The sequence below is a fragment of the Pseudomonas sp. 2835 genome, assembly GCF_050435905.1.
Lineage (GTDB): Bacteria > Pseudomonadota > Gammaproteobacteria > Pseudomonadales > Pseudomonadaceae > Aquipseudomonas.
In genome coordinates, this window is sequence record NZ_JBNDLE010000031.1 from 1 (window position 1) to 55747 (window position 55747).

Genomic DNA, 55747 nt, shown 5'->3' on the forward strand with positions numbered 1-55747 from the left:
GGGGGTGGTCGGAAACAGCCCCAGCGGGGGTCACGCCCGCCCCCACGGGGAGGGGGCTTGACCCGCGATGGGGCGATGCGATTTACGGCAGCGCGTAGGCCATTACATAGTCGCCACGATCAGTCGACTGGCGCGCACCACCAGCGGTGATGACCACGTACTGCTTGCCGGTTTTCGGCGACACATAAGTCATCGGGCCGCCCTGGCTGCCGACCGGCAGGCGGGCTTTCCATACTTCTTCACCGTTGGCGCTGTTGAAGGCGCGCAGGTAGAAGTCCTGGGTGCCGGCAATGAACACCAGGCCGCCCTGGGTCGACAGGGTGCCACCGAGGGTCGGCAGGCCAACTTTGATCGGCAGGTGCATGCGGATGCCCAGGGGGCCGGTGTCTTCGACGGTGCCGACCGGCACTTGCCAGGCAACCTTGCGGGTCTTCATGTCGATAGCAGTGAGGGTACCGAAGGGCGGCGCCTGGCACGGAATCCCGGCCACCGACAGGAAGCGGTTCTTGTTCACCGCATACGGCGTGCCTTTGAGCGGTACGGCGCCCATGCCGGTGTTCAACGCTTCACCACCGGAGGCGGCCTGGCCCTTGTTCTGCGACGGGATCATCTGAATCCACAGGCCCAGGCGCATGTCGTTGACGAAGATAAACCCATGCACCGGGTCAGTGGAGATGCTGCCCCAGTTCATGCCACCCAGCGAGCCCGGGAAGCTCAGCGACAGGTCGGTGCCCGGTGCGGTGTAAAGGCCGTCGTAGCGCATCTTCTTGAAGTCGATGCGGCACAGCAGTTGGTCATACGGTGTGGCGCCCCACATGTCCGACTCGGTCAGTTGCTGGGCGCCGATCTGCGGCATGCCCACCGATTTGGGCTGGGTTGGCGAGTACGGCTCATTGGGGATGTTGCCCGGCTTGACCGGCGTTTCGACCACTTCGGTCAGCGGCTTGCCGCTGGCGCGGTCGAGCACGTAGATCTGCCCGGCCTTGGTGCCGATGACCAGCGCCGGCACCGACTGGCCGTCGGCCTTGGTGAAGTCGATCAGGCTTGGCTGCATCGGCAGGTCGAAGTCCCAGAGGTCGTTGTGCACGGTCTGGTACACCCACTTCTCTTCGCCGCTGGTTGCGTCCAGGGCCAGCACCGAAGCGCCGTACTTGTGGTTCAGCTCGGTACGCTCGACGCCATAGATGTCGGTGGACGAGCTGCCCATCGGCAGGAACAGGGTGTTCATCGCCGGGTCATAGGACATCGGCGCCCAGCTGTTGGGGGTGCTGCGCACGTAGGTGTTGTCGCCAGTCGGCGCATTGCGATCTTGCGGATTGCCCGGATCGAAGGCCCAGCGCATTTGCCCGCTGATCACGTCAAAGCCACGGATCACACCGCCTGGCATATCGGTCTGGACGTTGTCGGCGACCCGGCCGCCGACCACCACCGTGGTGCCGGCCATCAGTGGCGCCGAGGAGAGCTGGTAGAAAGAGTCCGGAACGTTGCCCAGGCCAGCCTTGAGGTCGACCTGACCATTGTTGCCAAAGCCCTGGCAGAACTCACCGGTATCGGCATCGACCGCGATCAGGCGGGCGTCAATGGTGTTGGTCAGCAGGCGGCGCTGGCAGTTGGCACCGGCCGGCACGCTGGCGGCGATGATCGGTGAGCTGTTGGGCTGGGTCGGCTGGGCGATCGGCGCGCTGGCATCGAAATAGGCCATGCCGCGGCAACGCTGCCAGACCGCCGACTTGGCGTTGATCGGGTTCTTCCACAGCTCTTTGCCGGTGTCGGCATCGAGGGCGATCAGGTTGTTGTGCGGGGTGCAGATGAACACCTTGTTGCCGACCTGCAGCGGCGTCAGTTGGTCTTCGGCACCGTTGCCGTCGCTGATCGCCACGTCACCGGTGTGGTAGGTCCAGGCCACTTTCAGCTTGTCGACGTTGCTGCGGTTGATCTGGTCCAGGGCAGCGAAGCGGCTGCCGCCTTCGGTGTTGCCGTAGTGGGCCCAGTCTTTTTGCGCTTTGGCCGGGTCGACCGCGGTCAGGCCCGGGCCGTCACCGGTGGGGGCAACGCTTGGGTGGGCGACGAACATATTGCCGGCCGCCACCGCCAGGGCGATTGCCAGCACTGCGGCCAGGCCATAGGCACCACGGCCTGGCGCGGCACCGGCGGCACGCTTGAGCAGCGGGTAGACCAACGTCACCGCCAGGCCCATCGCGCCGAACATGAACAGGCGCGAGAACAGTGGCCAGAACACCAGGCCGACATCGGCCACTGCCCAGATCGCGGTAGCGACCAGGAAGATGGCGAACAACCAGGCGCCGGCCAGCTTGCGGCAGGCGATCAGCAGCCCGGAGAGGGCCATCAGCAGGCCACCGAGCAGGAAGTACCAGGAACCACCGAGGCTGACCAGCTTCACGCCACCGGCGGCGAGCGCAAGGCCGAGCAGAGCGATGATCACGCCCAGGCCAACCAGGATGAATGTTGAGGCGCCAGTGGCGCGCGGTGAGTGCGTCATATCGAAAAGAACTCGAAGGAGGGAGTGGCTGAATTTTATACCCTTAGCAAGCTAATTAACAAGTTGGTACATAATTCTGCGCGGGTTGTGGTGATGCCCAAATCAGGGCAAATGCCCTCTCCCGCTGGGGGAGAGGGCGGGTATCAGACTTAAGTATCAGTGATGTCACGGTCCTTGGTTTCCGGCAGGAAGAAGGTGCCGAGAATCGCCGTCATCACCGCGATGACGATCGGGTACCAGAGCCCGTAGTAGATATCGCCGGTGGCGGCGACCATGGCAAAGGCCACGGTTGGCAGGAAGCCGCCGAACCAGCCGTTGCCGATGTGGTAGGGCAGTGACATCGAGGTGTAGCGGATGCGGGTCGGGAACAGCTCCACCAGCCAGGCGGCGATCGGGCCGTAGACCATGGTCACGTAGATCACCAGGATGGTCAGCAGCAGCAAGACCATCGGGTAGTTGGTCTTGGCCGGGTCGGCTTTTTCCGGGTAGCCGGCATCCTTCAGCGCCGTACCCATGGTGGCGATGAAGGCGTCGTTCCTGGCCTTGAAATCGGCGGCCGGCATACCGGTGCCCTCAAAGCTCTGGATCACCTTGTCGCCGATATGGATCTGCGCGACGCTGCCCGGCTCTGCCTTGATGTTGGAGTAGGGGATGGCTTTTTTCGCCAGCACGCTCTTGGCCAGGTCGCAGGAGCTGGTGAATTTAGCCTTGCCCACCGGGTCGAACTGGAACGAGCACTGGTCGGGGTCAGCCACCACCGTCACCGGGTTCTTCTCCTGGGCAATGAACACGTCGGGGTTACCGTATTCGGTCAGCGCCTTGAAGATCGGGAAGTAGGTCAGCGCGGCGATGATGCAGCCGGCCATGATGATGCCCTTGCGGCCGATGCGGTCCGAAAGGCTGCCGAACAGGATGAAGAACGGTGTGCCGATCAGCAGCGAGCCGGCAATCAGCAGGTTGGCGGTTTGCGGGTCGATCTTGAGCATCTGCAACAGAAAGAACAGCGCGTAGAACTGCCCGGTGTACCACACCACCGCCTGGCCGGCAGTACCGCCGAGCAGGGCCATGATGACGATCTTGAGGTTGTCCCAGCGGGCGAAGGACTCGGTCAGCGGCGCCTTGGAGGCCTTGCCTTCGGCTTTCATCTTCTGGAACACCGGCGACTCGCTCAGTTGCAGGCGGATGTACACCGAGACGATCAGCAGCAGGATCGACAGCAGGAACGGAATCCGCCAGCCCCAGGCCTCGAACGCCTCGGTGCCGAGAAGGGTACGGCAGGCGAGGATCACCAGCAGCGACAGAAACAGCCCCAGGGTTGCGGTGGTCTGAATCCACGAGGTGAAGTAACCACGCTTGCCCTTGGGCGCATGCTCGGCGACGTAGGTTGCCGCACCGCCGTACTCACCGCCCAGGGCCAGGCCTTGCAGCAGGCGCAGGGTGATCAGGATGATCGGCGCGGCCACGCCGATGGTGGCGTAGTCGGGTAGCAAACCGACCACGGCGGTGGAGATACCCATGATCACGATGGTGATCAAAAAGGTGTACTTGCGCCCGATCATGTCCCCGAGCCGGCCGAACACAATCGCGCCGAATGGCCGTACGGCAAAGCCTGCGGCGAAGGCGAGGAGGGCGAAGATGAACGACGTGGTCTCGTTGACCCCGGCGAAGAAGTGCTTGGCGATGATCGCGGCGAGCGAGCCGTAGAGGTAGAAGTCGTACCACTCGAACACCGTGCCCAGGGACGAGGCGAAAATCACCTTGCGCTCTTCCTTGGTGATCCTGCGGTTGGGCGCGCTGCCCGTGGTTGTATTGTCGATTGCCGCCATGAGTCTTCTCCGTCTTGTGCTTGTAGGCCGGAGTTCCCACTATCCTTGCCGCACCCAGGCCTTGGGGTGATGTCATCGGATTGCGCAAATCATGAACACAGACTGACGGCCTCGCATTGCTGCAAGGTTTCTTGAAGCATAATCAGGTTTGCCTGGATATCCACTTTGCTGTCAGTTTGATTGGCTCGTGCTCAGCTCCCAACCCTGTGGGAGCCGGCCTTGCCGGCGATGAGGCCTGTCCTGCGCCTATTTATCCGTTGCTGAGTTTCAGCAGTCCTGCGCCCATCATCAGCCATGCGAAGCCAATAATTGACAACCAGGACGAGATGATCATTTTACGTTTTAGATAAAGTGGAAATTCCGAAATCTCTACCGGGTCCAGAACCCCTTTGCGGATGCCGAGATGCGGTCTGAGCAGGGCACCGCAAATGCTACCGACGACAAGCGTACGTGACTTTACGCTGGTGATTCCCCATATGTTGACTTGCTGATGAAGCCAGGGGCTATTTTCAAGAGCCTTAAGCATGACCTTGAAGTGTCGGCTACATGCGATATAGACGCCAATGCCCAAGCCAGATAAACACAATACGAAGGGGGTCAGGCCAAAAGCAATTTGAGCCTCCAGAGGCCAAGCTTTCAGGTCGATCATAGACGAACCTCCTAGATCATCTCACTCATGTGTTCTCCAAACAGACCGCCTCCATAACCGCCGGCGCATCATGAAATTGGCTTCCTCAGCACTCAGCGCAGTGCCGCCGGTGGCAGTCATCGCACGAGGAGGGGAAAAAAACGGGGGATGGCGTCCTTGTCATGCGCAGGTTCCTTGGGCAAAGAGCCCCGGAACCTAGCACTGGCATTCACGCCTTGACGCACCGCTGGACGTAACCGGAAACGTCCCACGGTAAAATAGGATTTATCGTCCTGTGAGTGGCTCGCGGCGATGGCCTGCTCACTCGAACAATATTTCAGAGGCCATTTGCGGATACTCGGCCTGCAGCGTGGCCAGGCACTTCTGCATCAGTTCGGCGTCTCTGGGCAAGCGCCTGGCAAAAGCCTCCCAGCCACTGAGCTGCAACTGTCGAGGCATCTGCACAAGCCCGCTGATCGCATCCCAGAAGGCATCCCAGTTACAGCCATACCAATCGGGAAAACCGAGGGCGTCCTTTAACAGGTGATGCAATTGCCTGGCGCTGGTCACCTGGCCCAGATCAATCCTTACCACCTGCACGCGGCTCAATTGAAATGCCCCAGGTAAGTGAGCGTGGCGGTGCTTTGTGGTTGCCGCAGATTGGCCTGATCTGCAGAGCGGCGGTCGCCGTAAATTGCGTTGTCGCCGACGATGATAAAGTGGCTGAACCCGCCCAGAGACCGGGAACACAATTGCGCTTTCTGCGCCTCGTCGGCCATCAGGCTCTGCACATATTCCAGCGACTCATCCAGCTCGACGAAGTCCGAATCCATGAACCACTCAAGCTCCTGGGCAAGCTGCCAGGACGGATTGCGCTCTTCCCACGCGGCGAATTCGCCAGCACTCGCGCTGGCGGGCGGCTCGGGCTGCCATTGCTCGAGAGCGAACTGGCGGGCGTGCGTTTGGCTTTCGAAGGTGGCGGCGAAGAGGTGGAAGGGGTAGTAGCCTGGATTGTCCATAATCTGCCTTGCTGACTGGCCGGAAAGGGGCTGCAGGTTACCAGTGATCGATGTTCAGGATTACGACCGCTTCGCGCTCGATCGCTGGCAAGCCAGATCCTAAAACCAACCAAAATGCCTGGCCAACAACTAAACCTGCATATTCAACTTTGTCAGGGTGACGTTCTTGAACAGATCATCCTCTATCAATTCCGACACACCGCCTGCAGACATTTTGAACGAGATAAACGCCATGCTCTCGACCGGCACGCGTTGTAAAGCGCTGATCAGGAAACTGGCGGCAAAGCCGTGGGTTACGATAATTGTGCAGTCAACGTCAGATTCCAGTGTTGCGACAAAGTCGTAAATTCGACGTGCGAATTGCCGCCGGGTTTCAGCCCCGTCGCAAATCGCATGGTCCATGCGCTCGCTGGATTTCTCGGCGCAAGGTTTCATGATGCTGTCATGCAGCGCCTGGTCCATGCCCTCATGAGCGCCGAACGACATCTCGCGCAACCGTGCGTCGAGGCTCAGCTCAAGCTCCAGGGCATCGGCAACTATTGTTGCGGTCTGTTTACAACGCAGCAGGTCAGAAGAGTAAATTGCCGGGCTTTTTGAAAACCCCTGGGTGGTAAAAAACCTGGCCAGGGCGTGGGCCTGTTCAATTCCTTTAGGTGTTAGCCTGGAATCAAACCAGCCGCCGACAAGGTTATCGATGTGATGTTGTGCCTGTCCGTGGGTAACAATGTAATACCGCTTCATAGGTAGTTCACTTTTCTTCCATTCGTAAGTGTTCGCTGACAGGGCGACGATTGTGCCAGAGCAGGCAGTTTGCAGCGATAAAGCGACGCCAGCACGACGTAATACGGACAAAAAACGCATTCCCCGGACAGATCGCGCAGTGATTCGCCAATCCGGGCTTTTTGCAATATTCAGTCGCAGGTCAGCCCGCAATAGTAGCCAGCCCAACGTGACTTCCATGAGGCTGCATCGTGTATCAACGACTGTTGTGTTCGCTGTCCGTTTTGAGCCTGTCCATCGCTGCCGCCCAGGCCGCTAGCCCGCTCGCAGAAGGTGCGCCGCTGGATACCCCGCGCCTGGCGCGTATCGACAATTTTCGTGATATCGCCGGCACCACCCATGCCTATTCCACCGCCCACGACGGTACGATGCGCAGCGGCGTGTTCTACCGCTCCAACGCCCTGACGCCGTCGGCCGCAGACCTGGCCACGCTCAACGGCCTGGGCATCCAGGCGATCTACGACCTGCGCACGCCGGACGAGATTGCCGCGACCCCCGATACCCTGATCGAGGGTGCGCGCTATCGCAACATCGACATCATCGGCAACAACACCTCTGGCGCCGACATCACCCGTGTCAGCTTCACCAGTGCTGCCGATGCCATTACCATGATGCAGGAAACCAACCGTGCCTTCGTCAACGATGCCGGCATGCGTGGCCAGTTCACCACGCTGTTCAACGAGCTGGCGGCAGGCGAGGGTGCGGCGCTGTTCCACTGTACCGCCGGCAAGGACCGCACCGGCTGGACCGCCGCAGTGTTGCTGAGCATCGCCGGGGTCGACAGTGCGACGATCATGGACAACTACCTGGCCACCAACGATTACACCGCGGCGCGCGTGGCAGCGACCCTGGCGCATATGCCGCCGAGCATGGCGGCGATCTATGCGCCGCTGCTGGCCGTCGATCCCAGCTACCTGCAAGCCGGCCTCGACCAGGTCAGCGCCCAGTACGGCAGCATGGACAACTACCTGAAAGAGGGCCTGGGTCTGTCCCAGGAGACCCTCTACGTACTGCGGGCCAAGATGGTGTCCTACAACAGCCTGCCCGGACAAGTAGGCCTGCTCGGCAACGCTGCGGCCGGTGCGCAGTTGTTGCAGCAGTTGCAGGACAGCAGCCTGTCGGGCACCTACAGCGCCTACAACTACTACCTGCAGTCGGCCATCGATGCCGGTGACCTGGCTGGCGTCGAGTCCAGGGTCGGCGGCCAGGTGCATGCCGACGCTGCCAGTTACCTGTTACGCCAGGGCGCGCTGCTCGACCGCGCCGCAGCGCCCTACAGCCGTGGCACTGAGCTCAAGGTCGGCCAGTACCGCTTGTGGAGCACCGCCCTGGCCGGCTACCTGGGCACCGATGGCTCAAGCCATGCCGCCAGCAGCAACGAACACAGCCAGGGCCTGATGATCGGCCTGACCCAGCGCTTTTCCGAGCAGTTCAGCGGCCACGCCGGTTTTGGCTACAGCCGTGGCAATGTCGGCGGCGCGGGCGGTGAGGCGGACACCGACCTGACCTTCTTCACGGCTGGTGCGCGCTACGCTCCCGCGGGACTTGAGCGTGGCCTGTTCGTCGACGCCGACCTCAGCGCCGGCTGGCTCGACTACGCCAGCAAGCGCGAGCTGGGTGCCGGGCTGGGCACGGCCAAAGGCGACAGCCATGGCACCCTCAGCGGCGCCAGCCTGGCCCTGGGCTACCGCGCACCAGTAAGCGGCATCACGCTGGAGCCAAGCCTGGGCCTGCGCATCAGTCACCTGGACCTCTCGGGCTTCAACGAAAAAGGCAGCGAACTGGCCCTTGAGGTCGATGGCATCCAGCAAACCCGGCGCAGCGCATTCGCCAATCTCGATGTTGCACTCGGCGCCATCGACCTGGGTGGCTGGCACCTGGTGCCGGGCGTGCAGGTGGGCTACGAGCATGTGCTGGGCGATCACCAGGTCGACAGCCAGGGCCACCTGCTGGGCCTGGACATCGAACAGCGCGCCGCCTTCGACAACCGCGATCAGTTCACTGCCGGGGTCAACCTGATGGCCAGCCTGGGTGCGCTGAGCGTCGGTGCCGAAGTCGGCGCCAGCAATGGCGGTGACAGCCACGGCGCCAGTGGCAGCCTCAAGGCCAGCTACTTGTTCTGACGTTCAGCCGGGCCAGCCCTGCGTCGCTGGCCCGCGCCGTTGCGCACATCGGCAGGGCTGACGCCGAAGGCACCGTGAAAGTACTGACAGAACCTGCCGACATTGCTGAAGCCAAACGCCAGCGCTACCTCGGTGACCGACGCCACGCCGCGTTGGCGCAGCGCATGGTGGGCGTGTTCCAGGCGCACCTGGCGCTGGTAGGCGACGATCGACAAACCCATGAAGCGCCGAAAACCGTCCTGCAAGGCACGCAGGCTGACGTTGCACATTCGCGCAAGCTCGGTGCCGCTGACCTGGCTATGTGGATGGGCCTGAAGGTACTCGATGGCCAGCTTCACATGTCGCGGCGCGATCATCGGCGCCGGGCGCTGCAGGGCCTGGCTGAAGTTGTGCGGCCAGATTTCGAGCAGCGCATCGACGAGCATTTCCTGCAAGCGCGCCGGCATCAGCGCCCCGGCATGCAGCAGCAGGTCGAACTGGCTGCCGGTGGCCAGCTCCACCAGGGCCCTGATGCCCTGCAGGTGGGCCAGCGGCACCACAGGCTCAAAATACAGCCTGCCGAGTATCGGCTTGCCGAGCAGTGTTGCCAGCCGTTCGGTGAACAACGCCCGGCGGATCGAGATGCCGCACTGGTCGTGGTCATCCATCAAGCGCATCGAGCGCACATCGGCCTTGTCGATCGCCAGGCCCATGTGCCGAAAGCCCGCCGCGTCACGATCGGGGTTAAGGATCAGGGTGCCGGAGGAGGGGATGACGAAGGTGATTTCATCCTGGGATTCGGGAAAACAGAAGGTGAAGTCGCCGCGATAGTGCATGCGCCGAAAGCTCACGCCGTCATGGCGGCCATAGACGCCACCGATGCTGATGTCGCCAGGCAGCGGCGGGGTATCGGCGTACAGATTGCCGAACAGGCTACTGAACACGGCGCCGAAGTCGTCGCTGTGCATGCTGTCTGAGCGCAGGATGATCTGCTTGCGGGTCATGCTTGAATACACCTTCAGGGTCGCCATGCGTGCGGGGTGTTGGGCGGAAAGCTTCAGGAGGTTAGCAGTTGGGCGTGTCAGCGGCGTGACCAAAATGGGCGAGGCCCTCTTGTGTGTTCTGGGGCTCGGTTAACCATTTGTCGGACATAATGCACTTTTGCCACCCCCCTCTGGTCAGCCCGGTTTTCCCTGCTTAACTGATCTGGGCTGCCAGGCAGGCAGTTATGCGCCCAGGGAGGGTTTCATACCCGTTGCACCTCGGTAAACCTTGTCCAACCGGGCATGGCCGTACCGGACCGCAGCGTCTTCGCCGCAGGCAATCTGCGCGTGACGCCAGCGCGGAGGTTGCAACGCCGTTCGCCTACATCCAACTGCGCGCCAGGGAAGTCGCCCGCCAGAAACAGCCACGCGCTTGTTTCCACTCATTGTTTGCAATGGAGGCACCATGACTGACTCACTACAAGCACCTGTAATAGGACTCTTCCCCCTGTCCTATGTCATCGGCACCGATGCACCCGGCGCTCAGCGCCTGGTTCTCGACCTGCTGGTGCATCCGTCTGACCGCACCTTGCGCGGCAGCGCCCAGCTTACCCAGGCCACCAACCCACCGCTGGACCTGCACCTGGACGTCTGGGGCACCTACAGCTATCAGCTGTTCCTGCCGCCGAGCCCGAGCAATATCCTCATCACCCTGCAAGGTAACCACGGCGGCCCGACGGCCAATTCGCCGATCATCTTCAGCCTGCACCTGGCGGTGGGGTCGGACTGGCAAAAAGGCCAGGCCGGTTACCGCTACCGGAGCAACCAGGGGCAATGGATCGTGGTCGAGGCGCCAGCGCAGCGGGAAGACACCCGTATCAAGGCCTTCGGTAACCACGATATCCAGGCGCTGTTGCACACTGCGACCCTTGAGGCGGCCATCGCCACCGGCGATGTCGCCCACCTCAAGGCACTGGCTGCCGGTGATGCGGGCGCAGCCCTGAACACCGCCATCGATTCGACCAAAAGCGCTTCCGGCAAGGCCGGCAAGTCCAGCCGCGCCTGACCAGACAAGGAGTCGTACCATGCCCGCAATCGGACTGTTCCACACCCGCCTCAACGTGCGCACCGGCCTGCTCGGCGCACCTGTCCTGACCCTCGATCTGCTGGTCAACACCGTGCAGAAGAAGATCACCGGTGTGGCCAGCATCTTTGCTGCCACCTACCCGCCGCTGAACTTCCATGCCGATGTCTGGGGAGATTATTCGGACCTCAAGCTCGGCCTCAAAGGTGAGGGGCATATTGTTATCAACCTCACCGGCAGCCCGAGTGGCCCGTTCAGCACCCTGGAGCAGACCTTCCATCTGCACGGGATCCTCGACGCCAAGTGGGCCAGCGGCACCGCCAGCTATCGCTACCTGCGCCCGGATGGCGGCGGCTGGCAAGTGGTACCGCATGCCAACGTACGCCAGGCGCCGACCGAGACTCACCAGAGCCAGAAGGATCTCAGCGAACGTAGCCGCAGCCGCCTGCAGGCGGCGATTGGTCAGCTGGAAAGCGCGTAAAGGCGCGTGACAAGAGGGCAGCCCGGTAGCCCGGGCTGCTTATCGACTGCATCCAGGCGCTGCCCAACAAGGCTGCATCGGCGACAACGCTGACGATGGCTGCCGATTCAGCAGGGCGACGACTTTGAGCGCTTGGTGGCGGGTTTGCCCGAGTAATTGCGTCAGGCACAAGACTTCCCGGTGAAAACCCGGATAATGGCGGCCAAATCGTTTTGCTCGTATGGTATTCCCGCATGGAAATCAAGGTTAACTTTCTCGACAACCTTCGACTTGAAGCCAAGTTCGATGACTTCACGGTGGTGGCCGATCAACCGATCCGCTACAAGGGCGATGGCTCGGCACCGGGGCCGTTCGATTACTTCCTGGCTTCGTCGGCCCTGTGCGCGGCGTACTTCGTAAAGCTGTACTGCCAGACCCGCGATATCCCCACCGATAACATTCGCCTGTCGCAGAACAACATTGTCGACCCAGAGAACCGCTACAAGCAGATCTTCAAGATCCAGGTCGAGTTGCCGGCCGATATCAGCGAGAAAGACCGCCAGGGCATCCTGCGCTCCATCGATCGCTGCACGGTGAAAAAGGTGGTGCAGACCGGCCCCGACTTCGTCATCGAAGAAGTGGAAAACCTCGATGCCAACGCCCAGGCGCTGCTGATGCTCGACCCGTCTTCGGACACCAGCACCTTCATCGCCGGCAAGGACCTGCCTCTGGAGCAGACCATCGCCAACATGTCGGGGATTCTTGCCGGCCTGGGGATGAAGATCGAAATCGCCTCCTGGCGCAACATCGTGCCCAATGTCTGGTCGCTGCACATTCGCGATGCGCAGTCGCCGATGTGCTTTACCAACGGCAAGGGCGCCACCAAAGAGGGCGCGCTGGCCTCGGCGCTGGGCGAGTTCATCGAGCGGCTCAACTGCAACTTCTTCTACAACGATCAGTTCTGGGGCGAAGACATCGCCAATGCCGAATTCGTCCACTACCCCGACGAGCGCTGGTTCAAGCCTGGCCGTAAAGATGCGCTGCCGGCGGAGATCCTCGACCAATACTGCCGCGAAATCTACAACCCCGATGGCGAGCTGTGCGGTTCGCACCTGTACGACACCAACTCGGGCAATATCGAGCGCGGCATCTGCTCGCTGCCGTTCGTGCGCCAGTCTGACGGCGAGGTGGTGTACTTCCCCTCCAACCTGATCGAGAACCTGTACCTGAGCAACGGCATGAGCGCCGGCAACACCCTGGCCGAAGCCCAGGTGCAGTGCCTGTCGGAGATCTTCGAGCGCGCGGTCAAGCGTGAAATCCTCGAAGGCGAACTGGCCCTGCCGGATGTACCGCAGGAGGTGCTGGCCAAGTACCCGGGCATTCTCGCCGGCATACAAGGCCTGGAAGAGCAGGGCTTCCCGGTGCTGGTCAAGGATGCCTCGCTTGGCGGCGCCTTCCCGGTGATGTGCGTGACCTTGATGAACCCGCGCACCGGCGGCGTGTTCGCCTCGTTCGGCGCCCACCCAAGCTTCGAAGTGGCGCTGGAGCGCAGCCTCACCGAGCTGCTGCAGGGTCGCAGTTTCGAAGGCCTCAACGACCTGCCGCAGCCAACGTTCGAAAGCCACGCGGTGACCGAGCCGAACAACTTTGTCGAGCACTTCATCGACTCCAGCGGTGTGGTGTCGTGGCGCTTCTTCAGCGCCAAGGCCGACTTCGAGTTCGTCGAGTGGGACTTCTCGGCCGAAGGTGACAACGCCAACGCCGAAGAAGCCGCGGCGCTGTTCGGCATCCTCGAGGACATGGGCAAGGAAGTCTACATGGCGGTGTACCAGCACCTGGGCGCCACGGCCTGCCGCATCCTGGTGCCGGACTACTCGGAAATCTACCCGGTGGACGACCTGATCTGGGACAACACCAACAAGGCGCTGTTCTTCCGCGAAGACATCCTCAACCTGCACCGCCTGGATGACGAGGCGTTGCAGTCGCTGGTCGAGCGCCTGGAAGAGAGCGAGCTTGACGATTACACCGACATCACCACCCTGATCGGCATCGACTTCGACGACAACACCGCCTGGGGCCAACTGACCATCCTCGAACTGAAGCTGCTGATCCACCTGGCCTTGCAGCAGTTCGAGCCGGCCAAGGAACTGGTCGAAACCTTCCTGCAGTTCAATGACAACACCGTCGAGCGCGGCCTGTTCTACCAGGCGGTGAACGTGGTGCTTGAAGTGGCCATGGACGACGAGCTGGAGCTGGCCAACTACGAAGCCAACTTCCGCCGTATGTTTGGCAACCCGCGCATGGACGCGGTGCTCGGCTCGGTGGACGGCAGTGTGCGCTTCCATGGCCTGACGCCGACCAGCATGAAGCTCGAAGGCCTGGACCGTCACCAGCGCCTGATCGACAGCTACAAGAAGCTGCACGCGGCACGGGCCAAAGTGGCCAACCTGTCGCGCTAAAAGGCGCCAGCAAAAACAGCACCTTCGGGTGCTGTTTTTGTTTATGCGCCCCGGTTATAGCCATGTAGCCAACGGGTCTTGCCGCTCAAACGCTGGGCCTTGCCGGATCAGGGGGTTGGCGTTTAGCTGATCGTTCGTGTGAACAACCTCATCAGGTGCAGACCATGAGCACACCCCTGGATTTGAATGCGTTAAAGGCGCGCCAGCAGGCCGCCTGGGCCAGCGGCGACTACGCGGTGATTGGCACCACCTTGCAACTGGTTGGCGAACGCCTGGCCGAAGCCTGCGACTTGCGCTGGGACGAAAAGGTCCTGGATGTCGCCGCCGGCAACGGCAATGTCACCCTGGCCGCCGCCCGCCGTGGCTGCCAGGTGACCTCCACCGACTACGTGCCCGAACTGCTCAAGCGCGGCGAAGAGCGCGCCCGGGCCGAACACCTCAACGTGGCCTTTCAAGTGGCCGATGTCGAAGCCTTGCCGTTCGAAGAGGGTGCTTTCGACGCTGTGGTTTCAACTTTCGGTGTAATGTTCGCTCCCGACCAGGCGCAGGCGGCCAGGGAACTGGGCCGGGTATGCCGCCCGGGCGGGCGCATCGGCCTGGCCAACTGGACCCCGCAAGGTTTTATCGGGCAGATGTTCAAGACCCTCGGCCGTCATGTGCCGCCACCGCCCGGTGCACAACCGCCGTCACGCTGGGGCGATGAAGAACAATTGCACAACTTGTTCGGCGATGACCTAGGCTCTATCAAGCTCAGCCGTGAGCACTTCAACTTCCGCTATCGCTCGGCGGCGCATTTCATCGAGGTGTTCAGGACCTGGTACGGGCCGGTGCACAAGGCGTTTGCCTCGCTCGACAGCGACCAGGCCAGCGCGCTGGAAAGTGACCTGACCCAACTGTTGAACGACAACAACGTGGCGGGAGCGTCCTCGCTGGTGGTGCCCAGCGAGTACCTGCAGGTGGTGATCAGCCGCCGCTGAACGCCCGGCGCGCAGTCTTAGTGCAAGAGGGTGCAGCGTGAACGACCATCAACCTGGTCCGGGCCCCTGTAGTACCGTCGTTGGCTTGATGCTGGCAGCCGGCTCTTCGCGACGCTTTGGCAGCGACAAGCGCCTGGCCCGCCTTCAGGATGGCCGGCAATTGCTGGCTGCCAGCCTTGCCCTGCCTGGCGCGATGCTGAGCGAGATGTGGGTGATGGTGCGCGACGAGGATGATCGCCAGCGCCTTGGCATTGCCCCACATATTCAAGTTAGCCATTGCCCCCCGACCCGCGAAGGCATGGGCAGCAGCCTGGCCTGCGGCATGGATCACATCGCCCGTAGCAGCGGTGCGAGCGCAGTGGCGATATTCCTCGGTGACATGCCCTACCTGAAGCGCGAAACCTTGCAAGCGCTGTTCGATGCCGCCACGGCCGGGAACATTGTCCAGCCACTGTTCAATGGCGTCCCCGGGCATCCGGTGTTGTTTGGCCGGGATTTCTGGCCCGCCCTTGAGCGTCTGCAAGGCGATCAAGGGGCCAGGGCCGTCATCGCCGAACATGCCAGGGCACTCGTGCGCCTGGAGGTCAGCGACCCGGGCATTCTGTTCGACATCGATACGCCCGAACTATTGGAAGCGGCCGGCAGTCCCACGCAAACACGACCGGAATAGGCAATCAGGCTACAGCATCAGGCAATGCCTTGAGCGGGTCTGGCTGGATACTTGAATGCAGGCACGCCATCCCCTTCTGACCAACAGGATCAAGCCGTGAACAACCTGGACCTCGACGTTATCCAGCAGGGTTTGAACTGGCTCAAGCAAGGTCAGTGCGTGTGGTTGTGCACGGTGCTCTCCACCTATGGGTCAGCCCCGCGTGCTCCGGGGGCGATGCTGGTAGCCCTGGCCACAGGGGCGTTTCGCGGCTCGTTGTCGGGCGGCTGTGTCGAAGACGACTTTCTTGAGCGGCTCGGGCGTGACGAGTTCACCGCTCACAGCGCAATTGTGCGCTACGGCGAGGGCGGGCTGGCACCGTCCTTGGCGTTGCCGTGCGGCGGCGTGCTGGATGTACTGGTCGAACGATTTGAACCGCACAGCGGTGCCATGGAGCATTTTGCCCTGCTGCTGGGCGCCTTGCAGGGGCAGCAGCAGGTCATGCGCCACATCGACCTGCGGGCAGCCCGGCGGTGCGTTGACACGGTAAGCGGCACGGGTGTGGCGGTTGTTGTCGAAGACCGCCAGGTCCGCATCCGCATCGGCGCTGCCCAGCGCTTGCTGGTCGCCGGGTTATCGCCGGTTGCCGAATTTTGCGCAGGCTTTGCCCGCTCGCTGGGTTACGAAGTGATCGTCTGTGATCCGCGCCCGGAGTTGACCGCAGGCTTTCACCTGGAGGGGGTCAAGGTGCTGGAGATGCTGCCGGCGTCCTACATTGCCCAGGGCGGCTGCCATGGCGCTACGGCGGTGGTGGCCCTGACCCACGACCCCCGCCTGGATGACCTGACCCTGCTGGAAGCGGCGCGCTCGCCGGCTTTCTACATTGGCGCCATGGGCTCGCGGCGCACCAGCGCAAAACGCCTGGAGCGGCTCAGCCGCATCGGGCACCTGGATGACCAGACGCTTTCGCGCATCAATGCTCCGATCGGCCTGAACCTGGGCAGCAAGACCCCGGCAGAAATAGCTCTGGCAGTGATGTCCGACATTGTTCGGGTGCGCAATGGCGTCGCGAGGGATGCCTTGTGACCTGACCTCTATAAAAAACTGATGAGGACCGCAGCAATGACCGAACCGACTGACAAGCCCACTGACGATTCAGACAACCCGTTCAAGGCATTGGCGGCCCCTTCGCGGCGCAATTTCTTGCGCACCATCGGCATTTCCGGCATGGCCGCCGCCACCGCGCCGGTATGGGCCCAGGCCGGGCAACTGGACGCGCCGGTAGACGACAGCGACAAGGCCCTGGCCAAGGGCGAGCAACGCATCAGCCTTAAGGTCAACGGCCTGCTGCACACCCTCAATGTCCCCGGCAATGCGGTGTTGCTCGACGTGCTGCGCGACCGTCTGCAACTGACCGGCACCAAGAAAGGCTGCGACCACGGTCAGTGCGGCGCGTGCACTTTGCATGTCAACGGCCAGCCGGTGAACAGCTGCCTGTCGCTGGCGGCCATGCATCAGGGCGACGAGATCACCACCATCGAAGGGCTGGAGCGCAACGGCCAGTTGCACCCCGTGCAAGAAGCCTTCTGGGAGCACGACGCCTTCCAGTGCGGCTACTGCACCTCGGGGCAGATCATGACCGCGGTGGCCATCATCAACGACCCCAACATCGGCCAGGACGACGCCAGCGTGCGTGAAGCCATGAGTGGCAACATCTGCCGCTGCGGCGCCTACAAGAACATCCTCGCGGCGATTCAGGATGCCCGCGGCAAGATGCAAGGAGCCAGCTGATGAGAACCCTGGACTATACCCGCGCAACCAGCCCTGAACAGGCGATCTCGTTGATGGCCCGCAACCCGGCTACGGTGTATCTCGCCGGCGGCACGACGCTGCTGGACCTGGTCAAGCTCGACATCATGCAGCCCGATCATGTGGTCGACGTACATACCCTGGGGCTGAACCAGATTGAAACCCTGAGCGATGGCCGCACGCGCATCGGCGCCATGGTGACCAACACGCAGCTGGCGCATCACCCGCGGATCAAAAGCGACTATGCGCTGCTCTCGCAAGCCTTGCTCTCGGGGGCCACCACGCAGCTGCGCAACAAGGCCACCACCGCCGGCAATGTGATGCAGCGCGTACGCTGCAACTACTTTCGCGATGGCGTTTCGGCCTGCAACAAGCGTACGCCGGGCTCGGGTTGCGCGGCCATCGGCGGCCACAACCGTAGCGTGCATGCGGTGCTCGGCACCAGCGAGCAGTGCATCGCCAGCCATCCCTCGGACATGTGCGTGGCCATGGCTGCCATAGGCGCCACCGTGCAGGTACAGGGCCCTTCGGGCAAACGCGACATCGACTTCCTCGATTTTCACCTGCTGCCGGGCAGCACGCCTTGGAAGGAGCATGCCCTGGAGCCGAACGAGCTGATTACCCATATCACCTTGAACGCGCCGCTCGCGGGCAGCCGCTCGGCATACCTGAAGCTGCGTGATCGCGCCTCCTACCAGTTTGCCCTGGCTTCCAGCGCGGTCATCCTGGTGCTGGACGGGCAAGTGATCCGCGAAGCACGCATTGCGTTGGGAGGCGTCGGCACCAAACCCTGGCGTGCCGAGGAGGCCGAGCGCCTGCTGCGCGGCGCGCCGGCCAGCGCCGACCGCTTCGCCAAGGCTGCCGCGGCGGCCTTCAAGGGCGCGGTGCCGTATGCCCACAATGGCTACAAGGTCGCCCTGGGCCAGCAGGCGATCGTGCATAACCTGATGACCTTGAGCGGAGGTGTGGCATGACTGAGCCAGTGATAGGGGCATCCCCACGGCGCATCGACGGGCGCTTGAAGGTCACCGGCCAGGCGCAGTACGCCGCTGACCAGCACCCTGACGGCATGGTCTTCGCCTATGGGGTGTTCAGCACCGTGGCCAGCGGCTCGATCAAGGCCCTGGATATTGATGCGGCCCGGCGCAGTACCGGCGTGCTGGAGATTCTTCACCATGGCAACTTCCCCCAGGCCTTCCACACCTCGCCGGTGCCGTTTTCGTTGGCGGGGGTATTGACCGGGTCGCGTACCGACGAGAAACGCCTGCCCTTTGAGGACCAGACCATCCGCTACGCCGGGCAGTTTGTCGCCCTGGTCATTGCCGATACCTTCGAGCATGCCCGCGAGGCCGCCTACAAGGTCAAGGTAACCTACGCCGCCAGCCCGGCACTGGCCAACCTTGAGCAAGGCCTCAAGCAACGCGCGCCTGCCGACGGTGGCCAGGGGCACAAACGCGGCGACCCGGCCCAGGCGTTCGAGCAGGGTGTGCACAAGGTCGACCTGACCTACAGCACCCCGGTGGAAACCCACAACCCGATGGAGATGCACGCCACGGTTGCGCTGTGGGAGGGCAACAGGCTGGTGGTGTATGAGGCCACCCAGTCGGTGGTGGTGCACCGCAATACCCTGGCGCAGGTATTCGGCCTGCCGCCGGAGCGGGTCGAGGTGCGGGCGCCGTTCATAGGCTCGGGTTTCGGCAGCAAGCTGTGGGCGTGGCCGCATTCCGTGGCAGCCTGCGCCGCCGCCAAGGTGGTCGGGCGGCCGGTGCAGTTGGTAGTGCCGCGGGCGCAGATGTTCACCACCGTCGGCCACCGGCCGCAGACCCGCCAGCGCATGCGCCTGGCCGCCGACGACCAGGGCCGGCTGTTGTCCCTGCGCCACGAGTCTGTGAATACCACGGGGATCGGTGATCAGTATGTCGAGAACTGCGGCGGCATGAGTGCCAGCCTGTATTCCTGTGCGAATGTCGAGATCACCCATCACACGGTCCGGGTCAACCGCGGCGCCCCCACCTCGATGCGCGCGCCCGGCGCGGCGCCTGGCCTGTTTGCCCTGGAGTCGGCCATCGACGAGCTGGCCGAGCAGTGCCGCATCGACCCGCTTGCCTTTCGCCAGCTCAATTACGCCGAACAGAACGAACAGGAGAAACTCCCCTGGTCGAGCAATCACTTGCGCGAAGCACTGGAGCAGGGTGCCCGGCGCTTTGGCTGGGCGGCGCGAACGGCCGGGATCGGCAGCATGCGCGAGGGCGAGGAAGTTATCGGTTATGGCATGGCCCAGTGCAACTGGGATGCCTTCCGCACCCCGGCGCAGGCGCGGGTGGCGCTAAAAGCTGATGGCCGCGCCCAGGTGTTTTGCGGTGCCCAGGACATCGGCACCGGCACCTACACGGTGATTGCCCAATGCGTCAGCGAGCTGACCGGCTTGGCGCTGCAGCGCATTGATGTCGAACTGGGCAATTCCTCGTTGCCGCCAGCGCCGGTTTCAGGTGGCTCGTGGATCACCGCAAGCGTGCTGCCGGCCGTCGCCGAAGCCACCCGCATGGCCCTGGAACAGCTCAAGGGTTTTGCCGCCAGCGCCGAAGGCGGCATGGCCGGGGTCAAGCCCGAGGCCATCAAGGTGAGCAATGGCAAGCTGGAAAACGGCGACTCGAGCCTGGATTTTGCCCAGGTGCTGAACCGGCTGAAAGTCGCCAGCGCCGAAGGCGAGGCGCGCACCGGGATGGCCGACACCGCCAAGCATGCGTTCAGCTCCTTCGGCGCGCACTTTGTGGAGGTCCGTTGGGACCCGCGTATTTCCCGCCTGCGCGTGTCACGGGTGGTCAGCGCCATCGACGTCGGCAAGGTAGTCAATGGTAAAACCGCCGCCAACCAGGTCGAGGGCGCGATCGTCATGGCCATCGGCATGGCGCTGTTCGAGGCGACCGACTACGACGAACGCGACGCCATGCCGGTGAACAACAACTACGCCGAGTACGTAGTGCCGGTGCATGCCGACCAGCCGCAGATCGATGTGATCCTGCTGGACTACCCCGATTACAACCTCAACGAATTCGGCGCCCGCGGGATCGGCGAAATCGGCGTGACCGGCCTTGCGGCCGCGGTGGCCAACGCGGTTTACCATGCCACCGGCAAGCGTGTGCGCGACCTGCCGATCAGCCTGGAGAAGCTGATGGGATGAACCTGTGGGCGCGGACTTTATTGCATCACGACTTCTGAGGCCGGTAGTCGCAATGGATCTGCATGCTCTCTGTTTCATTGCGATGAATATCAAAGCCGCAGTGCTTCAATGCGGCTTTGACCTGCTCGATAACAACCAGGTGTTGGGCTGCGCGTGCGCGCTGGCGAGTCAGCGAGGTGAACACGCCAAGGGGCAGGAAGCGCAGCCGTTTGCCCTGCAGCACAATGGAGACATCGACATGTGAGCCATCCACGTCATGGCCATTGGCGCCGAATATTTCGCCGACTTCATCTTTGCGCCCGGGATAGCAGGCGCAAAATACCTTGATGCCCAGCCAGCGTGAGAGTGTTCTGAACACACCCAGATGGCTGCTTCTGTTTTCATACCCGCGCACCAGCAGCAGCTCAATGCCGGGTGGCAGCATTGCCTGGGCCTCAAGCAACTTTTGCAACGTTTCTTGATCGATGGCGACGTCGGAAGACGGCCAGCGCGGTGCTACCTGTATTCCGTGGCTTTCTCCTTTTGGCAGTACAAGCATGGTGTTCATTCTCAGGCGTGGCTATCAGAGGGGAGGGCGCTGCTCAGATCAAGCACGTTGACAACAGCACCGGTGAAGAAGTCCACGACCTCCAGGCGATGGGTTAACAGCCGGTCACCAAACCAGTCGGCGGCGAGCCGGCCGGGTGGGCCTTTCTGGCGGATCACCGTGGTCTCGGTCTGGCCGCTGTCGGCGGCAAGGATGATGTCTTCGCCCCAGTTCGAGCGCTGGGTTGCCGAGATCGGCAGGCACAGGTGACTGCCGGATTCATTGAACAGGATCGTCCCGGCACCTATCTGGCCGTACTCGCCGATGTCCCTGGACCAACGCGTCGCGCCAGTGCGATCACAGCACAGCAGCCGGTTGTTTTCGCCGCTGACAAACAGGTACTGACCATCACGGGAAAAGCGCAGGCTTTTGACCTTGGCTTCCAGCTTCAGGTTGACCTTGGCGATCTCGCCAGTGGCGCAGTCGACGGTCAGTAGCCTGTTACCGGCACGCTCGTCGGGCGCCCAGAGTTTGCCTTGCAGCGGGTCGATCGAGCCGAACCTGGCATCGACATTACGGGCGATCGGCTCGCTGCATTCACCGCTGTACAGGTCGATGACCACCGGGCGCTTTTTCTCGTTGCCGACGCCGACCAGGGCATAGCGGCCGCTGGGGTCGAAGCGCATCCAGTACGACAGGAACCTGTCGGTCTCATGCACGGATGCCTGGCCATCAAGGAAGCTCAGGCGCGAGCGACTGGCGCCGCGCACCACCTGCCAGTCGCAGCCTTGCAGGGCCATGCGCCGGCCATCGCGGGCGATGTCGCAGATGCTGTCGTCGGCCAAGGGGCCGGCTGGATGGGTCAAGGCACCAGTGTCCGGGTTGTACTGGGTCAGGCGCGCGGGGCGAATGCTGTCGCTTTTGTCGAAGAACACCAGGCGGCGGGGTACATCAATGTGCATTGCAACTCCGAAGGCCAGTGGGCAAAGAGGCGCAAGGATAAAGCGTGTGTCGGCTGTATTGCGAGCGCTGCGCGCTCGATCGCGGGTCCGGGTACACAGATCCATTGTGGGAGCTGGCTTGCCGGCGATGCGGCCGGTGCAGCCAGCACATCAGGTGGCGTCTGGATTACGAGCGCTGCGCACTCGATCGCCGGCAAAGCCAGCTCCCACAGGTCCGGCGCATGCAGATCCATTGTGGGCCGGCCTTGCCGGCGATGCGGCCGGTACAGCCAGCACATCAGGTGGCGTCTGGATTACGAGCGCTGCGCACTCGCTCGCTGGCAAAGCCAGCTCCCACAGGTCCAGCGCATGCAGATCCATTGTGGGAGCAGGCCTTGCCGGCGATGAGGCCGGTACAGCCAGCACATCAGGTGGCGTCTGGATTACGAGCGCTGCGCACTCGATCGCTGGCAAGGCCAGCTCCTACAGGTCCGGTGCATGCAGGTCTATTGTGGGAACCGGCCTTGCCGGCGATGAGGCCGGTACAGCCAGCACATCAGGTGGCGTCTGGATTACGAGAGCGCTGCGCACTCGATCGCTGGCAAGGCCAGCTCCTACAGGTCCGGTGCATGCAGATCCATTGTGGGAGCCGGCCTTGCCGGCGATGAGGCCGGTACAGCCAGCACATCAGGTGGCATCTGGATTACGAGCGCTGCGCACTCGATCGCTGGCAAAGCCAGCTCTCACAGGTCCAGCGCATGCAGATCCATTGTGGCCGGCCTTGCCGGCGATGAGGCCGGTACAGCCAGCACATCAGGTGGCGTCTGGATTACGAGCGCTGCGCACTCGATCGCCGGCAAAGCCAGCTCCCACAGGTCCGGCGCATGCAGATCCATTGTGGGCCGGCCTTGCCGGCGATGAGGCCGGTACAGCCAGCACATCAGGTGGCGTCTGGATTACGAGCGCTGCGCACTCGATCGCCGGCAAAGCCAGCTCCCACAGGTCCGGTGCATGCAGATCCATTGTGGGCCGGCCTTGCCGGCGATGAGGCCGGTACAGCCAGCACATCAGGTGGCGTCTGGATTACGAGCGCTGCGCAGTCGATCGCTGGCAAGGCCAGCTCCTACAGGTCCGGTGCATGCAGGTCTATTGTGGGAACCGGCCTTGCCGGCGATGAGGCCGGTGCAGTCAGCACCTCAAGTGTCGTCTGGATTGCGACCGCTGCGCGCTCGATCGCTGGCAAGGCCAGCTCCTACAGGTCCGGTGCATGCAGGTCCATTGTGGGAGCCGGCCTTGCCGGCGATGGGGCCGGTACAGCCAGCACATCAGTTGGCGTCTGGATTACGAGAGCGCTGCGCACTCGATCGCTGGCAAAGCCAGCTCCCACAGGTCCGGCGCATGCAGATCCATTGTGGGAGCCGGCCTTGCCGGCGATGAGGCCAGTAAAGTCACCGCTATTGCTGGGTGTCCTGAGGGCGGATCAGCGTCGGATCGGACTGCAACTGCCACTGGCTGCGTAACGACTGCAACTGTGCCTCCAGGATCGACACACCGCGGTCACGCTGGGAGATACGCTCGCGATCGAACAAGTCGGTGAGCAGGCCAAGCAGGTTGCGCGATTCAGAGACCGACGCTGGTGTGCTCACGTCGCTTTCCAGCACGCCATCGGCGTAAGAGCGCACACGTTCATTGCGACTGGCCTGTTGGCTGACGCTGGCTTCGACCAGGCTGTTTTTGTCGTACCGCAAGCGTGTGCTGGTGCTCGATTGATCGCTGATCTCGTGGTAACGATAGTTCTGCGTCGCCAGGGCGTCGACGAGGGCCATCTGCGGGTTGAGGCTGGTGTGGTAGGCGGCCGAGAGGCTCGCCTGCTGATCCTGTTGCACCGAACGATTTGCCGGGGAGGCACCACTGACCCTGGTGGACTGGGACACCTGATAGTCGAAGCGATCCAGCTCTGTGGGGCGCAGCGGATTGGGCTGCTGGCTGGTCTGGCTGATTGATGCGCTGAAGTCGGCCAGGCCACTGAGCAAGGCGGTGTCTTTGGCTGCCAGCAGCGGGATGCGGCCGGTCGACGGCTTGGCGATGTCGTCGGCGCTGTTGAGCTGAACGAAGGCGTCCTTGAGCAGGCTCACCAGGTTCTCGTCGCCTTTGCCGCGGCTCTGAGCTGCATCGAACTGGCCCAGGTAATTGCTGATCGCCGCCTGGCGCTGGGCGCTTTTGCCCAGCAGCGAAGTGTCGCGGGTGTCGAGGTTCAGCTGCACGTTACCGGCCGGGCCCTGCAAGCTGAGCTTGCGCGCACTGTCGTCCAGGGTCAGGTCGAACGTCAGCTGTTCGCCATTTACCGTGTCCAGCTTGGCGTTCATCTGCAGTGAGCTGAACAGGGTTGGGTCGAGCGTGGCCAGCTTGCCCAGTTGCAGGCGCGGCGGCTCTTCGCTCAGGCCGTTGATGGCTCCCTGGAAGCTGTCCGCCAGCGCTGCCAGTCCCTCGAGTTCATCGCTGTTGAGCTGGCCATCCTGCACATCGGCGCTAACCGCCAGGCCTTGCTCATTGCTGGCCAGCGACAGGGTCACGGTGGCGCCGGAGGCGGTGGTCAGGGTCAGGTTGACGGCATTGGCCGGGTGTTGGCGCAGGTTGTTGCCCTGGATCCTGAGTGTTTCGGCGCTTGGCTGGGCACCCTCGGCGAAGGCGAACACCGATTGCGTGAACGACTGGCCGCCATTGGCTGCCAATTGATTCACCAACGCTGCGCCGAGCCCGTTGAAGCGCGAACCGATAGCGCTGGCCTGAACACCGATCTTCATGTTCATGCTCAGCTTGTTCAGGCTGTCGTTTTCCAGCACATAGCGCAACGGCACCGCGAGGGTTGCGCGGGACGAATAGGTGGCTGTGTCGTCGCTACGAGGGCTTTGACCCAGGTTGACGGTGGTGCTCGGTGTTGCCGCGGCTTGATCGGTGCGGTTGCTCACAGCGCTTGCCGGGGTTGGCTGCGCAGCCGTGTAGGCAGGGGCAATGCGCAATCCTGCGTTGATTGGGGTCATGCTCTGTACCCATGTGTCCATACTTGTTCAAGGGCTATCGGCGGCGAACTCCCAAGCTTGAGCGTGTGTAGGAGCGAGGCTGGCCCGCACTCCCGTTCAGTTGTCGCCCGGCACGTTAGCGCCGATAGTAGCGGCGGTCGTCCTCGTAACGGTAACGCATGGCCCGGTCATGGTGGCGTTCCCAGTAACGATGGCGCTCGGCCTCGCGTCGGGCTTGCTCACGGCGCCATTGTTCCCTGCGCCAGTTTTCGCGGCGCCAGTCGTCCCTGCGGTCGTGCCAACGGTGGTCATGCCGGTAGCGGTCGTCATGGGCCAGCAACGGCCCGGGCTGCTGGTCGAGCCCGCGCGCCAGGCTCGGCCAGGGGTTGTCGGCAGCTCGGGCGGCCGGGGCTTCAGGGGCCGAAGCCTGGGTGGAGGTCTTCATCGGTGTCGCCGATGCCGAGCCCGCTGCCGCGAACGTGAACAGGGCAACGAGCAGCATCCGTGGGGCATGGAATTTCATGAGCGAAGACAACCTCTGAATGACGATTGAACGTATCCCAATAGACCGGTAAACAGAGAAAAGTTCTACGGCGCCGCTGCCATGGCACTGGCGTATGATGCTCGGCCCTCTTTGCCGACAAGGAAATCGCCATGCTCCCCAACAAGGCCTGCGCCGTGGTTGTTTCATCGACACCGCGCCCAAGGATCCTCTTGTTTCGTCATCCGCTGGCAGGGGTGCAATTGGTAAAAGGCACGATTGAACGTGGCGAAACTGCGGGCCAGGCAGCGCTGCGGGAACTGGCCGAAGAGTCTGGCATCAATGCCGCGACCCTCACCGACGATCTTGGCTGTTGGGACGCCGGGCATCTGGGCCAGGTCTGGTCGTTCCACCTGTGCCAGGCGAGCGGACCTTTGCCGGAGCAATGGACGCATCAGACGCTCGATGACCACGGCCACACCTTCGAATTCTTCTGGGCTGCGCTCGAGCATTTGCCCCTTGCCGATTGCCATCCGGTCTTTCAGCGCGCGCTGCAGTTTTTATCGGCAAGCCTGAACGCGCGCGGCCATTGGGCGGGCGAACAGCCGTGCCAGGACGATATACTCCGCGCCATTGATTGATGCTCAAGAGAACGTTATGCGCCAGGTTTTGCTTATCGTAGATGTCCAGTCCACCTTCAGCCCGCCCGAGTGGCTGGTCGATGGCGTGCGGGCGTTGTCAGAACGGATCCTGACGATTGCCTCGGTCGAGTTGCACGATGAGCAGGTGACGCCGTTTGAACAGCAACTCGGCTGGCACCCTGCGGCCGAAGACGAGAGCCTGGTCGAGGCCGATAAAGTATTTATCAAGCACGGTTACGGGCAGACCGCTGAAACCATCGAATATATCAAGCAGCTCGGCGTCGAGCGCGTGCTGGTGTGCGGCATCCAGACCGAAACCTGCGTACTCGCCGCCGGCTTTGCACTGTTCGATGCCGGGCTCTCGCCGACGTTGGTGACCGACCTTACGGTGGGCTCATCGCTGGACCGCTCGGGGCAGTTGGGCATCAGTCTGTGGAAGCATCACTTTCGTCAGGTTACGACCCGGGCAGAGGTGATTGCCGAGCTTGATGCATGAGTCTGTAGCAGTAGTCGTTGGCTACGCTCCGGGATACGCAGCACTCACTCTGAAGGCGTGACGGTAGCTTCGCTGGCCTCAGCTTCCAGTTTCAACCGGTCAGCCTTGCTAATGTATTTAGGCTTGCTCTTGGGCGCCAGTTTGGCGCTGGCCTTTTTCGCGTGGGCCTTTAACAGCTGCTTGATTTTCTTTTGACGGTTCACGTTGTTACTCGGTTTGTAAATGCTGGAAGGCTATCCGCTGTGCGCAGCGGTGGTTCTTGATCCGGTACATATCGCCACCGGCATGGCTGAGCAGGGTATCGGCATTCTCCGCGTCCTGGGGGTAAAAGGCTACGCCGACGCTGCACGACGGCATCGAGACAGCGCCGAACTCGGCGCCCAGCGGCAGCACGGCCAACGGCTGGCTGTGTTACCCATCAGAGCTTACCTTCCGACCCGGTATAGCTGGCGCCTTGCACCTTGCCCTTGGCGTCAGACAGGCACGACCATGGCGCATCGGCGCCGGGCACCTGGATGTTCACGCCGATGCCCGCTTCGCTGTTAAGTACTTCGATGACGGAAAGCTTGCTGCTGGCCACGCCGGTTTTCTTCGCCACTTCGGCCAGGCAGGCTTTTTCGGCCTTGGCGGTGGCCGGGGTGCCGCCGGTTTTGTTGCTGCTGCTCGGCGCTGCAGCGGGTGCTGCTGATGTGCAAACACCATTGGCGCCGCCTTTACCGGTATAGGACGCAGCCCACGACTGGTCCGGATTACGCGTAAGGGTAATGGCTACGCCAGCGCCCCTGGCTTCGTAGGCGTTCTCATTGAACTTCTTAAGCTTTGCTTCTTTGCCATTGATATACACCGGACCGCCTTCGTCGGCATGCACGGCGAGGTGGGTCGGGCATTCGTAGTTGAGTTGTGGAATACCCGCGCTGGCGGCTGAGGCAAACAGCAACGCGGCAGTTCCAAGTACGTACCTGTAGTTCATCATGGCGGCCTTCTCGCAAGGGAATACAACAGGATAGTAGAACGCTGCGGTTGCTACCGTTTGCGCATCAACCCAAGGTAGCAAGACAGGAGGCGACGGCGTCTTCGAGTTTGGCCACCAACGCCGGGTCCATGTACTGAAAATCGTCGGGAATATCCAGAGTGTAAAGCTGCTTGTGCTCAAGCAGCCGCGCGTACTGCGCCTGCAGGCGATTGTGGTGTTTGCGCTCCATGACGAAAATCACATCGGCCCAGCGAATGTCCGCAGGGCCGATGGGTTTGCGCGCATTCGGGCTAGTGCCCGCCGACCGGGCATCAAAGCCTGGGCGGCGGCGCCAGAGCGCTTCTGCGGTAGGGCTGCGCCACTGGTTGCGGCTGCAGACGAACAGGAGGTTAGTCACTCTTGATCCAACAGTTGGCGGGTGGAGCGAATGGGATAGCTCAGGCCAAGCTGGCGTGCACGTAGCAACTTGTCGCCACGGGTGTAGAGCAGCTTCCAGTTCTTTTCGGGCTTGAACACCAGCGGGTTTGCCGCTTTGGTTTTGCCACTTTTGCGGGCCTGTGAGCGTCTCCAGGCGCGGGTTCTTTGCATGATCATTTCCTCGTGAGTACCGGGTTCAGCAGCCGCGGTAATACGAGTTGGCGCTATAGTAGGCGCGAATCAGCGCTGTGGCTAGGTTGGCGCAGTTTTTCATGTAGGAGCGGGCTTGCCCCGCGATCCATTCGCCGGATACAGGGAGTACTCAATGAACACACCGCAATGGCTCGCCTTGTTCGAGCAAGCTTTTCGCAAAATGGAAAAGAAACTTGAGCAAGTCGTGCAACTGAACAGCTGTCGCGAACACTGGATACAGGCCGAAATCAGCCTGCACGCCTGGTTTGAACAGAACATTGAAATCTGGACCGAGCTGCCGATAGGCGAGCGGCGTAAAGCGGACCTGTACGCGCTGGATGCCAATGGCGCCCCGGCGATGGTTGCCGAAATCAAATGCCTGGGCGATGTATCGCAAGCCAAGTGCCTGGAAGGCGACTGGTCGGTCCGTGCTGATGTCGACCGGTTGCGCTCGTTCCAGTGCCCGACCCGATTGTTTGTGCTGGTTATTGCCAAGGGTGAGCGGGAAACCACTACCGGGCGCCGCCTTCGGGAGGACGAATGGGTAGATGGGCGTGAGTGCGTGAGCGTGGACCTGGAGTTTGCACGGGTGCGGATGTGGGCCCTGTGATCGACCTCAGCGGTTGGTAAACCGGGGTTTGCGGGCTTGCCCCGCGATCAGGCCAGTTCAGCCAGCCCATAAGGCGGCGCCTGAGTTACGACCGCTTCGCGCTCGATCGCGGGGCAAGGCCCGCTCCCACAGGCCCCAATACACCTCTCTAGCGTAACGGCACGTAGATCTCCGTCTGCCACTGCGCCTGCGGCGTCTCTGGATACACGCTCAGGTAATGAAAAAACAGCGGCTGATCGCGCAGCTCCTCACCACTGTCCGGCAACCAGTCGCGATAGATCGGATAGATGGATTCACCAATATGGTCGGGCGAACCCACATGCCGCACCACGGCATAGCGCCCGCCAGCAATCAGCCGCTCATGCACGCCGGCTTCATTCGCCGCCACCGCCTCATTAATTTCCCCACAAATGGCGAAACGAAAATCCTCCGCCGGCGTGGTATCGGGGTTGCCATAGGGGATGCCAAAAGAACGGCTCGACGCGACCGGCGACTGCCCGCTGGCCTTGCGCCAGGCAATGAACCGGCTCACGCTCTCGCTGACCTGCGCGGGCGGCCCGCAGTGCTCCAGCGCCGCGACCCGGGTTTGCACAAACTCGACAATACGTACCTGCATGATGACGCTCCTGGAAAAGTGAGGGATAGCGAACACCGCATTCCAGGCCTGCCAGTTCGGCTGTCGGCGAAAGCCACTCGGCGACACCCCCAGCGCCCGCCGAAACGCCCGGCTGAATGCCTCGGGGCTTTCAAAACCTGCCGCGAGGGCGGCCTCCAGCACCGAGAGCTCGGCATTGGCCGCCAACCGGTGCGCCGCCTGGCGCAAGCGCATCAACTGCACATAACGCGAGACCGGCACGCCGACGTACGCTGTGAACTGGCGGTGAAAGTGAAACACCGAAAAGTTCGCCACCTGGCTCAGGGTTTTTACCGACAGATCACCGTCGAGGTTGGCGTCGATGTAGGCCAGTACAGCGCTGAAGCGCAGGGTGTAGGCGGCGTTGGGCGGCAGGTCGGGCACGGCTTCAGGCTCTTGGAAGTACGGTCGGCATAGCATCGACTATACCCGCGTGGCTGCGCCTAGCCGGGTTTGCTCAAGATGAACTTTCAGCGGATGAGCATGCGCTCGGTGGGCCGCGTCGGCGGCCCGGGGTTAGCCTGCAGTCATCACTTCAGCGCAGCTTGATCCGCCTGTGCAACGCGCCGCCGCAAAGCTGTAGCCATGGCGTGTGCCTCGACTTCATCAAGGCACGCCTTGACCAGCGCAATGCTCATTTCCAGCGAGTGCTGAGTAGCCCAGAGCAGGCCGCGCACGTCAGGATCGACCTTTTCACAGGCCTGGGCGTTGGTCTGGTAGGCGCTTTTGAGCAGGACGGTGGCATGCACCAGCGCGTCTTCGGCACAGGCACCCGTGCGCACGGCGAACAGAGGGGCGTGGCTGCCGTTGCAGGAGCCGAAGGTGGTGGCGGTTTTGGTGACGAGGGGTGGATCGGGGACGGGCTTTGTCATTGTTGTGCTCCTAGAGTGGTGGAGCCAGCATCAATCGCTACCAAACGATTGGTGACGGCTGTACGCAGGTTGGTAGACCGGGACTCTAGGAACCCAGCGCGCACGAATGCGCCCCACGCACAGCCGCCATAGCACGAACAGCAGGCACAAAAAAACGCCGGCTGATCGGGAGCGGCGTCTGCACGCCTTAGAGTACTCGGGCTACCAAACCCGGTCGCTGGATTTACAGCGACTGGGGGAGGGTAGCGAGGTTTTGGGTCTGTTTCAAGAAAGATATACAAATACAGTGGATTATTATTCGGTTTTTGAACCTCGCGGGGAGTTTTTTGGGTTGTTTGAACTCTGGTCGAAGAAGGGGCTCAATAAACAAGAGTCCCGGCCGATGCCGGGACTCTCTATTTCTTATTAGAAGGCTTTGGTCTTGGTCGTGGAGGTAGTGACGGGGATGGTGGGCGAACATCTCCCCTGACATTTCGAGTTGGTGGCGGTGACGGAGGAGGTGGTTTTTGTGTCATGGTTGCACCTGGTTATAGTTTGGGGATTGTTATAACTGCGTACGCTATTACGGCGATTAGTGCAGCACTAATGAGTGCTAGGTTGCAAAAATATAGGCTTGAACTCTTTCTGTCATTGTTGACTGTGCAGATGGTTGCGCAGTTCATGTATTTTTCATAGTAATATTCTTTGAGTGCCTTTGCAGTCTTTGTTTCTGCCTCGACTTCGTCGCTATAGTACTCAAGCAGGTCTAGCCTGTATTTTTCTATTGTGTTTGGTTCTGGCATGTTCTCATCGATTTTCCCAAGGAGTGCATCGATGAAGAAATAAACGCCAACGCTTAAGGATGCGGCAGACGTTGTTAGTATTGTTAGAAACCAGATTTTTGCACCAAGGGTTAGAGTTGCTCTGTCGCCCCCAAGTATTACCGAATAGAATCCGCTGATAGCAATTATAGTCGCTAGGGGGATGCTGAGGCGGGAAAATATCTGCTCTTTTCTAGATAGTTCGTAAAAGTATATTTTTTCGTAATATTCGAATAATTTGTCTTGTGTCAACTGCGCACCTGTGTGTGTTTAAATGCGTTTGTTGGTTACTAGATTCCAATAGTGTTCGCCAAGAACTGTGAGTCTACACGGCTTGGAGTTCATGGCGGCGAAATACATGTGCTCCTCGTCTACTGGTTTTACTAAGTTAAGTCGGTTCAGTTTTTGTAGTACTGCAAATTTTTTTGTGTTATCTGGGTTTGGCTCAATTCCGTGATTGGGCGCGGGTGGTTGGGGTTCAAAGCTTGGGTCGAGTGCAAATTCAGAATTTGCTGTCTCGAAAAAATCTGTTAATTGGCGCAATTCGGAAATCTGAATCGGCGGTGCTACCTTTCTTAAAGAAGTGAAAGCTTTGACGTTTGTTTTGAAAACCGGCCTCTGCTCCCACAGACTCAAAGATTGGTCAATATGAGCATAGATACTACCTGGTGTGATATCACCAAGTAAGTTCGCGGCTCCTCCGTTTAAGGCGTCAACAAATAATGAAGTGAAGACTCCGGATCCGTTGACCTCTTCTGCGTATTGATCTTTGGTTGAAGCGGTTAGGATTGTCATTCCTTCTGTAAGTATCGCTTTGTCGCCTAGAGATTTTTGAGTGCCAGCAATTCCGGAATTGCAACTGTCCAATACGATTATTTTATTTTTGGCGCTTGAGGCGTTTGCTATATCAAGGATTTCTTGAAGGGGCAGGCCATCGTCGCCTTCTTCGCACTCTGAAGTTAGAAGGTATCCGGCGGAGTCTTCAATGTACCCATGGCCGGCAAAATAAAATAGCGCTATTTGGCTGTCGTCTTTAAATAGGTTTTTTATGTCTTCTTTTAGTTGTCTTCGTGTGATGGCGCTATTTGCGTCCACTGCAGTTGTCAGTTTGACGTCAAAATTTAGTTCTCCATTCATGTGTCGCTCAAGCACTTGATTTACTTTGTATGCATCGCTTACGCAGCCGTGTAGTACTTTAAGGATTGCATAGTGGTTAATTCCAATCACTAATGCTTTTTTCATGTTATTTCCTTAAGTTCTTACCTTCCCCCATCATCTGGGTAACTGCATTGGCAATACCCTCCCAAGTCCATGCGATCACTCGGTTTCGATTCAGACCTGTAGGAAGAGGGCTGGTATTGTTGGCACTATCTACATATACGCCAAAAATCGGAACGTTTTGTGATCTGGCCATTTCTATTTCCTTTACAACTCCAGTTGCTGTGGCCATATGACGGCCAGCTAAGACAATGAGGAGGTGGGTTTTATTTATTTTTTCCCGAACAATTGCTTCCCACTGGGACTGCGGCATCGGTGATTTAGCAGACCAGTCTTCGTGTGAGAATGGCGTTTTGGAGTGCCATGCCTGGCCCGCAAAAAGGATTTTGTCACTACTATTATGGTCTACGTCAAAACTAATAAAAGCGCGAGGTTCAGCCATTTTTAATCCCTTAATTTGCTGAGTTTTCAAGTATTTTGAATGAATGAAGGCGTTTTGCCAACTTTTTACGCTGCTTTTTTTCAAGCTGTTGATTTGAATTGATTTTTTGTGGTCAGTAAACGACTTTTTCGGGGGGCTTAAATTTCTAGTCTATTTTTTCTTGGTTCTTGTGTTTCGCGTCTATAGATAAATAGTCCCTGCTTAAACGTTTTAGTTGTTGTTTTACAAGGGCTCTAATCGAGCGAACCCGGTTGGTGCGCTGCGTTGCTTTTCCATAGAAAAGTAAAGTTAACTCACTTGTTATGTTTGGATCTTGAAGGCCTTCAGATCAACGGCGTTGACGGCAAAGTCCATTGCTGATCCCCATGCAACCAATGCTGCTCCACTGCTGATAGCGCAGCATCAATCCTTGGTTACAAAACAAAACTCCATACAAATCAATCAATTACCCATCTGGCACAACCATTGCGAAGCCCCCCGTCTCTTTCCCCCCCCTGTGGAACATTGACGTTCATGACCGCTCCCTTCGCCCGCGTGCCCCTGTTACTGGCCATCGCCGCCTTGCCCACGCTCCCCGGCTTCGCCGCCGAGCCAAGCCCCGAAGCCCTGCCCACCGTCACCGTCACCGCGCAAAAGCGCGAAGAGTCGGTGCAGGACGTGCCCTCGGCCATCTCCGTGGTCAGCGCCAGACAGATCGCCGACAGCGGCGGCGGTTTCAGTGCCGGCAAGGCGTTGCAGAACGTGCCCAACGCCATCGCCCCGGAGTTCGCCGGGCACCAGCGGCCGCGCTGGTACATTCGCGGTATGGGCTCGGGCGACATGGCCTCGACCACGGTTTACCCGGTGGGCATCTACACCGATGACGTGTATATCGACCCTCACGTCGCCACCGGTTTTCCGCTTTACGACATGGAGCGCGTTGAGGTGCTGCGCGGGCCGCAGGGCACGCTGTGGGGCAAGAACACCACCGGCGGGGCGATCAACTTCGTTTCGCGCAAGCCGGATTTCGAGAAAGCCAACGGTTACTTCAAGCTCGACCTGGGCAACTACAATTCGCGCCTGTACGAAGGTGCCTATGGCGATACGCTGATCGACAATAAGCTGGCCGCACGGGTGGCGTTTGTCGATCAGAGCGCCGATGGCCAACTGGAGAATCAGGTCGATGGCCACACCGTTGGCGATATCCATGACCAGGCCCTGCGCCTGCAGTTGCTGGCGCAGATCAACGACGACCTGCAGGCCACCCTGCAACTGCATGGCCGTGACTATAAAGGGCAGGGCATTGCCACCCGCGCCTGGGGCTCGGGGCCGGGCGGCAACACGTTGTTTGGCCCGGCACCCAAACCGGATACCGATGAGGCGGCGTTTACCGGCAAGGCCGAAGACCGCATCGAGCACAACGGTGTGCAGCTGGCGTTGAAGTGGGACCTGGGCGACCTGCAGCTCGATTCGATTACCGCCTTCGACGATATCCACGAAAAAGCCGAAAGCCCGAACATGAGCATTTATGAATTCGGCCGCGGCTTTAACGATGACCGTTGGAAGCAGGTGTCTCAGGAGCTGCGTTTGTCTTCGGCGAAAAACCAGCCGCTCAGCTGGATCGTCGGCACCCATCTGTTCCATGAACAGCTCGACAGTCGCAACGACAACGGCCTGTTGCCCAAGCCCTACAACCAGGCCTTTGGCGTGGCCGATTATGGCCGTACCGATATCGACCAAAGCACCGACAGCTTCGCGATTTTTGGCAGCAGCACCTGGCAGGCCACTGACAACCTGAGCCTCACCGCCGGCCTGCGCTGGACCCGCGAAACCAAGGACATTGACCTGCATCGCGTCGCCGCGCCGGATGCCGACGCGGTCAGCTACAACAGCGAGCGCGACTGGTGGAAAAACTACACCGGCGACCTGGTGACCCGCGTCGAACAGGACGAAAAACGCACCTGGAACAAACTCACCTACGACTTCACCCCCGAGTACCAGCTCAACGACAACGCGCGGGTGTATTTTCGCTATGCCAAGGGTTTTCGCTCCGGTGGTTTCAGCGGTGGTGCGCAGGTGCAAGCCGAGGCGTCGGTGGTGGCGCCGGAGAACGTCGATGCCTATGAACTGGGGGTCAAGAGCGAGTGGTTCGATGAGCGCCTGATCGCCAACGCCAACGTCTTTTACTACGACTACTCGGACATCCAGGTCAATGCCGTGTCGGTGCGCGACGGGCAGGTGGTATCGCTGCTGACCAACAGCGGCCAGGGGGTGATTCGCGGCGCCGAGTTCGAGCTGCAGGCCTTGCCGTTCAGCAACCTGGAGCTGCATGGCTCGCTCGGCTTGCTGCATACCGAATTGCAGGACTTCGAGTCGGGCGGGGAGGATTACTCGGGTAACCGCATTGCCCGCTCGCCGTCGCGGACCCTGGCGGTGGGCGGCAGTTACCGGATACCGCTGGAAAATGGCGACGAAGTGCGCCTGGGCACGGACTGGCGCTACCAGAGCCGGATCTTCTTCCTGCCCACGGCGCAGCAGGATCACAGCGTGTCCCAGGGCGGTTATACCCTGGGCAATGCCAGTGCCACCTATCACCTGGGCGGGCGCTATGACCTGGACCTGACCGCCTACGTGAACAACTTGACCGACAAACAGTACAAGACCGACAGCGTGCCGTTGCCATTTGATATTGCCTGGGATGCGCGCGGGGATCGGCGTACCTTCGGGGTGAGTGCGACGACGCGGTTTTGAGCCGGGGCTGCCGGCCTCATCGCTGGCAAGCCAGCTCCCACAGGGTGCGATGACCATCGGTCGGGCTTGCGTGCAAGCCTGTCGATCCAACCCCGGCCCAATCGACCATCCTGCACATACCCCACGTGCAGGAGTTCCCCCATGTCCTATGTAGACGGTTTCGTCCTCGCAGTCCCCACCGCCAACCGCGACGCTTTCAAGCAACACGCCGAAGAGGCCGCCGTGGTGTTCAAGGAATGCGGCGCCCTGAAGGTCGTCGAGTGCTGGGGCGATGATGTGCCGGACGGCAAGATCACCTCGTTCCCCATGGCCGTGAAGCTCAAGGACGATGAGACGGTGGTGTTCTCCTGGATCCTCTGGCCATCGCGCGACGTGCGCGATGCCGGGATGCAGAAAATGATGCAAGACCCGCGCTTGCAGCCGGACCAGAATCCGATGCCGTTCGATGGCATGCGGATGATTTTTGGTGGGTTCAACATTCTGGTGGAGGCTTGAGGTTTTAGGGCTGCTTTGCAGCCCATCGCCGGCAAGGCCGGCTCCCACAGGGAACTGTGAACGCTGATTACACCCTGAACCGCGCCACCAATGCCGTAAGCTGCCCAGCCAGGCCCGCCAGCGCCTGGCTGGCCTCGCGGGTTTCCTGCGCCCCGGCCGCCGAGCGGGTCGACAGCTCGCGAATGTTCAGCAGGTTGCGATCCACCTCCCGCGCCACCTGCGCCTGTTCCTCGGCAGCGCTGGCAATCACCAGGTTGCGCTCGTTGATCTCGCCAATGGCGCGGTAGATTCCCTCCAGCACCTGCCCCGAGGCCTGGGTAATGCCCAGGGTTGATTGCGCCCGCTGGGTGCTGGCGTGCATCGAGGCCACCGCCGCTTCGGTGCCATGCTGCACGCGACCGATCATCTGTTCGATTTCCTGGGTCGATTGCTGGGTGCGGTAGGCGAGGGTGCGTACCTCGTCGGCGACCACGGCAAAGCCGCGCCCGGCTTCACCGGCACGCGCTGCCTCGATGGCGGCATTGAGCGCCAGCAGGTTGGTTTGCTCGGACACCGAGCGGATCACCTCCAGCACCTGGCCGATGTTGCGAATCTGCCCGGCCAGTTGCTCCAGGTGCTCGCTGCTGGTTTGCACTTCACGGGCCATGGCCTGGGTGCCGTCGAGGTTGTCGCTGACCTGGCGGCGGCTTTGTTCGGCCAGCTCGTTCGAGGCGCTGGCCGCTTGCGAAGTGGACACCGCATTGCGCGCCACTTCCTCCACCGCGGTGGTCATTTCGGTGACGGCGGTGGCGGCCTGTTCCAGCTCCTGGTCCTGCTGGCGCAGGCTGTGCGAGCTCTGTTCGGTGATGCCATTGAGCGCACCGGCAGCTTCGGCCAGTTGCGTGGCGCAACTGCTGATCTGCCCCAGGGTGTCGCGCTGGCTGTGCTGCATGCGCTGCAGTTCGCTGAACAACTGGCCGATCTCGTTGCTGCTATGCACCGCCACCGGCACGCTCAAGTCGCCGCCGGCAATGCGCTGAAAGTGCTGCCCGGCTTCACGCAGCGGGCGCAACACACGCTGGGCGATGAAGCTCCAGCACAGCGCCGCGAGCAGCAAGGTCAGCAGCCCCAGCGCCACGCTCAGCACCTGGGCGCTGCTCAGGCGGCGATCGGATTCGAGCATGATCTGCTGGCTGCGCTCGTTCAACGCCGCCACCAGTTGCTGGCGCAGCGCCTGCAAGCGGCCCATGGCGTTGCCGGCGTCGGTGTTGACCCTGAAGTAATGCTGCAGGTCGTTGTTGCCGGTCGCTTCGCGCTGGCCGGCCACGGCCTTGGCGTAGTCGCCGAAGGTGGTTTGCAGCTCGACGGCGAGGCCTTTGAAGGTGGCCTCCTGAGCATTGCTGACCAGTTCGCTGATCAGTTGCGCGCTGTTGCCCAGCAGTTCTTGCGACAGCTTCAGGCGTTTGTTGGCGCTGTCGCTGTGGCCGCCGCTCTGTTCGATAAAGCCCGAGGAGACGTTGGCGCTGGCGCGGATCGCCATCAGCAAGGCGTTATTCAGGCGATCCGACTGGTGCGCAGTCTGGTCCAGTTCGCTGATCTGCTGGTCGCTGCCCACCGCCGCGCGCCAGGCGCTGACGGTGGAGAACAGCAAGGTCAGGCTGAACAGCGACAACACCCAGAACATACCGGTGCGGATTTTCAGGTCGGCGAACATGCGGGCAGTACTCCTTGAGTTGTTATCAGCACCACGCTTTGCCGCGGCAACGGCGGTGGGTGGTCTGCTATCGGAGTGACTGCTGGCGGACTTGAGGGGGCCAAGGCCGCTTGTGTTCGATTACCGCCCGCTGTTTACCTCAGCGCCCTTCATGCTGGCGCCGATAGGCCCCCGGCTGCACGCCGACGGCCTTGCTGAAGGCGCGGGTAAACGCGGCAATCGACTGATACCCCACCGCCGCGCACACCTGCTCGACGGTGTTGTTGGCCTTGAGCAACTGGCAGGCATGGCGCATGCGCAGGGCCAGCAATACCTGCCCCGGCGATTGCCCGGCCAGTTCGCTGAAACGCTTGAAAAATGCCGAGCGCGACAGCCCGGTGCAGGCCGCCATGCTTTCCAGCGACCAGGGCTGCTCGGGGTGTTCGATCAACTGCTCAAGCAGGCTGGCAAAGTTGCCGTGGCGGGCCAGTGCGACCAGGCCGCGGATGCTCTGGTCGTCACTGACCCGCTGGCGCAGCACGTACAAGAACAGCAAATGACTCAAGCGTTCGAGCAAGGCCGAGGAGGGCGAAGGCAGGCGTTGGCACTCGGCCAGGATCAGCTCGAACAGCGCCCGCGCCGCGCTCAGCGCCGGGTCGCCGGCGCGCAGGATGATCCAGTCGTCCAGGCCTTCGATGATCAGCGACGACAGGCCCGGCTGAAAATGAAAGAAGCCGCACACCAGGCCCACGCCATCGGTGGCTTCGCTGTCCAGCGGCTGCATAGCCTGGCGTGGTTGCTGCTGGGCCAGTTCGCACGCTTCGGCGTTGGACAGCCGATAGTTGAAGTCGCGCAGCAGGAACACCGCATCGCCGGCTTGCAGGCGAATGGCCTGGGCCTGGCCGTCGATATGCAGCCAGCAATGGCCCTGGACGATCAGGTGGAAACTGGCCCGCGCCAGGCCGTGGGTGCTGGCGTGCCAGCCACCGCAGTAACGCCCGACATGGAACAGGCTGGCGTCTAGCTCAAGGCTTTCTAATAACCAATCGACTACTGGGCTGGACGAAATCATCTAATGAAAAGACTCAGGAGCAAGTAATAGCGACTGCAGAATATGGCAGCTAATTCTTATAACCAACAGACTTGTGGCACACCCCTAGTATGCAGGAGTCCACTCCATGTCGCGCGTCACTGTCCATACACTGCAAAGCGCCCCAGAGGCCGCCCGTCCTTACCTGGAAAACGCCCAGAAGGCTTCGGGCTTCATCCCCAACCTGCTCGGCGTGCTGGCCAACGCCCCGGCGGCGCTGGAAACCTACGTCACCGTCTCGGCCCTCAACGGCAAGGCCGAGCTGAGCCTCGCCGAGCGTGAGGTGGTGCAACTGGTGGCCGCCACCAATCATGGCTGCGACTTCTGTGTGGCCGGCCACACCGCCGTGGCACTGAACAAGGCCAAGCTGGCGCAGGAGGTGGTCGACGCCCTGCGCGCCAAGGGCGAGCTGCCACAAGAGAAGCTCGAAGCCCTGGCGGCGTTCACCCGCGAAGTGATCGCCACCCGCGGCAATGTCAGTGAAGCCGGCTACGGTGCGTTTCGCGAAGCCGGCTACAGCGAAGGCAATGCCCTGGAGGTGATCCTCGGTGTCAGTCTGGCAACCCTGTGCAACTTTGCTAATGTGTTCGCCCAGACGCCGCTCAATGACGAGCTGAGCAAGTACCGCTGGCAGCCTTCGGCATAACGACCCTCGGCGCCAGCGCAGGCTGGCGCATTGTTAAAGGAGTAAACCCTATGCTCGATCCCGCATTGGTCGCGTGGCTGGACGCCCAGGCCGAAGCCCTCGACCAGGGCCACGGCGACCCGCAGGCGGTGCTGGGGCAACTGGCAGCGGCGCAGGTGCTGCGCGTCGGTATCGACCAGAACCTGGGCGGCAGTGGTGGCACGGTCGCCGACGCGGTCGAGACCCTGGCCACGGTCGCCAGCCATTCCCTGGCGGCAGCCTTCGTGTTCTGGGGCCAGCGCGCCTTTATCGAATACCTGCTGCACAGCCCCAACGCCGGGCTGCGCGAACGCCTGCTGCCTGAGCTGCTCAGCGGCCAACTGGCCGGCGCCACCGGGCTTTCCAACGCCATGAAGTACCTCTCGGGCATCGAAGCACTGCAGGTCAAAGGCCTGCGCGACGACCAGGGCTGGACCCTGGCCGGGCGCCTGCACTGGGTGACCAACCTGCGCAAGGGCGGTTTCGTGGTGGCGGCGGCGATTGAAGAAGAGGGCGCCTCGCCCTTCGTGCTGGCGATTCCCGACCACGCTACCGGGCTCACGCGCTCCGACGACCTGGAGCTTATGGGCCTGCAGTCGAGCAACACCGCTGCGCTGAGTTTCGAGCAGGTTTCGATCAGCCGCGACTGGCTGCTGCACGACAACGCCAAGCAGTTTCTGCCTGCCGTGCGCCCGTCGTTCCTGGGTCTGCAATGTGGCATGGCGATTGGCCTGGCGCGGCGTTCGTTGAGTGAAGTGGAGGGGCACCTGCAGGGCATGCGCTCGTTCCTTGGCGAGGCGCTGCAGGTGCTGCGCGAGCGCCTCGAGAACACCGTCAGCGAACTGAAAAAGGGCCTGCTCGACGGCCGCTTCCTGAGCCAGCCGGCGGCCTTGTTCAAGCTGCGCATCACCCTCGCCGAAACCGCTGCCGATGCCGTGCAGCTTGAGTTGCAGGCCAGTGGCGGCAAGGCTTACCTGACCGCCTATGGCGCAGGTTTTGCCCGGCGCTGGCGCGAGTCGGCGTTCGTGCCGATCGTCACCCCAAGCCTGGTGCAACTGCGCGCCGAGCTGCAACGCCAGGCGTCGTCAGCATGACCGAGGTGTTGCTCGAAGCCCGTGGCATCAGCCTCGGCTACCCGCGTGAACAAGGCTGGCAAAGCGTGCTGGAAGATTTCGACCTGCAACTGGCGCCGGGCGAGGTGATCACCATCCTCGGCCCCAGTGGCGTCGGCAAGTCCAGCCTGTTGCGGGTGCTGGCCGGTCTGCAGCAGGCCCGTGCCGGCAGCGTCAGCCTGCTCGGTGAGCCGCTGCAGGGCCCGCACCCGCGCCTGGCGGTAGCCTTTCAGGACCCCAGCCTGTTGCCCTGGCTGAGCCTGGAAAGCAACGTCGCCTTCGGCCTGGATTTCGCCCGCCAGCCCAAGCTTGCCGCCAGTGAACGACGGGCGCGGATCGACCACGCCATCGAGGCGGTCGGCCTGCAGCATGCGCGTGAGCAGTACCCGGCGCAGCTTTCCGGTGGCATGGCCCAGCGTACCGCGCTGGCCCGCTGCCTGGCACGCCAGCCGCAAGTGCTGTTGCTCGATGAGCCCTTCGGCGCGCTGGATGAAGTCACCCGCGCCGACATGCAGCAACTGCTGCTGCAACTGATTGCCCGGCACAACACCGCGGCCATTCTGATTACCCACGATATCGACGAAGCCCTGCTGCTGTCCGATCGCGTGCTGCTACTGGGCAACCACCCGGCGCGCACCCTCGGCCAATGGCCTATCGACCTGCCGCAACCACGCGAGCAGCGGGTCGAGGAACTGGGCGCGCTGCGCATCGACATACTCAAAACCCTTCGGCGGGCCAGCCGCACACCCGAACCTTCTTCTGAACCTATGCCGCTGCCGTCGGAGACTGCCCATGTGCCTGGACGACTTCACCCACACTCGTCGTGACTTCATCAAACTCAGCGCCTTGCTCACCGCCGGTGGCGCCATGCCCCTGCTGAGCAGCCTGCAGGCGCGCGCGGCCAGCGACCCGGATGCACCGGTACGCATCGGCTACCTGCCGATCACCGACGCCACGCCGCTGCTGGTGGCGCACAACAATGGCCTGTTCGAGGCCGAAGGCATCAAGGCCGAGCGCCCGGTGCTGCTGCGCAGTTGGGCGCAGGTGATCGAGGCGTTCATCTCCGGGCAGGTCAACGTCATTCACCTGCTGTCGCCGATGACCGTCTGGGCCCGTTATGGCAGCAAGGTGCCGGCCAAAGTGGTGGCCTGGAACCACGTCGGCGGCTCGGGCCTGACCGTCGCGCCGGGCATCACCGAGGTCAAGCAACTGGGCGGGCAGACCGTGGCCATTCCGTTCTGGTATTCGATCCACAACGTGGTGGTGCAGCAGCTGTTCCGTGATCATGGCCTGAGCCCGGTGTCCAAGGCCGCCTCTGCCCAGCTGGCGGCCAACGAGGTCAACCTGGTGGTGCTGCCGCCGTCGGACATGCCGCCGGCCCTGGCCAGCAAGCGCATCGCCGGCTACATCGTCGCCGAGCCGTTCAACGCCCTGGCCGAAGACCTCAAGGTTGGCCGCGTGCAGCGCTTTACCGGCGACATCTGGCGTAACCATGCCTGTTGCGTGGTGTTCATGCACGAGCACGACCTGAACAACCGCCCCGAGTGGTCGCAGAAGGTGGTCAATGCGATCGTCAAGGCCCAACTGTGGACCCGCGACCACCGCGCCGAAGCCGCCGCACTGCTGTCCAAGAGCGGGCCGAACAAATACACCCCGCATACCCCGCAGGTGCTTAGCCAGGTACTGGCGCCGACAGCATCGGACCGTGACGCCTACATCGCCAGCGGTGCGATCCAGCATGCGCAATGGGACGAAAAGCGCATCGATTTTCAGCCTTATCCGTTCCCCAGCTACACCGAAGAACTGGTGCGTCGCCTGCAGAACACCCTGATCGAGGGCGACAAGGGTTTCCTTGCCGGCCTCGACCCGCAACAGACCGCCCGCGACCTGGTCGACGATCGCTTCGTGCGTAACAGCATCGCCGCCGTTGGCGGGCTCAAGGCTTTCGGCTTGCCGGAGAGCTTCGAGCGTAGCGAGGAGTTTTCGATCTGATGGGCAAGCATGCAATCCATGGCGCCCTGGGCGTTGCCGGCCTGTTCGGCTTGTTGTTGCTGTGGTGGCTGGGCGTGCATGTGTTTGGCCAGGCCGATGGCCTGTCGGCGCGTTTTTCGCCGCAGGCGACCCTCAGCAGCCTGATCGAGCTGCTGGGCCAGGCCGAGGTCTATGAGCACATCTGGGTCAGCCTCAAACGCATCCTCATCGGCTTGCTGCTGGCCTTGCTGCTCGGCGTGCCCCTGGGCTTGCTGGTGGGCAGCTATCGCCACCTGGAAGCGGCGACCACCCCGGCGTTCCAGTTCTTGCGGATGATCTCGCCGCTGTCGTGGATGCCGGTGGTGGTGATGCTGATGGGGGTGGGCGACCAGCCGATCTACTTCCTCCTGGCCTTTGCCGCGCTGTGGCCAATCCTGCTCAATACCGCCGCCGGGGTGCGCCAGCTCGACCCACGCTGGCTGCAGTTGAGCCGCAGCCTGAGTGCCACACGCTGGGAGACCCTGTGCAAGGTGATCATCCCCGGCGTGCTCGGCCATGTGCTGACCGGCGTGCGCCTGGCCATCGGCATCCTGTGGATCGTGCTGGTGCCGTGCGAGATGCTCGGGGTGAGTGCCGGGCTGGGCTACTTCATCCTCGATACCCGTGACCGGCTGGCGTATTCGGAGCTGATGGCGATGGTGCTGCTGATCGGCGTGCTGGGCTTTATGCTTGATGCCCTTGCCCGTGGCTTGCATCGGCGTTGGGTGCATGCCTGATAGTGGGCAAGTTGCAGTGTTTTAGCGATTGATTTGCAAATTGCCTGTGGCCGTCTAAATTCCCATTCGGATCACGTTCAGTTTTTCAATGAAGCAATTGACCTTCGCCGACGTCAAGTGCGCAAGCCAGTGGATAACTCAAGGTCGCCTTACTGCCGCTGTTTGGAAATGCGTGCCGTAGATCGAACTTATCCTGCTGACAGCGTCATCGGAGAATGTCATGAGCCTCAGATCATTCACTGCAACTGTATTCCAGATCCCGATAGTGGCAATCGCTTTAGCACTATTCGCAGGGTGTGCCGAGCACCCGCCAACGCCTGATGCCCAGCCCCCTGAAAAGTCCCTCGTAGCATTGGTACAGATTAAACGGATAGATGGTTATTGCCTGGCCGTGGGGGCGTTCAACTTTGATAACCCCTATACACGATATGTTGGGCTGGCCACGTGCAATGGTCAGGACCCCGCGCAGCAATGGCATTACACCGAAGACAAGGAAATGCTTTCCGAGATAACCGACCCGCGTGGAGAGCGGTTGATGTTGTATGGGATGGAGATAGTCGGCGGCAGACCTTCGGTTTGGGTAACATCGCCACCTTCAACAGTTTCCCCCCACTACCGCTGGCAACATGATGCCCAGCGAAACACACTGACGACGCAGATTCCGGCTCATGCAGGGCTTGCTTTAACTGTATTTGCCGAGGGCCGTGGTTGGTTGGATCCGCGGGTCAGTGGCCGTGTCACGCAGAACTTTACTATTGCGCCGATTCAGCAGCCCGTCGCTCCGTGGGTACAAATCAAACAGAGTAATGGCCATTGCCTGGCCGTAGGAGCGCTTGATGCTACGCAATCGCTTGCGACTCGCCGTGTCGGCCTGGTTACTTGCAACGCCACGGATCCAGCGCAGCAATGGCGCCACACTGCAGATAACGAAATGATTTCCGCAGTGGCCGACAGCAAGGGCGGGGCATTGCTGCTGGAGGGGGAAAATATAGAGGTTGGCCGAGCCGCTGTTTGGGCCCGCCCGCGCACTTCAAAGGCACAGGCCTTCCAACATTGGACGTACAACAGTCGGCGAAAGGGCCTCTTTCCTCAGGGCCCGGGCGCGGCTGATAAAGCCTTGACCGCTTTTCTCGACGACCTGGGAATGTCCTGGCTGGACCGCTGGAACGGCACGCCAATGCAACAGTTCACGCTTGATCCCGTCAGCCCCTGACAGGTCAGCACGCTACCCCCATCAACTTGCCGCCTGGGTGCGGCAAGTTGATGATCGGGTTCTTGGGATGCTTATGGGTTGAGTTCAATGGGCACCTCGATGCACTTATAAGCGCTGTCGCCCATAATCCCGCGCCGCAACACTGGCAAGCGCTGCACACAACACCAGGCTAACCCCCAATGCCTGCCACTCACCCGCCAGGCTCAAGCCAGCGCCGATCAAGCCGTAATACAACAGCCCGAACAACGCCCCCGCCGTCCCCCGGCAATCGCCGTACTCGACCAGCGCCGAGCCCAGTACCAGCGGAATCGCCATGGCGAAGGCGCCGAGCATGAAGGCCATGGCCACGGCGATCAGCCAGTGCTCGCCCAGCAGCAGTATCGCCAGCGCTGCCAGCAGGTTCACCGCGCACGCCAGGTTGAGCAGGGTTGCCTGGCTGATACCGCGCGCCAGCAGTCGCGCATTGAGGCGCGCGCCGAGCAGCGAGCCCAGTGCCAGCAGCACGCCGCTGTAGCCAAACAGGCTTTGCAGTTGCAAACGCTGGAAAATGAACGGCGCCAGGCTGTACCAACTGAACACGCCGATGTTGAACAACGCCACCAGCAGCGTCGCCAGCAGCACCCGGCGATCACCAAGCATGCGCCGCAAGGTGCCGCTCACACTGGCAGGGTGGGGCGTTTGCGGGTGGGTCTCCGGCATCGCTTGCCAGCTCCACATCAGCAACGCCAGCGCCATCAGCAACTGCGCGGCGAGCACGCCACGGTAACCCAAGGCCTGGGTCAGCAGCGATCCACAGAGCACGCCAATCGCCGGGCTGATGGCCAGGAACATGCCGATCAGGGAAAACACCCGCGCCAGTTGCGCACCGCTATGCACATCGCGCAGCGCGGTTTGCGTCACCACCGAACCGACCGCTGCGGCGAAGGCGGCGACGATGCGCGCGCCAAGCAGGCCGGCGAAATGTGTGGCTAACAGGGCCGCCAGCGAAGCCAGGCCGTACAGCAGCAAGCCTGCGAGCAACGCCGGGCGCCGGCCCCAGAGGTCGCACAGGCGGCCCCAGACCAGCACGCCGACGGCAAAGGCGGCGAAATACAGCGACAGGGTTTGCCCCGCCTGCGCAGGCGTCACCCCAAAGCCCTGGCCGATATCGACCAGGGCGGGGCTGTAGAGGGTTTCGGCGATCTGCGGGAACATCAGCAGGGCCGTGGCCAGGGGCAACCAGGTGCGGTGGGTCATGAGCAGCGTCCCGTGGGTAAAAGGGGGGCTCATGGTAGGTGGCGGGCGATAGGTGTATTGTCGCGGTCTGGTCTAAAAATAGTGAAAATCGGACAACCTGCATGGCCTGGCTGGAACCCACCGCTAGCTTCGACCCGGACGGCTTCGGCGCGCCCATTGTCGGCATCTGCTCGGCTCTGGGCGATCACGATTCCGGCGTCCATCAGCACCGTATGGGGCAGGTGCTGTTCACCCGCCAGGGCTGTGTGCGCATCGACGCGCAGGCACCGGAGCTGCTCTGCCTGCTGCCGCCGACCCGCGCGGCGTGGATCCCCCCGGGCACCGCCCACCGGGCGCGGATGCGGGCGACCGTTGACTATCGCTCGGTGTACCTGGACACCCGCCACTGGCCGCGCTTGCCGGATGAAGTGGTAATCCTCGACGTCAACCCGCTGCTGCGCGAGCTGCTCGAGCGCATGGCCGAGGCGCCGTTCGAGACAGACTGGAGCCAAGGCGCCGCAGCGCACCTGGCCGGCTTGTGCGTTGCGGAACTGCAGGCTGCCGAGCAGCAACCGATGCGCTTGCCGCTGCCCAGGGACCGGCGCCTGGCCAGCCTGGTGGAGAACCTTGAGCAGTTGCCGCCGCCGCTGCACGAACTGGCCCGCACGGTGGGCGCCAGCGAGAGAACCATCGGTCGCTTGATTCGCCGTGACACCGGCATGTCCTACCAGCAATGGCGCCAGCAGTGGCGGCTGGTACGGGCGGTGGAGCAGTTGGCGATCCATCAGCCGCTGACCCAGGTGGCGCTGGAGCTGGGCTTTGCCAGCGACAGTGCTTTTATCGCTTTCTTTAGAAGCATGACCGGCAGCACGCCGCGGGCGTATTGCCGCTGAGGCAACTGTTGCGCAATAAATTCGCGGCGCTGTAGCGCTTGCCGGTGCGTAGTATCCGTTACTGTCGAGGTGACTAGCTCAGCCAGGAGGGCATGCGATGCTCGAGGTGCAAACGCTGATGATTTTTTCTGGCGCGGTGATCCTGTTGCTGCTGTCACCCGGGCCGAACATGGCTTTTGTCATCAGCCATGCTGTGTCGATGGGCTGGCGCGGCGGGCTGGCGGCGGCGCTGGGCATCAGCATTGCCGACCTGATCCTGACGGTACTGACCGCCACCGGCGTTACCGCGCTGATCGCCGCCTGGCCACCGTCGTTCGACATCATCCGCTTCAGCGGTGCGTTGTATCTGCTGTGGATGGCGTTCAAGCTGCTGCAGCCGCGCAAGGTTGGCACGGGAGAAGGGCTGCGCGAAACGTCACTGGCGGCGGTGTTCGTTGCGGCCACGCTCAACAGCCTGCTCAACCCCAAGGCGTTGCTGTTTTTTATCGTGTTCCTGCCGCAGTTCGTGGTGCCGGGCCAAGGCGCGGTGGCCCAGCAGTTGCTGCTGCTGGGGCTGCTGCTGAGTGTGATTGCCCTGGTGTTTCATGTGCTGCTGGGCGCGTGTGGCGGGGTGGTTAGCCGCAGGTTCAGTGGCAAGGGGCGTATGGCCAGGTGGCAGCCGCGGTTGCTGGCCAGTGTGCTGGGGTTGCTGGCGCTGCGGTTGATGCTGATGCAGCGTCCGGGGTGAGTGCGCTGCGAGCGCTTTGCGCTCGATCGCTGGCAAGCCAGCTCCTTTGGCGTGCGCAGTCCACACTGTGGGAGCTGGCCTTGCCAGCGATGGGCTGCGCAGCAGCCCCAGGTTCAATCCTGCAGGTCTTCCTCGCTCATCCACTCCACCGCGTCCGCCAGTGCCACTTCGGCCACCCACTCACTGAAACTGCGGGTCACCTGTTCATAGCTCAGCCGCGAGCGTAGCTCCAGCTTGTCGGCAAACGACAGGTGTACGGTGATCACCTTGTCTTCGATCACCCCGTCGCGCACCACGAAAAAGGCGAAGTCTTCGCGGTCCTGGCGGCGGGCAAACAGGTAGACCTCGAAGTCCGCGCCGGTCTCCTTGGCAAAGGCCCGGGCGGCGAAGGCGTTTTTGTTCAGGTCCGGGCCTTGTTGCAGTGACGCCGGGGTATCGCAGAAATACCAAGGCTCCCAGTCGGTCAGGCCTTTGTGGATGAACCAGCGGTAGGCAAGCGGGTAGGGCATGGGGGTGGTCCGTCAATGAATACAGGCGCGCCGGTACTCGCCCGGCGTTACGCCATAGGCTTGCTTGAACTGCCGGTTCAAATGGCTCTGGTCGGAAAAGCCCAGGGCGAAGGCGACGTTGAACGGCAGGCAGTCGTTTTTCAGCAGTTCGCGGGCGCGGCTCAGGCGCCGTTGCTTGAGCCAGGCATGGGGCGGCAGGCCGGTGGCCTGGCGGAACACCCGGGCAAAGTGAAAGGGCGAGAGGTTCACCGCCGTGGCCAGCTCCTCCAGCGATGGCGGGTAGGCCAGGCGGCTGTCCATCAGTTCCTTGGCCCTGGCCACGGCGCAGGGGTCGTTGCCGGGCGTACGCGCGGTGCCGGCGCGGGCATGGCGCTGCACCAGCAGCAATACGGCTTCGCGCCAGGCAGTTTGTTGTTCCAGAGCGCTGGCACCGTGTTCAGCCGAGCAGTGCAGCCAGCTGAAGGCCTTGGCCAGTTGCGGGTCGTGCAGCACGCTGGCGTCGAAGCGCGGCAGGCCGTCGCGCTTGAGCTCCAGCTCGTCGAGCACGCCGGTGATGCGCTCGCTGTCGGGGTAAAAACCGCGATAGCGCCAGCCATCTTCACTGGCCTTGGCGCCGGTGTGCAGCTCGTCGGGGTTGATCAGCACCATGCTGCCCACCGGCGCCAGGTGTTCGCTGCCGCGGTGCCAGAAACGCTGGGCACCGGACTCGATGATGGTGATCACGTAGCCTTCGTGCACATGGGGAGCGAAGCGCTGCTGAAAATAACGCGCGTGCAGCATCTCGGTATCACCGAGCGCCGAGGCTTGCCAGAAGCGGGTCTGTTCCTTGTGTGCAGGGTTCATGGACTGCCGTTCAACCACCAACGAAAGACAAAAAAGAAGGCCATGCTCAGCAGCATGCTGATCAAGGTGCTGCGGGTCAACAGCACCAGCACCACCGCCACTACCGAACCGATCAGGTACGGGTTGCTCAGGCTCAGGTCGAGCTGGTGCCCGGGCAAGAATACAATCGGCCCGCAAATGGCGGTGAGCATGCCCGGCACGGCAAAGCCGAGGAACTGTCGGGCATTGGAGCTCAGGCGCAAGGGCAGGCGCGGTTCCAGGAAGGCATAGCGGTTGAGGAACACCAGCAGGCCCATGCCGATAATCAGGGCGAAAATCATGTGCGTGCTCCACTGAATTTCTGGCAGATGAAGCCTGCGCTCATGCCCAGCAACCCGGCGGCCACCAGGCCGATGTCCCAATGCCAGGCGCTGAACAGCACCGAGCAGAACAGCGACACCGCCACGCACACCACGGTGGGCAGGTTGCGCACCAGCGGCGCGATCAGGGCAACGAAGGTGGCGACGATCGAGAAGTCCAGGCCCAATTGGTCGAGGTGCGGAATGTTCTGGCCGAGGATGATCCCGGCCAGGGTGAACAGGTTCCAGGCAATGTAGAACGTCAGGCCGACCCCCAGGGCATACCAGCGATTGAACTGCTGTTGGTCGTACTGGCTGGTGAGGGCGAAGAACTCATCAGTGAGCAAAAAGCCCAGGCCCAGCCGCCAGCGGGTCGGCAGGCCCGACAGCACCGGGCGCATCGACAGCCCGTACAACAGGTGCTGGGAGGTCAGCAACAGGGTGGTCAGCAGGATCGAGAACAGGTTGGCGCCGCCCTTGAGCATGCCGATTGCCACCAGCTGCGCGGCACCGGCAAAGACGATCGCCGACAGGCCCTGGCCTTCCCAGGGGGTGAGGTTGGCTTCGATGGCCATGGAACCGGCCAGCAGCCCCCAGGGAGCGACGGCGAGGGACAACGGCAGGATGGCGATGGCGCCACGGATAAAGGCCTGGCGGGCGAACGGCGGACTGGACATGGACGGCAGCAACAATCAATGAATACGGTTGCACAGCATGCCAGAGGCGGGCGCCGCTGACTTGAACGATCTTGCTGTCAGCAGCGGCGCAGAGGCCCCAGTACTCAGTAGTGATTGCTGGCCAGCCGCCGTTGCGCGGCGATGCAGCCATTGATGTCCACCGCTTTTTGCCAGTAGGCCTTGCTCTGCGCCGGGTCGGCGCTGGCCAGCAGGCGGTAGACCTCGGCCTGGTAGTCGCGCTGGCGGCCCCACTGCATGGCCAGGCCTTGCGGTTGCTCGCGGTGGCACAGGAGGCGCACGGTCGGTTGCGGGTAGTAAGGGGCGTAGAGGCTGGCCAGGTTGGGCACGCTTTCGAGCGCGCTGCGGTATTCGCTGCGGCTGTAGTTGGGGCACCAGTTCTCGATGCCCAGGGCCGCCGGGGCAAAGCCCTGGCCCATGCTGGCTTCGAGCAGCGGGCAGGCGGCAGCGGAAATCTGCGCTGCCGGCAGGTAGGTGATGTAGTAGAGCGCCAGGCGATACTGGGCCGCCGGGTGGTCAAGCTCCACGGCTTTTTTCAACAGGCTCACCGCAGGCGCCAGGGTGCGGCCCAGGGCCTGACCTTGCTGGGCAAGATCCTGGTCGGTGGTGCTGGTCTTGAGGGTGAAGCTGGCGCTCTGGTTGTCGGCCTGTTCCAGCAAACTCACGGCCTGGCGGTACAGCAGGTCGGCATGCGGGTCGATCTGTACGCCGGCAGCCAGTACCGAGGTCGGCAGCACGACGGCGAGCAGGCCGTGCAAAAGGGGCGAGCGGATCAAGGAAGTGCCTCTGGAGTTCGGGGCCGGGCGGGTATGCATGTTGGCTTGGAGACGACTGCGCTGTTCAGGGTTCAATCCGACTGTCCATAGTGTGGCTGGCCTGGGTGATAGCGCGCCATTCTAACCGCTCCGGGCCCGCGCCCGAAAGCGTAGCCCGTCAGGGCAACAGTTGCCGGATGTTGTAGACCAGCCCGACGGCGGCGATGGCCAGCAGTACCACGGCGCTGATGGCGCTGATCAGGCGCCGGTCGAGGCGCTCGGCCAGGCGGCCGATGACCAGGATGTACAGGCCCAGAATGCCCAGGTCGAGCACCAGCCAGACCAGCGCCAACAGCATCAGGCTGTGGCTGAACTGCTCGGTGACCTGGATGAACTGCGGGAAGAAGGCGACGAAAAACAGGATGTCCTTGGGGTTCGACAGGCCAATGGCAAAGCCTTGCCACAGCCCGCCCTGGCGCACCGCAGCTGGCGCTGCGGCGTGCGCGGGCCGGCGCAGTTCGGCCAGCGCGCCGAGGCCCAGAAAGCCGATGAACAGGCAGCCGAACACGCTCAAGGCGCTAAGCAGCAGCGGGTTGATCGCGGCGCTGCTGAAGATCAGCAGCGCCGCCAGGGCAATCAGCACCAGTGACGCGCCGTTGGTGCCCAGGGCGGTCAGCAGTGCCTGTTTGCGCCCGGCGCGGGCGGTGGTGTTGACCACCAGCGCCACCACCGGGCCGGGGCTGGCGATCAGCAGCACAACGGTCAGAGCGTAGGTAGCAAGCAGGGGACTGTTCACGGGCGTGTCTCGAGGGCGTTTGTCGGGAGTGCAATTCTCGGCAGGCCCGGTTCGGTTGTAAAACGCCTGTTACTGTGGCCTTCTATTAGTTTGACTCATGCTAGAGGCGGCCATGACCGAACGCATTCCCGCATTGCAGGCGCTCAGGGCGTTCGAGGTGGCCGCGCGCTATGGTTCGTTCACCCGCGCCGGCGAAGAACTGGCCCTGACTCAGGGCGCCATCAGCCATCACATCAAAACCCTCGAAGGCCTGTTCGCCTGCGCCCTTTTCGAGCGTCGCGGGCCGAAAGTGGTGCTGACCGAAGCGGGCCGACTGCTGGCCCAGGAGCTGAAAGTCGGCTTCAAGATCATCGAAAACGCCTGTGGCCTGCTCAGGCAGGACCGCCAGCAACTGCGCCTGAAGGCGCCCTCGACCCTGACCGTGCGCTGGTTGCTTGGCCAGTTGGCGCTGTTCAAGCAATGTGAAGAACACACTCAGGTGCAACTGAGCAGCGTGTGGATGGACATCGATACGGTGGATTTTTACAGCGAGCCCTACGACTGCGCGATCCTGTTGAGCGACGGACATTTCGGCGCCGGCATCGCCAGCCTCAAGCTGTTTGACGAATGGCTGGTGCCGGTGAGCCAGCCCGGTTACCCGGCAGACCTGGCCCATTGCGAGCTGCTGCATCCATCGCCTGACCGGCGTGACTGGCGGCGCTGGTTGCAGCGCACCGGGGCTGCGGCCATCAGCCTTGAGCGCGGCCAGCTGTTCGATACCCTCGACCAGGGCATCTCGGCGGCTCAGCAAGGCCTGGGCGTGGGCGTGGTCGACCTGTTATTGGCCAGCGCCGAGCTCGATGCCGGGCGCCTGGTCACGCCGTTTACGCAGGCGGTGGCCACCGGCGAGGGCTATTACCTGGCCTGGCTGCAGGCCAGTCCCAAAGCCCGCCAGGTGCAAAAACTCGGCGAGTTCCTGGTGCAGCAGGTGCCGCAATTGCCTGCCCAGGGCTTTGATTATTTATATGACTAATACTGCGGTGCGCCAGCATCGGGCAGCAGCCGCGTGCTCATGAAATCGATGAACACCCGCAGCCGTGGCGGCACTTGCCGCCCCGAGGGCCACAGCAGGTAGAAGCTGCCGCGGCGCTCCATGTAGTCATCGAGCACGGTCACCAGGTCGCCGCGCTGCAACTGCTGGCGCACGGTGAAATCCGGAATGCAGGTGATGCCGCGATCGCGCATGGCAAAGCAGATGCGCGTGTCGACGTGGTTGCAGACCATCGACACCGGGATCTCATAGGCGTGGTCGGCGGGCTCCTGGCGCAGCGGCCACTGTTCGAGCTTGCCGGTGCTGGGGAAACGGTAATGCAGGCAGGTGTGGCGGGCCAGTTCGGCGGGGTGCGTGGGGCGGCCATTGCGCGCAAGGTAGGCCGGCGAGGCCACCAGTACATGGTGAAAATGGCCAAGAAAGCGTGCGCTCAGGCGTGAGTCGCTGGGCGTTCCGCCGCGCATTACCACGTCGAAGCCTTCGCCGATGATATCGACCAGGCGATCGTCGAAATCCAGGTCCAGTTCGATCTCCGGGTACTGCGCCATGAACTCGCTCAAGGCCGGCATCACCAGCGCGGTCACCTGCGGCAGGCTGATGCGTAAACGCCCGCGCGGCACCTCGCTGGCTTGGGACAGTTCAAGTTCGGTGGCTTCGATCTCGGCGAGGATGCGCCGGCTGCGTTCCAGGAACAGGCTGCCCTCGGCGGTCAGGGTGATGCTGCGCGTGCTGCGGTGAAACAGGCGCACCCCCAGGCGGCTCTCCAGGCGCGCCACGCGCTTGCCGATGGCCGAAGCGCTGACGCCCAACGATTGCGCCGCGCCGACGAAGCTACCGGTTTCTGCCACCCGCACGAACACCACGAAACCGCTGAGGCTATCCATCTGCTTTCCCTGATTGCGGACACTGATGTCCGTTATGAGCGGAATTGTACCCGTCTTTTTCCGCAGTGACCGCAGGCTTAAGGTTCGCCAATCTTTCTTGCAGGAGTTTCACCATGACCCCGATGAGTTGCACCGCGGACGGGCCAGCCGCACTCGAACAGCCCTTGCCGGTCAGCGGCCTGCTGGCGCTGGCCATGACCGGCTTTATCGCCATTCTCAGCGAAACCCTGCCGGCCGGCCTGCTCGGGCAGATCTCCAGCGGCATGCAGATCAGCGAGGCCATGGCCGGGCAGATGGTCAGCGTCTATGCCCTGGGCTCGCTTTTGACCGCCATCCCGCTGGTGACCCTGACCCAGGGTTGGCGCCGGCGACCGGTATTGTTGCTGGCGATTGTCGGCTTTTTGCTGTTCAACACGGTGACGGCGCTATCGGCTTCGTACTGGCTGACCCTGGTCGCGCGCTTCATGACCGGTGTTGCCGCGGGCCTGGCTTGGGGCGTGATTGCCGGGCATGCACGGCGCATGGTCAGCCCCGAGCAGCAAGGCCGGGCCATGGCCGTGGCGATGATTGGTGCGCCAGTGGCCTTGTCGCTGGGGGTGCCGGCCGGTACCTGGCTGGGCGAGTTGCTGGGCTGGCGCATGACCTTTGCCCTGGTGTCCGGCGCGACTGTGGTGCTGGTGGCCTGGGTGCTGTGCAAGGTGCCGGATTTCGACGGCCACGCTCCGGGCCAACGCCCTGGTATCGCCCAGGTGTTGCGCACCCCTGGGGTGCTGGCGGTGTTGCTGGTGATCCTTACCTGGGTGCTGGCGCACAACGTGCTGTACACCTACATCGTGCCGTACCTGGCCTCGGTGGGCCTGGCGGCGAGCACCGGCATGGTCTTGCTGACCTTCGGCATTGCCGCCCTGGCCGGCATCGGTGTGGTCGGTGCGCTGATCGACAAGCACCTGCGCAACATGGTCCTGCTCAGTCTGTTCGGCTTTGCCGTGGTGGCGCTGGTGCTCGGTTTTGTCAGCCAGTCGGCGCCGCTGGTGTACCTCAGTGTCGCGCTCTGGGGCCTGACCTACGGTGGCGCACCAACCCTGCTGCAAACCGCCAGCGCCGACGCCGCCGGGGAGGGCGCCGATGTCGCTCAGTCGATGATCGTCACCGTGTGGAACTCGGCGATTGCCGCCGGTGGCCTGCTCGGCGGCGTGCTGCTTAGCCAGTGGGGCGTGGGCAGTTTCCCCTGGGTATTGCTGGCGCTGATTGCGCTGGCCTTGTTGATCGCCGGTCGCGCCCATGGTCACGGTTTCGCCCCGGGGGCACGGGTGCCGAGCTAAGTTCGCCAGGCCGCCGCGCAGACGGGTAGAATCGCCGCATACACAGGTGTATTCGAGGTTGCAGCGGTGGAGTTACAGCAGGGCTTTGTCCTGACCCGGCATTGGCGCGATACCCCGGCCGGTACCGTTGTCGAGTTCTGGCTGGCCACCGACCAGGGCCCGCGGCGTTTGCGTCTGCCCGTGCAGACTTCAGTGGCGTTCATCCCCGCCGAGCAGCGGCGCCAGGCCGAGGCGGTGTTGCGCGGCGAGCGCGAGGTCGAGTTGCGCGAGCTGGCCCTGCGTGATTTTGAACAACGGCCGGTGCTGGGCTTGTACTGCCGCCAGCACCGCCAGTTGATCCAGCTGGAAAAGCGCCTGCGCGCCGCCGGGGTGCAAATCTACGAGGCTGATGTGCGTCCGCCGGAGCGCTACCTGATGGAGCGCTTCATCACCGCGCCGGTCAGCTTCAGCGGCACGGTGGATGCCAGTGGCGTGCTGATCGACGCCCAGCTCAAGCCCGCCCCCGATTATCGACCCACGCTCAAGCTGGTGTCGCTGGACATCGAAACCACCGAGCGCGGCGAGCTGTACTCCATCGCCCTCGAAGGCTGCGGCCAGCGCCAGGTGTACATGCTCGGCCCGGCCAACGGCAACGCCGAGGGCGTGGATTTCGATCTCCAATACTGCGACAGCCGTGCCCGCTTGCTTGAGCGCTTGAACGACTGGCTGGCCGTGCATGACCCCGATGCAATCATCGGCTGGAACCTGGTGCAGTTCGACCTGCGCGTGCTGCAGCATCACGCGACCCAGCTCAAGGTGCCGCTGCGCCTGGGGCGTGGCGGCGAAGCAATGGACTGGCGCGAGCACGGTAGCCGCGCGCATTTTTTTGCCGGGGCGGCCGGGCGGCTGATCATCGACGGTATCGAAGGGCTGCGTTCGGCGACCTGGAGCTTCCCCTCCTTCAGCCTGGAGAACGTCGCCCAGACCCTGCTCGGCGAAGGCAAGGCGATCGACACCCCGTACCAGCGCATGGACGAAATCAACCGCATGTTCGCCGAGGACAAACCGGCCCTGGCCCGCTACAACCTCAAGGACTGCGAGCTGGTTACGCGGATTTTCGCCAAGACCGAACTGCTGACCTTCCTGCTCGAACGGGCCACGGTCACCGGCTTGCCGGCCGATCGCAGCGGCGGCTCGGTGGCGGCGTTCTGTCATTTGTACATGCCCCTGATGCACCGCCAGGGCTTCGTCGCGCCCAACCAGGGCGAGCGCCCGGAAGAGGCCAGCCCCGGTGGTTTCGTCATGGATTCGCGGCCGG

The 55747-nt window shown here is 62.4% G+C and carries 55 protein-coding genes and 2 pseudogenes (1 of these 57 cut by a window edge); 26 read left to right on the forward strand and 31 right to left on the reverse strand.

Annotation, left to right across the window (positions count from 1 at the left end; genetic code table 11):
• Positions 1-82: 82 nt before the first annotated feature.
• The 6 genes from ABIE20_RS26330 to ABIE20_RS26355 form a co-directional block, all read right to left on the reverse strand.
• Positions 83-2500: a glucose/quinate/shikimate family membrane-bound PQQ-dependent dehydrogenase gene (locus ABIE20_RS26330; RefSeq protein ID WP_429508403.1), complete on the reverse strand. Its 2418-nt coding sequence runs from the start codon at positions 2498-2500 to the stop codon at positions 83-85.
• 149 nt (positions 2501-2649) lie between these two features.
• Positions 2650-4326 (reverse strand): MFS transporter, encoded by a 1677-nt coding sequence (locus ABIE20_RS26335; protein ID WP_429508405.1) that lies wholly within the window; start codon positions 4324-4326, stop codon positions 2650-2652.
• A gap of 250 nt (positions 4327-4576) precedes the next feature.
• Complete coding sequence (locus ABIE20_RS26340) at positions 4577-4975, reverse strand: hypothetical protein (RefSeq protein WP_429508407.1); 399 nt, start codon at positions 4973-4975, stop codon at positions 4577-4579.
• Between the two features lie 300 nt (positions 4976-5275).
• The gene (locus ABIE20_RS26345; protein WP_429508409.1) at positions 5276-5563 is read right to left on the reverse strand and encodes a barstar family protein; all 288 of its coding nucleotides are present in this window, start codon (positions 5561-5563) and stop codon (positions 5276-5278) included.
• Positions 5560-5973 carry a hypothetical protein gene (locus ABIE20_RS26350; RefSeq protein ID WP_429508410.1) on the reverse strand — a complete coding sequence of 138 codons (414 nt, stop codon included), beginning with the start codon at positions 5971-5973 and terminating at the stop codon, positions 5560-5562. The genes ABIE20_RS26345 and ABIE20_RS26350 overlap by 4 nt, the downstream gene beginning before the upstream one ends.
• Positions 5974-6102: 129 nt before the next feature.
• Positions 6103-6933 (reverse strand): histidine phosphatase family protein, encoded by an 831-nt coding sequence (locus tag ABIE20_RS26355; RefSeq protein WP_429508411.1) that lies wholly within the window; start codon positions 6931-6933, stop codon positions 6103-6105.
• 11 nt (positions 6934-6944) lie between these two features.
• Here ABIE20_RS26355 and ABIE20_RS26360 point away from each other — a divergent pair, with 11 nt between their 5' ends.
• A complete protein-coding gene (locus ABIE20_RS26360) occupies positions 6945-8876 on the forward strand; it encodes a tyrosine-protein phosphatase (protein WP_429508413.1) in 1932 nt (643 codons plus the stop codon).
• Here the strand turns inward: ABIE20_RS26360 and ABIE20_RS26365 are convergent.
• Positions 8864-9859, reverse strand: coding sequence for a helix-turn-helix domain-containing protein (locus ABIE20_RS26365; RefSeq protein ID WP_429508414.1), 996 nt, complete (start codon positions 9857-9859; stop codon positions 8864-8866). The two genes, ABIE20_RS26360 and ABIE20_RS26365, sit on opposite strands and share 13 nt — an antisense overlap.
• Before the next feature lie 445 nt (positions 9860-10304).
• Here ABIE20_RS26365 and ABIE20_RS26370 point away from each other — a divergent pair, with 445 nt between their 5' ends.
• The 9 genes from ABIE20_RS26370 to ABIE20_RS26410 all read left to right on the forward strand — a co-directional run bounded on the left by ABIE20_RS26370 (position 10305) and on the right by ABIE20_RS26410 (position 20457).
• Positions 10305-10904 carry a DUF1842 domain-containing protein gene (locus ABIE20_RS26370; protein ID WP_429508415.1) on the forward strand — a complete coding sequence of 200 codons (600 nt, stop codon included), beginning with the start codon at positions 10305-10307 and terminating at the stop codon, positions 10902-10904.
• A 19-nt stretch (positions 10905-10923) separates the two neighbouring features.
• A complete protein-coding gene (locus ABIE20_RS26375) occupies positions 10924-11403 on the forward strand; it encodes a DUF1842 domain-containing protein (RefSeq protein WP_429508416.1) in 480 nt (159 codons plus the stop codon).
• 233 nt (positions 11404-11636) lie between these two features.
• The gene (locus ABIE20_RS26380) at positions 11637-13841 is read left to right on the forward strand and encodes an OsmC domain/YcaO domain-containing protein (RefSeq protein WP_429508417.1); all 2205 of its coding nucleotides are present in this window, start codon (positions 11637-11639) and stop codon (positions 13839-13841) included.
• 164 nt (positions 13842-14005) lie between these two features.
• Complete coding sequence (locus ABIE20_RS26385) at positions 14006-14818, forward strand: class I SAM-dependent methyltransferase (RefSeq protein ID WP_429508419.1); 813 nt, start codon at positions 14006-14008, stop codon at positions 14816-14818.
• Positions 14819-14855: 37 nt separating this feature from the next.
• The gene (locus tag ABIE20_RS26390) at positions 14856-15488 is read left to right on the forward strand and encodes a nucleotidyltransferase family protein (protein ID WP_429508420.1); all 633 of its coding nucleotides are present in this window, start codon (positions 14856-14858) and stop codon (positions 15486-15488) included.
• Between the two features lie 96 nt (positions 15489-15584).
• Positions 15585-16553 (forward strand): XdhC family protein, encoded by a 969-nt coding sequence (locus ABIE20_RS26395; RefSeq protein WP_429508421.1) that lies wholly within the window; start codon positions 15585-15587, stop codon positions 16551-16553.
• A gap of 36 nt (positions 16554-16589) precedes the next feature.
• Complete coding sequence (locus tag ABIE20_RS26400) at positions 16590-17258, forward strand: (2Fe-2S)-binding protein (RefSeq protein WP_429508422.1); 669 nt, start codon at positions 16590-16592, stop codon at positions 17256-17258.
• Positions 17258-18250 (forward strand): FAD binding domain-containing protein, encoded by a 993-nt coding sequence (locus ABIE20_RS26405; RefSeq protein ID WP_429508424.1) that lies wholly within the window; start codon positions 17258-17260, stop codon positions 18248-18250. Before ABIE20_RS26400 ends, ABIE20_RS26405 begins: the two co-directional genes overlap by 1 nt.
• A complete protein-coding gene (locus ABIE20_RS26410; RefSeq protein WP_429508426.1) occupies positions 18247-20457 on the forward strand; it encodes a xanthine dehydrogenase family protein molybdopterin-binding subunit in 2211 nt (736 codons plus the stop codon). The genes ABIE20_RS26405 and ABIE20_RS26410 overlap by 4 nt, the downstream gene beginning before the upstream one ends.
• A 25-nt stretch (positions 20458-20482) precedes the next feature.
• Here the strand turns inward: ABIE20_RS26410 and ABIE20_RS26415 are convergent, their stop codons facing one another.
• The 4 genes from ABIE20_RS26415 to ABIE20_RS26430 form a co-directional block, all read right to left on the reverse strand.
• The gene (locus ABIE20_RS26415; protein WP_429508427.1) at positions 20483-20995 is read right to left on the reverse strand and encodes a hypothetical protein; all 513 of its coding nucleotides are present in this window, start codon (positions 20993-20995) and stop codon (positions 20483-20485) included.
• Between the two features lie 11 nt (positions 20996-21006).
• Positions 21007-21945 carry a YncE family protein gene (locus ABIE20_RS26420; RefSeq protein WP_429508429.1) on the reverse strand — a complete coding sequence of 313 codons (939 nt, stop codon included), beginning with the start codon at positions 21943-21945 and terminating at the stop codon, positions 21007-21009.
• Between the two features lie 1433 nt (positions 21946-23378).
• Positions 23379-24965, reverse strand: coding sequence for a hypothetical protein (locus ABIE20_RS26425; protein WP_429508431.1), 1587 nt, complete (start codon positions 24963-24965; stop codon positions 23379-23381).
• 115 nt (positions 24966-25080) lie between these two features.
• Positions 25081-25467, reverse strand: a complete 387-nt coding sequence (locus ABIE20_RS26430; protein ID WP_429508433.1) for a hypothetical protein — start codon at positions 25465-25467, stop codon at positions 25081-25083.
• Positions 25468-25598: 131 nt separating this feature from the next.
• Between ABIE20_RS26430 and ABIE20_RS26435 the strand changes: the two genes are divergently transcribed.
• Both ABIE20_RS26435 and ABIE20_RS26440 read left to right on the forward strand, forming a co-directional pair.
• A complete protein-coding gene (locus ABIE20_RS26435) occupies positions 25599-26066 on the forward strand; it encodes an NUDIX hydrolase (protein ID WP_429508434.1) in 468 nt (155 codons plus the stop codon).
• Between the two features lie 16 nt (positions 26067-26082).
• The gene (locus ABIE20_RS26440) at positions 26083-26562 is read left to right on the forward strand and encodes an isochorismatase family protein (RefSeq protein WP_045194144.1); all 480 of its coding nucleotides are present in this window, start codon (positions 26083-26085) and stop codon (positions 26560-26562) included.
• 44 nt (positions 26563-26606) lie between these two features.
• Here the strand turns inward: ABIE20_RS26440 and ABIE20_RS26445 are convergent, their stop codons facing one another.
• From ABIE20_RS26445 to ABIE20_RS26465, 5 genes and pseudogenes are all read right to left on the reverse strand, one after another.
• On the reverse strand, positions 26607-26765 hold the full coding sequence (locus tag ABIE20_RS26445; protein WP_429508435.1) for a DUF2986 domain-containing protein: 159 nt from the start codon (positions 26763-26765) through the stop codon (positions 26607-26609).
• A gap of 4 nt (positions 26766-26769) precedes the next feature.
• Positions 26770-26949 (reverse strand): annotated as a pseudogene (locus tag ABIE20_RS26450) (diguanylate cyclase); the annotation flags it as partial.
• Positions 26950-27253: 304 nt separating this feature from the next.
• Positions 27254-27532: pseudogene (locus ABIE20_RS26455) on the reverse strand (hypothetical protein); the annotation flags it as partial.
• A gap of 67 nt (positions 27533-27599) precedes the next feature.
• On the reverse strand, positions 27600-27932 hold the full coding sequence (locus ABIE20_RS26460; RefSeq protein WP_429508436.1) for a low molecular weight protein tyrosine phosphatase family protein: 333 nt from the start codon (positions 27930-27932) through the stop codon (positions 27600-27602).
• Entirely contained in the window at positions 27929-28123 is a 195-nt protein-coding gene (locus tag ABIE20_RS26465; protein ID WP_429508437.1) for a hypothetical protein, read from the reverse strand. Before ABIE20_RS26465 ends, ABIE20_RS26460 begins: the two co-directional genes overlap by 4 nt.
• 154 nt (positions 28124-28277) lie before the next feature.
• On the opposite strand from ABIE20_RS26465, the gene ABIE20_RS26470 reads away from it, so the two are divergent.
• Entirely contained in the window at positions 28278-28754 is a 477-nt protein-coding gene (locus tag ABIE20_RS26470; RefSeq protein ID WP_429508439.1) for a hypothetical protein, read from the forward strand.
• A gap of 148 nt (positions 28755-28902) precedes the next feature.
• On the opposite strand, the gene ABIE20_RS26475 is transcribed toward ABIE20_RS26470, so the two are convergent.
• From ABIE20_RS26475 to ABIE20_RS26495, 5 genes are all read right to left on the reverse strand, one after another.
• Positions 28903-29808 carry an AraC family transcriptional regulator gene (locus ABIE20_RS26475; protein WP_429508440.1) on the reverse strand — a complete coding sequence of 302 codons (906 nt, stop codon included), beginning with the start codon at positions 29806-29808 and terminating at the stop codon, positions 28903-28905.
• 110 nt (positions 29809-29918) lie between these two features.
• A complete protein-coding gene (locus ABIE20_RS26480) occupies positions 29919-30260 on the reverse strand; it encodes a DUF3077 domain-containing protein (protein ID WP_429508441.1) in 342 nt (113 codons plus the stop codon).
• A gap of 527 nt (positions 30261-30787) precedes the next feature.
• On the reverse strand, positions 30788-31312 hold the full coding sequence (locus ABIE20_RS26485) for a hypothetical protein (protein ID WP_429508442.1): 525 nt from the start codon (positions 31310-31312) through the stop codon (positions 30788-30790).
• Between the two features lie 18 nt (positions 31313-31330).
• The gene (locus ABIE20_RS26490) at positions 31331-32302 is read right to left on the reverse strand and encodes a caspase family protein (protein WP_429508444.1); all 972 of its coding nucleotides are present in this window, start codon (positions 32300-32302) and stop codon (positions 31331-31333) included.
• Between the two features lies 1 nt (position 32303).
• Positions 32304-32804, reverse strand: coding sequence for a TIR domain-containing protein (locus tag ABIE20_RS26495; protein WP_429508446.1), 501 nt, complete (start codon positions 32802-32804; stop codon positions 32304-32306).
• Positions 32805-33233: 429 nt separating this feature from the next.
• Here ABIE20_RS26495 and ABIE20_RS26500 point away from each other — a divergent pair, with 429 nt between their 5' ends.
• Both ABIE20_RS26500 and ABIE20_RS26505 read left to right on the forward strand, forming a co-directional pair.
• A complete protein-coding gene (locus ABIE20_RS26500; protein ID WP_429508447.1) occupies positions 33234-35450 on the forward strand; it encodes a TonB-dependent receptor in 2217 nt (738 codons plus the stop codon).
• A gap of 141 nt (positions 35451-35591) precedes the next feature.
• Positions 35592-35945, forward strand: a complete 354-nt coding sequence (locus tag ABIE20_RS26505) for a DUF1428 domain-containing protein (protein ID WP_429508448.1) — start codon at positions 35592-35594, stop codon at positions 35943-35945.
• Between the two features lie 67 nt (positions 35946-36012).
• On the opposite strand, the gene ABIE20_RS26510 is transcribed toward ABIE20_RS26505, so the two are convergent.
• Together ABIE20_RS26510 and ABIE20_RS26515 are read right to left on the reverse strand one after the other, a co-directional pair.
• Positions 36013-37638: a methyl-accepting chemotaxis protein gene (locus tag ABIE20_RS26510; protein ID WP_429508449.1), complete on the reverse strand. Its 1626-nt coding sequence runs from the start codon at positions 37636-37638 to the stop codon at positions 36013-36015.
• Between the two features lie 139 nt (positions 37639-37777).
• Positions 37778-38689: a cupin domain-containing protein gene (locus ABIE20_RS26515; protein WP_429508450.1), complete on the reverse strand. Its 912-nt coding sequence runs from the start codon at positions 38687-38689 to the stop codon at positions 37778-37780.
• A 106-nt stretch (positions 38690-38795) separates the two neighbouring features.
• Here ABIE20_RS26515 and ABIE20_RS26520 point away from each other — a divergent pair, with 106 nt between their 5' ends.
• From ABIE20_RS26520 to ABIE20_RS26545, 6 genes are all read left to right on the forward strand, one after another.
• On the forward strand, positions 38796-39353 hold the full coding sequence (locus tag ABIE20_RS26520; RefSeq protein ID WP_429508451.1) for a carboxymuconolactone decarboxylase family protein: 558 nt from the start codon (positions 38796-38798) through the stop codon (positions 39351-39353).
• A 50-nt stretch (positions 39354-39403) separates the two neighbouring features.
• Positions 39404-40465: an acyl-CoA dehydrogenase family protein gene (locus ABIE20_RS26525; RefSeq protein WP_429508453.1), complete on the forward strand. Its 1062-nt coding sequence runs from the start codon at positions 39404-39406 to the stop codon at positions 40463-40465.
• The gene (locus tag ABIE20_RS26530) at positions 40462-41310 is read left to right on the forward strand and encodes an ABC transporter ATP-binding protein (RefSeq protein ID WP_429508454.1); all 849 of its coding nucleotides are present in this window, start codon (positions 40462-40464) and stop codon (positions 41308-41310) included. The genes ABIE20_RS26525 and ABIE20_RS26530 overlap by 4 nt, the downstream gene beginning before the upstream one ends.
• Positions 41276-42475 (forward strand): ABC transporter substrate-binding protein, encoded by a 1200-nt coding sequence (locus ABIE20_RS26535; RefSeq protein WP_429508455.1) that lies wholly within the window; start codon positions 41276-41278, stop codon positions 42473-42475. Before ABIE20_RS26530 ends, ABIE20_RS26535 begins: the two co-directional genes overlap by 35 nt.
• The gene (locus tag ABIE20_RS26540) at positions 42475-43230 is read left to right on the forward strand and encodes an ABC transporter permease (RefSeq protein WP_429508456.1); all 756 of its coding nucleotides are present in this window, start codon (positions 42475-42477) and stop codon (positions 43228-43230) included. The genes ABIE20_RS26535 and ABIE20_RS26540 overlap by 1 nt, the downstream gene beginning before the upstream one ends.
• A 220-nt stretch (positions 43231-43450) precedes the next feature.
• Positions 43451-44443: a hypothetical protein gene (locus ABIE20_RS26545; protein ID WP_429508457.1), complete on the forward strand. Its 993-nt coding sequence runs from the start codon at positions 43451-43453 to the stop codon at positions 44441-44443.
• Positions 44444-44548: 105 nt separating this feature from the next.
• Here the strand turns inward: ABIE20_RS26545 and ABIE20_RS26550 are convergent, their stop codons facing one another.
• Entirely contained in the window at positions 44549-45679 is a 1131-nt protein-coding gene (locus tag ABIE20_RS26550) for an MFS transporter (RefSeq protein ID WP_429508459.1), read from the reverse strand.
• Between the two features lie 101 nt (positions 45680-45780).
• Between ABIE20_RS26550 and ABIE20_RS26555 the strand changes: the two genes are divergently transcribed.
• Positions 45781-46551, forward strand: a complete 771-nt coding sequence (locus ABIE20_RS26555; RefSeq protein ID WP_429508460.1) for an AraC family transcriptional regulator — start codon at positions 45781-45783, stop codon at positions 46549-46551.
• Positions 46552-46648: 97 nt separating this feature from the next.
• Positions 46649-47278: a LysE family translocator gene (locus ABIE20_RS26560; protein WP_429508461.1), complete on the forward strand. Its 630-nt coding sequence runs from the start codon at positions 46649-46651 to the stop codon at positions 47276-47278.
• A 113-nt stretch (positions 47279-47391) separates the two neighbouring features.
• Here the strand turns inward: ABIE20_RS26560 and ABIE20_RS26565 are convergent, their stop codons facing one another.
• The 6 genes from ABIE20_RS26565 to ABIE20_RS26590 all read right to left on the reverse strand — a co-directional run bounded on the left by ABIE20_RS26565 (position 47392) and on the right by ABIE20_RS26590 (position 51214).
• Positions 47392-47787 (reverse strand): hypothetical protein, encoded by a 396-nt coding sequence (locus ABIE20_RS26565; RefSeq protein ID WP_123566289.1) that lies wholly within the window; start codon positions 47785-47787, stop codon positions 47392-47394.
• A 12-nt stretch (positions 47788-47799) separates the two neighbouring features.
• Positions 47800-48630 (reverse strand): AraC family ligand binding domain-containing protein, encoded by an 831-nt coding sequence (locus tag ABIE20_RS26570; protein WP_429508463.1) that lies wholly within the window; start codon positions 48628-48630, stop codon positions 47800-47802.
• Positions 48627-48950 (reverse strand): AzlD domain-containing protein, encoded by a 324-nt coding sequence (locus tag ABIE20_RS26575; protein WP_429508464.1) that lies wholly within the window; start codon positions 48948-48950, stop codon positions 48627-48629. Before ABIE20_RS26575 ends, ABIE20_RS26570 begins: the two co-directional genes overlap by 4 nt.
• Complete coding sequence (locus ABIE20_RS26580) at positions 48947-49645, reverse strand: AzlC family ABC transporter permease (protein ID WP_429508466.1); 699 nt, start codon at positions 49643-49645, stop codon at positions 48947-48949. Before ABIE20_RS26580 ends, ABIE20_RS26575 begins: the two co-directional genes overlap by 4 nt.
• Positions 49646-49749: 104 nt before the next feature.
• On the reverse strand, positions 49750-50478 hold the full coding sequence (locus ABIE20_RS26585; protein ID WP_429508474.1) for a sel1 repeat family protein: 729 nt from the start codon (positions 50476-50478) through the stop codon (positions 49750-49752).
• Positions 50479-50596: 118 nt separating this feature from the next.
• Entirely contained in the window at positions 50597-51214 is a 618-nt protein-coding gene (locus ABIE20_RS26590; protein WP_429508468.1) for a LysE family translocator, read from the reverse strand.
• A gap of 112 nt (positions 51215-51326) precedes the next feature.
• Here ABIE20_RS26590 and ABIE20_RS26595 point away from each other — a divergent pair, with 112 nt between their 5' ends.
• Complete coding sequence (locus tag ABIE20_RS26595) at positions 51327-52226, forward strand: LysR substrate-binding domain-containing protein (RefSeq protein WP_429508470.1); 900 nt, start codon at positions 51327-51329, stop codon at positions 52224-52226.
• Here ABIE20_RS26595 and ABIE20_RS26600 read toward each other — a convergent pair.
• Entirely contained in the window at positions 52223-53128 is a 906-nt protein-coding gene (locus ABIE20_RS26600; protein WP_429508472.1) for a LysR family transcriptional regulator, read from the reverse strand. The two genes, ABIE20_RS26595 and ABIE20_RS26600, sit on opposite strands and share 4 nt — an antisense overlap.
• 122 nt (positions 53129-53250) lie before the next feature.
• Here ABIE20_RS26600 and ABIE20_RS26605 point away from each other — a divergent pair, with 122 nt between their 5' ends.
• On the forward strand, positions 53251-54450 hold the full coding sequence (locus tag ABIE20_RS26605; RefSeq protein WP_429508475.1) for an MFS transporter: 1200 nt from the start codon (positions 53251-53253) through the stop codon (positions 54448-54450).
• Positions 54451-54516: 66 nt separating this feature from the next.
• A protein-coding gene (locus ABIE20_RS26610; protein WP_429508473.1) for a DNA polymerase II crosses the window boundary here: on the forward strand, positions 54517-55747 show its 5' portion. The gene runs 1130 nt beyond the window's last position; only the first 1231 of its 2361 coding nucleotides appear in the window; its start codon is at positions 54517-54519; its stop codon lies beyond the right edge, outside the window.

What these genes read in the sequence shown, in the direction of transcription:
- ABIE20_RS26405 (WP_429508424.1), top strand. Translation starts at nt 17,258, where the DNA reads ATGAGAACCCTGGACTATACCCGCGCAACCAGCCCTGAACAGGCGATC.
- ABIE20_RS26400 (WP_429508422.1), top strand. Translation starts at nt 16,590, where the DNA reads ATGACCGAACCGACTGACAAGCCCACTGACGATTCAGACAACCCGTTC.
- ABIE20_RS26475 (WP_429508440.1), bottom strand. Translation starts at nt 29,808, where the DNA reads ATGCTATGCCGACCGTACTTCCAAGAGCCTGAAGCCGTGCCCGACCTG.
- ABIE20_RS26505 (WP_429508448.1), top strand. Translation starts at nt 35,592, where the DNA reads ATGTCCTATGTAGACGGTTTCGTCCTCGCAGTCCCCACCGCCAACCGC.
- ABIE20_RS26580 (WP_429508466.1), bottom strand. Translation starts at nt 49,645, where the DNA reads ATGTCCAGTCCGCCGTTCGCCCGCCAGGCCTTTATCCGTGGCGCCATC.
- ABIE20_RS26540 (WP_429508456.1), top strand. Translation starts at nt 42,475, where the DNA reads ATGGGCAAGCATGCAATCCATGGCGCCCTGGGCGTTGCCGGCCTGTTC.
- ABIE20_RS26415 (WP_429508427.1), bottom strand. Translation starts at nt 20,995, where the DNA reads ATGCTTGTACTGCCAAAAGGAGAAAGCCACGGAATACAGGTAGCACCG.
- ABIE20_RS26465 (WP_429508437.1), bottom strand. Translation starts at nt 28,123, where the DNA reads ATGCAAAGAACCCGCGCCTGGAGACGCTCACAGGCCCGCAAAAGTGGC.
- ABIE20_RS26515 (WP_429508450.1), bottom strand. Translation starts at nt 38,689, where the DNA reads ATGATTTCGTCCAGCCCAGTAGTCGATTGGTTATTAGAAAGCCTTGAG.
- ABIE20_RS26545 (WP_429508457.1), top strand. Translation starts at nt 43,451, where the DNA reads ATGAGCCTCAGATCATTCACTGCAACTGTATTCCAGATCCCGATAGTG.
- ABIE20_RS26575 (WP_429508464.1), bottom strand. Translation starts at nt 48,950, where the DNA reads ATGATTTTCGCCCTGATTATCGGCATGGGCCTGCTGGTGTTCCTCAAC.
- ABIE20_RS26425 (WP_429508431.1), bottom strand. Translation starts at nt 24,965, where the DNA reads ATGACCCCAATCAACGCAGGATTGCGCATTGCCCCTGCCTACACGGCT.
- ABIE20_RS26385 (WP_429508419.1), top strand. Translation starts at nt 14,006, where the DNA reads ATGAGCACACCCCTGGATTTGAATGCGTTAAAGGCGCGCCAGCAGGCC.
- ABIE20_RS26430 (WP_429508433.1), bottom strand. Translation starts at nt 25,467, where the DNA reads ATGAAATTCCATGCCCCACGGATGCTGCTCGTTGCCCTGTTCACGTTC.
- ABIE20_RS26565 (WP_123566289.1), bottom strand. Translation starts at nt 47,787, where the DNA reads ATGCCCTACCCGCTTGCCTACCGCTGGTTCATCCACAAAGGCCTGACC.
- ABIE20_RS26470 (WP_429508439.1), top strand. Translation starts at nt 28,278, where the DNA reads ATGAACACACCGCAATGGCTCGCCTTGTTCGAGCAAGCTTTTCGCAAA.
- ABIE20_RS26555 (WP_429508460.1), top strand. Translation starts at nt 45,781, where the DNA reads ATGGCCTGGCTGGAACCCACCGCTAGCTTCGACCCGGACGGCTTCGGC.
- ABIE20_RS26435 (WP_429508434.1), top strand. Translation starts at nt 25,599, where the DNA reads ATGCTCCCCAACAAGGCCTGCGCCGTGGTTGTTTCATCGACACCGCGC.
- ABIE20_RS26410 (WP_429508426.1), top strand. Translation starts at nt 18,247, where the DNA reads ATGACTGAGCCAGTGATAGGGGCATCCCCACGGCGCATCGACGGGCGC.
- ABIE20_RS26440 (WP_045194144.1), top strand. Translation starts at nt 26,083, where the DNA reads ATGCGCCAGGTTTTGCTTATCGTAGATGTCCAGTCCACCTTCAGCCCG.
- ABIE20_RS26335 (WP_429508405.1), bottom strand. Translation starts at nt 4,326, where the DNA reads ATGGCGGCAATCGACAATACAACCACGGGCAGCGCGCCCAACCGCAGG.
- ABIE20_RS26420 (WP_429508429.1), bottom strand. Translation starts at nt 21,945, where the DNA reads ATGCACATTGATGTACCCCGCCGCCTGGTGTTCTTCGACAAAAGCGAC.
- ABIE20_RS26490 (WP_429508444.1), bottom strand. Translation starts at nt 32,302, where the DNA reads ATGAAAAAAGCATTAGTGATTGGAATTAACCACTATGCAATCCTTAAA.
- ABIE20_RS26520 (WP_429508451.1), top strand. Translation starts at nt 38,796, where the DNA reads ATGTCGCGCGTCACTGTCCATACACTGCAAAGCGCCCCAGAGGCCGCC.
- ABIE20_RS26380 (WP_429508417.1), top strand. Translation starts at nt 11,637, where the DNA reads ATGGAAATCAAGGTTAACTTTCTCGACAACCTTCGACTTGAAGCCAAG.
- ABIE20_RS26605 (WP_429508475.1), top strand. Translation starts at nt 53,251, where the DNA reads ATGAGTTGCACCGCGGACGGGCCAGCCGCACTCGAACAGCCCTTGCCG.
- ABIE20_RS26560 (WP_429508461.1), top strand. Translation starts at nt 46,649, where the DNA reads ATGCTCGAGGTGCAAACGCTGATGATTTTTTCTGGCGCGGTGATCCTG.
- ABIE20_RS26500 (WP_429508447.1), top strand. Translation starts at nt 33,234, where the DNA reads ATGACCGCTCCCTTCGCCCGCGTGCCCCTGTTACTGGCCATCGCCGCC.
- ABIE20_RS26375 (WP_429508416.1), top strand. Translation starts at nt 10,924, where the DNA reads ATGCCCGCAATCGGACTGTTCCACACCCGCCTCAACGTGCGCACCGGC.
- ABIE20_RS26570 (WP_429508463.1), bottom strand. Translation starts at nt 48,630, where the DNA reads ATGAACCCTGCACACAAGGAACAGACCCGCTTCTGGCAAGCCTCGGCG.
- ABIE20_RS26355 (WP_429508411.1), bottom strand. Translation starts at nt 6,933, where the DNA reads ATGGAAGTCACGTTGGGCTGGCTACTATTGCGGGCTGACCTGCGACTG.
- ABIE20_RS26330 (WP_429508403.1), bottom strand. Translation starts at nt 2,500, where the DNA reads ATGACGCACTCACCGCGCGCCACTGGCGCCTCAACATTCATCCTGGTT.
- ABIE20_RS26595 (WP_429508470.1), top strand. Translation starts at nt 51,327, where the DNA reads ATGACCGAACGCATTCCCGCATTGCAGGCGCTCAGGGCGTTCGAGGTG.
- ABIE20_RS26365 (WP_429508414.1), bottom strand. Translation starts at nt 9,859, where the DNA reads ATGACCCGCAAGCAGATCATCCTGCGCTCAGACAGCATGCACAGCGAC.
- ABIE20_RS26340 (WP_429508407.1), bottom strand. Translation starts at nt 4,975, where the DNA reads ATGATCGACCTGAAAGCTTGGCCTCTGGAGGCTCAAATTGCTTTTGGC.
- ABIE20_RS26535 (WP_429508455.1), top strand. Translation starts at nt 41,276, where the DNA reads ATGTGCCTGGACGACTTCACCCACACTCGTCGTGACTTCATCAAACTC.
- ABIE20_RS26530 (WP_429508454.1), top strand. Translation starts at nt 40,462, where the DNA reads ATGACCGAGGTGTTGCTCGAAGCCCGTGGCATCAGCCTCGGCTACCCG.
- ABIE20_RS26585 (WP_429508474.1), bottom strand. Translation starts at nt 50,478, where the DNA reads ATGCATACCCGCCCGGCCCCGAACTCCAGAGGCACTTCCTTGATCCGC.
- ABIE20_RS26480 (WP_429508441.1), bottom strand. Translation starts at nt 30,260, where the DNA reads ATGACAAAGCCCGTCCCCGATCCACCCCTCGTCACCAAAACCGCCACC.
- ABIE20_RS26370 (WP_429508415.1), top strand. Translation starts at nt 10,305, where the DNA reads ATGACTGACTCACTACAAGCACCTGTAATAGGACTCTTCCCCCTGTCC.
- ABIE20_RS26350 (WP_429508410.1), bottom strand. Translation starts at nt 5,973, where the DNA reads ATGGACAATCCAGGCTACTACCCCTTCCACCTCTTCGCCGCCACCTTC.
- ABIE20_RS26525 (WP_429508453.1), top strand. Translation starts at nt 39,404, where the DNA reads ATGCTCGATCCCGCATTGGTCGCGTGGCTGGACGCCCAGGCCGAAGCC.
- ABIE20_RS26550 (WP_429508459.1), bottom strand. Translation starts at nt 45,679, where the DNA reads ATGACCCACCGCACCTGGTTGCCCCTGGCCACGGCCCTGCTGATGTTC.
- ABIE20_RS26600 (WP_429508472.1), bottom strand. Translation starts at nt 53,128, where the DNA reads ATGGATAGCCTCAGCGGTTTCGTGGTGTTCGTGCGGGTGGCAGAAACC.
- ABIE20_RS26510 (WP_429508449.1), bottom strand. Translation starts at nt 37,638, where the DNA reads ATGTTCGCCGACCTGAAAATCCGCACCGGTATGTTCTGGGTGTTGTCG.